We start from the raw sequence: 57,671 nt of genomic DNA, 5'->3' as shown, positions 1-57,671 counted from the left end.
CAGAATGCGGTGCTACTGCGGTGGAGATTTTCCCGTATACGCTGGAAAATGAAGAAAATGCGCTCGCACTATTTACATCCATTCGTCATCGTCTGGGAGATATTTATGCCGTTATCCATGCAGCAGGTGTGACGGACGGCGATTCGTTTTCTCCTCTGATTCAGCTCAATGCTGAACATTACAGCGCGCAACTTAAGCCCAAAGCTCAGGTTGCGGCGGTGCTTGCCAGCGTATTTACACATATTCCGGTCGAATATTGCTTTGTCACTTCGTCTATGTCGGTATTTTTCGGCGGCATCGCTCACGCGCCTTATGCAACCGCCAATCTGTTTCTGGATGGCTGGGCGCAGAAACAAAATTTATTTCTACAAAAAACACATTCACCGAATACGCACTGGGTTGTCATCAACTGGGAAACGGTACATTTTGAACAACCCACTGACGCTACGAAAGAAGATGCAACAAAAGAAGCACAGGGTTGGGGGGACAATGAGGTTGCTTTTTCCGGCGCTGAATTCCCCGCGCTGTTTGAACGCAGCCTGCGTGAATATGACAATGCAGATCAGAAAATTTTCTCCGCCGGGCAGTTTATGGAGCGGTTATACAGCTGGGGAGGAAGACGTACAGCCAGCAGCGTTGATGCTCCGAAGCCAGCCAGAATCCGGCTGAAACCCAGACCTGAAACCCTGCACGCTGAGTATCAGCCGCCGACCAACAAGATGCAGCAGGAAATTGCCGACATATGGAGCCAGATCCTCGGCATTGATGGTATCGGTATTGAGGACAAATTTATGGCGTTGGGAGGCGATAGTTTAAAAACTATCGTCATGGCAGAAAAAGTGTATAAAAAAACCGGCAAACGGATTGCGATTCAGGATTTCTTCGTCCAGCCGACCATTCTTGAAATTGAACGGCAGTTCCTCAGCGAGCAGCAGAATCCTGTGCCAATGCTACCTTCTGTTGATCCGGACGCGCCAATTGTCGCCAGTTCTGATCAGGATTTACTGTATATCCACCAAATCACGTTTGCCGATGGCAGTTATAACATGCCAACAGCTTTCCGCTGTCCCGCCTCGATCAGCGCAGCTGTGATTGCGGAGGCACTGGAACAGCTCGCTAACAGGCATCCTGTACTGAAATGCCTGTTTCAGCGTCAGGGTGCCAATCTGATGATGCTGCCTCAGCGCACATCCGAAGTCAGGTTATGGGTATCCGAAGCAGGCGAGAAACCAGAAGAGAATGCAGTTCGTCTGGAGCAATTCGCCAATCAGCCTTTCGACCTGCATACTGATTTACCTGTCCGGGCGATGATGCTCACCGCTTCAGTATCTTATCCATACCATCAGGTGTTGATCGTGGTACACCACATTGTTTGTGATGCCATTTCTCTGGGGATATTGGTTGATGATTTTCAGCGCCTGTTGCACGGTTTGCCGTTACCGACACCGCAGTACAGTTTTGCGGCTTACCGACGTTACCGGCAGGAGTCTGCCAACGAGGACAGGACGCGCAAAGAAAAGGCTTATTGGCTTGCCAATCTGTTACCTCTGCCTGCGCCGTTATCATTACCGATGAAGGAAGGATATAGCTGGCATACCGATACGGAAAGAGAGCAGGGACTGACGCTGAAACAAGCTCTTACCCCGCAGACCAGTGCTGAAATCAGGCAGTTATGTGATGAACTTGGTTTGTCTGTCTCTACCTTTTTCCTTGGCATATTTGGTGTCCTGATAGCAAAAATTGCCCGTGCCGATACTTTCCTGCTGGGGGTTCCGGTGACAGGACGTATGCAGCCGGAAGAGCTGGAACTGGTCGGTTATCTTGTCAACATGCTGGCCTTGAAAGTTGAACCGGAAGCTGACTTGTCTGTGGCGGATTATCTGCTGCAACTGAATGCTCAATGGACTGAAAGTGTGCCTTACCAAACTTATCCGATGAGTACTCTGCTGGATGATCTCAGCACTGAATGCCAGATGCCGAATCGTCAGGGCAAACATCCCCTGTTTGACGTGGTGTTCAACTATTTACCTTTGAGCCTGAGCAGTGCGGATATCCATGATGGAAGCGATTTTTCTCGGTTTGAACTGGCGTCAGAGGCAGCCAAATTCGATCTGGAACTGGAAGTGTCTGAAACCAAAGATGCTTTTCATTGTTTGATTCAGCTTCGCCTGCAGATGTTCAGCGAAGAGACAGCCAGAGTGATATTTGGTTATTTCTTTGAATTAATGAATGAAGTTATTGCTAATCCTGAAGAAGAAATTCAGGAGTTGCTTAAGAACCTTACTTATGGTTATACGCCGGAATCGTTCGCTCAGGTGAACGATCAGGATATTGATTCAGAGTTTAATTTTTAGGGAGTGAAAAATGAATTTTTTCAGTAATGCCTGGAATATACTCGGTGATCTTGCTATGTGGGCACATGAAGAAGTGAGTATTTACCGTCACAGTAACAAAATTGTGCGGGAAACGGAAAGCCCTGATGCACTGGCTCGTCTGGAGTCAGCAGAATATCGCCCTGTGCCGAAAGTTTCTGATATCTCGCTGGCCGAATTTCACGAACTCTATTTGATGAAAAAAGAGCCTGTGATTATTTCTGACGGTCTGAGGGACTGGAAAGGGAAACAACTTTGGAATTTCGATTATTTTTCTCAGGAATTCGGTGAAATGCAGGTGCAGTTACAGGATACCGGGTTCAAACCCCAGCAAATTGTCGAACTGCGCACCTATTTGCAGGAAATCGCTTCACTGCCTGCGGTTGAACTGGGGCAGATTAACCCTGATCTCAACTACCTGAGATATACCTATGACACTTTTTTTAAACACCTGTTATTCACATGGGAACTAGGGCATTGGGTAAAAACCGACTCCTTCAGTTTTCGCGCGTTTCAGCGTATTCAGGAACACTGGCGCAGGCCGTATTTCCTGACTGAAAGTGGTTATAAGATCCCCTGTATTCAATTCGGAATCTTCCAGCCCAATAAAAGGATGAGTCAGGATTGGGGACTCTATTTTTCAGCGCCGGGTGTCTGCACTCGTTTACATGTTGATGGAATGCGCACCAATGCGGTGTTGTGCCAGATAGAAGGCCGTAAAGCCGGCTGGATTTTTTCAGCTTCGCTGGAGGATGTGGTCAGAAACACTGCTGAAGGGCGAGCAGGTTTGCCTCGCGCGGAAAAGCAAAAGCCGATGAACCAAGGCAACAAGCGGGTTGAGCATAACCAAGATCGGATTTGGCAGTTTGATCTATTGCCGGGGGAGATAATGCTGATCCCTAAAGGGTTAGCTCATGAGGTGCATACATTATCCCCCAGTATTTCCCTGACTTATAATTTCATTACCTCTGCAGAATATCGGGATTATTTTGATTTTAAAAAACAACGGGGTCACGGCTGGATTGCTAAATCACCGCTGATTGCCGTACCGGAATTTTTTCAGATTTACCAACGCAATATCTCCTCTTCCCGTTGCTCTAAATGATAGGCAACGCACAAATAAGGTATTAATGAATAGTGATGCTTTGTGATTTTTTGAGCAGTATTATAGGCACGCATCCCCCGTCGCTGACAGCGGGGTTCTTCATTTTATATAAGTAAATCCACGAGAGTAAAAAGTATGCCTTTATTTTCAAAAACAATAACTGATTTCTGGCAGGCCCTGATGTTGGGTGAAGATATTCTTTATAAGGATGATGTTTTTACTATTATTACCAATACCCGTCTGGAACAAAATGATCGCGTGATGGTACTGGAAATCAGTGACGGCCGGGTAATGGCAGTTCTGACGCCAGAGATGGCTGAAAAAGCCGGGCTTTATCATCAGGAAAAAATATCTGAATCTATTTTTCGCCAGAAATTAAATCAGGCGAATATTACTTTGCATGGTGCTGACTATATTTTTTATTTTCCAGAAACAGAAAAGCGCCAATTATTGCAGGAAAATTCAGATAAACAGCGTCAATTGATGGAAGAGCAAGATGGTGAAATCTTCTCGGCATTTCAGGCATTGGCTTCGGAGCAGGATCTGGACAACGCTTATGTTGAACTGGATCACTGGTCGGTATTCGGTGCTTTTGATGAGAAAAACCATCTGGTTAGCGCGGCCAGCATGTACCCGTGGAATGGTTCACAACTTGCTGATATGGGCGTACTGACGCTGGAGTCTTTCCGCAGTCAAGGCTATGCCCGAAAAGTGGTACGTGCAATCAGTCAACATGCCTGCGCTCAGGGGTATGAACCTCAGTTCAGATGCCAGCTTGATAATCTCGCTTCTGCGGCACTGGCGAAAGCTGCCGGTTTAACGTTGTTCGGTAAATGGGAAATCATTTCTCCTGATTCAGTTAACTGAGTTATCTCCGCAAAAAATTTTCTGAATTGAAATAATCCGTTCATTTTTTAATGAAGGTTGTAGTCAATCAGACTGCAACCTGTTTTTTCATCACTAAATCCGTCACTCACTCCATTACTTATTTCATTACAACCAAGAAGAAACAGTCACTATGCCAAAACTTAAAATAGCTGTGGTTGGAGGAGGAAATATCGGCTCTAGCCTTGCCTTCGATTGCGCTTTACGCGGACATGATGTTGTTGTTATTGAAAAAGATGCGATCTCCTGTGAAAAAAGCAGGGAAAATATCGTAGAAACTGCCGATTATGCGCCGCTGTTCAGTCCGCTTGCCAAGGGAAAAACGGCAGAAATGATACTGCAAAATATCGTCTGGTCGCAGGATTTATCGGCTATCTCTGATCGGGAATTTGTAGTAGAAAACATTACCGAAAATATTGCAATAAAACAGGCGCTATATGCGAGCATGGCGGAATTTATCGCTCCTCATGCTGTACTGGCAGCGAATACCTCCTGTATTCCCATCACAAAACTGGGGTCGTTCCATCGCGTGCCGTCTCAGGTGATTGGAGTGCATTTTATGAACCCGGTCTATTTGAAACCGACGGTTGAGGTCATTATTGGTTTTAGTACCTCGGAGTCTGTTCAGGAACGATGTCTGGAAATTCTGACTATTTTATGCAAACAGGCGGTCGTGGTGAAAGATGGTCCCGGTTTTGTTTCCAACCGGATTTCTCATTTATTTATGAATGAAGCGGCATTTACAGTCCAGGATGGACTTGCTCAGCCCAAAGATGTCGATGCAATATTCAAGGATTGTTTCGGGCATAAAATGGGGCCGTTGGAAACGGCTGATCTGATCGGAATTGATACTGTCGTTAATTCTCTTGACGTACTCTACCAAATTTTTCAGGACTCGAAATATCGTGTTTGCCCCTTGATGAGAACAATGGTTGATGCGGGGTATTTAGGGCGCAAAACTGGCAAGGGTTTTTATACATATACTTAACGCGATGCCCGACTTTTATGATGAGTTGAAATGACATAGCCGCTCCTTTATAACTTTAAGTCGTCAAACAGAGAGAAATAAAGGAACAAAAGGCTATGTCACAGCAAGATTTTATCATTGATTTCGGCTGGCGTCAGATGACACGAGAGCGTGAAAAGCGTGCTACGCTGAAACCCTTGTATGAAATCTTCAAAGGGTTACAACCCAGGCTGGGTATTTCACAGAAGTCATATTCATTTATCAGCAAGGAATGCGAATGTACAAAAAAGACAGGAAAATAAATTCTATTTTGTAGGCCAACTATATTTCCCCGAGGATATATCTAAAGAAGTCATGAGTAATAATATGTATTCTCCACACACGGTGTAGGTGAATCTAATTTAGGAAAAAACTTCTTAACCATAATACAAATAAATCTTTCAGTGTTAACCCAATTGCCACGATAAAACAGCTTCCCAGTAGCATCGTCGTTACCGCAGTACCATATTGTGTTAGTGACAGAGTAGCTACTGGAAGTAAAAACAGAATGGTTAGATTATTCAGACTTTCTGATATAGCCAATATTTGGCCTTTATCCTGCTTTGCCCGATTTGCCAGAATTGAAGTACTTATTGGAGCAGCCAGGCCGAGTGCATATCCCCATAACATCAGACAAACTAAACTAAAAAGCAAAGACAGGGGGAATAACATAAATACAGAACTGGTGATGAAAAGTAAAACTATTGCCAACAACAACGCACATTCATCTCTGATATTCAGGTGATTCACGATACTTACGGATAGGTTACCCAAACCAAGCCCGATACCAAATACAGAAACAGAGATACCGACAGCTCCTGTTCCCATAGCGTAATGATGTCTTAAAACTTCTCCGGCTAATATAAAAGCAGATACTGCTGTACCATTCCAAAATCCTTTCGCAATAAGGGGACGTATTAAGTTTCCTTGGCATACAAATTGAAATAGTGATTGAAACGTCACCGTTTGGTGAACTTTTTTTAGGGTAGTAATCTGGTTTGGAATGTATTTTTTGTTCAAAGCTTTTTTGCTTAGAACGTAGAGCAAAAAACATCCTACCGCGCTCACTAAAAATGGCACTTGCCAGTAAAATAACTCGGTCAAAACACCGGCAAAAATAGGACCTCCGGCAATTCCAGCTGTCATACCAAGCATGACAATACCCATCGCGGATGCCTGTTTATGCGATGGAAAAAGTTCTGCAACCAGCGCAAATATGGTTGGAATCAAAGCGGCGGAAGCAATGCCACCAAAAATACGTAACCCAATTGCAATCTCCAAGTTGGGGGCTATCGTTAGCGCTACCCCATCAAGGAACAGAAACAGCAAGGATGCCCGCAATAATTTGCGTCGATTGATCCGATCAGATAACCAACCGAAAATTGGTGCTGCAAGTGCGTAGGCGAGGGCATAACCAGAGACCAGCCAGGTGGCTTTGTCTGTTGTTGTCCTAAATTCATCAGCCAAGGGCTTGAGCATGGGGGATAACATAAATTCCGTCGCACCAATGAAAAATACAATAAATGAAAATATAAGTAGAATCATAGACAGAACAGTACGTGGCGGCATATTTAAGCCTCCTTAGATATAAAAAATGGGATTGGTAACAGTAGAATTATTTGATGAAAAAAGAACGAGAAACAGGGCGGGATCAGTATGATGATATTAAGTAAGATACTAGGGATTATTAAATATGGCAATTGATCGACTCTATCAAGACAGTCACTTAGCTCAGTTTTATGATTTCGATAACGAGTGGATACCAGATTACGACTATTATGTCAGACTAGCCAAAAATGCACATGCTATTTTAGATCTGGGCTGTGGTACTGGAACGCTTACTAATAAAATTGCCCTAACTTATCCCGATAAAGTGGTATTTGGCTGTGATATTGCCGATTCCATGCTGGATATTGCTAAATCAAAATCAGCAGGATCACAAATCACTTGGGTGCAATCCGATGCTAAACAGTTGGCACTATTTCAGAGATTCGATTTAATCATTTTATCCGGCCATGTTTTTCAAGTGTTCTTAACTCATCAAGATCGAGTCGCAGTACTTAAACGGATTTATGAACACCTGGCAGAAGGGGGACAATGCATCTTTGACAGCCGTAATCCTTTAGTAAAAGAGTGGTTGACTTGGACAAAAGCAGATTCTAAACGTGAATTTATCCATCCAATGTTCGGCCCTATCTTGGCATGGAATGATTTTCGAGTTCACAATACTACTGTTACTTACGGCACTTACTATAAAATTTTAAACAACAAACAGGAATACCAGGCATTTTCATCAATTACATTTGCCAGTTTTGCTGAGATCCAGCAAGCACTAGCTGACGCGAATTTAATTGCGATAAACGTATTAGGTAACTGGCAAGGAGAAACTTATCATGATCAGTCAGAAGAAATGATTTTTATCATCAGCAAGAAGAAATGAGAATTAAAAGGAAAACTCACTGCCAGCTTTTGCCAACAGTGAGTTCATTTACTTTTTACTTAGTAGTCGTTGCTTCAATATCAAGTACATTAATCGGGCCAGCATTTCCTGCCATATCTTCACCATATGCGCAAACACGCCATGGTGCTTCAGATTTTGCCAACATTGTTAGCCTCCAGGGATAGCTATAGCCTGTTTTGTCGTCACAATTCGTTGTTGCTTTCGGTCCATATTTAATTTGTATACTTGAGATATCATACGGACGAGCGTTAGCTGTTATACGCCAGGCATCCCCGAAATCATCCTTATTTAACACCGGCTTAATTGATGGTGGCGTATTATCAATTTCTCGCAACATGACAGAAGCATCTTTTGTCTTTTGCCATTGACCATCATTATCCTGGTGAATAACACAGAGTTTATAGATGCCTTCTTTGGCAGGAACCAGCATGTTTTGCAACGGGCTTTGGCTTACAGAAATAACAGCACTGTATCCTGCTTCAGCTGAACAATCGACATCACTGATTAATCCTGTTTTATATCGGATATTCTTAACGTTAGCATTTTCCTTGATAACGATATCCCATTTTGCTTTCTCACCGTCAGCAGGATTAACGCTCTGAGTTATCCAACGTGACCAAAGTGGGCTTCTTTCCAGAATATTACCGCTGTTATTTTCCAGTTTCGACAGGTCTAACTTGCTATCCCTTGTCAACGCATTAGCAATACTATCGACAGGAATAAAATAACTAGCCCCTTCTGTTGGAACACCTTTATTATTTTCGATAGTACAAGGTCTGCCAAGTCCACAGCCGGTCATTCCTGGTGTGACTGTTGTGTTCAATACACCAATCACATCTGTTTTATCTTTCTCAAAAACAGGGGAACCAGACGTTCCACCAGCGACACCATCACAATTCACGGCGAAAACCGAAGCCCAAATCCACGGAGAGCCACCCTCATATAAGACGGGTGATTTTCCAGTGATATTACACTCAGATTTTCTGAGATAAGCGTAATTATAATCAACATTATCGACAGGAATATGAGTCAACACAATAGGCTGGTGTTTCATATCAAGGTGTTTTTTCAACTTCAAAGGATGATAGCCTTTTTTCGCTAAATCCCCATAAGTTGCATCCAACTGTAATACCGCAATATCTTCGTATTTCATCGTTGAATATAAAATACGGTTGACTTTTATTGGTGATAACGCATTTTTCTTATCAATAAAATAATCCGGGGTATATCGCCAATATTCAGGTGCCGGCTGATCAACGATGGCGTCATTTGTGCCTACATTGCTATCTACACAGTGCCCTGCGGTAAGTATCAATGCTGGTGTATCCTTATCCGGTGCAGTTTCACCAGAAATCAGGGTTGCTGTACAGTGTGAGATTCCATTTAATTTACCAACAGTTCTAAATTTTTCAGCGCCGGGATCGGTTGATTTCATCAACGGAGCACCATTATTATTTGAAGCTAAAGAACTTGCTGAAACAGAAAATAAGCTGATTAATAGGATGTTACGATAAGTCACAATTTTCCTCCTTTGGATCGGTTTAATGACTTAAATTCATTATCTAATTTAATCATTATTCAGTGCTACCAAGGGGGTTTGTATCAGAGAGGATACAAAAACCTAAAAATCTCACGCCATAAAAAAACTCACTGCCAGACATTGCCAGCAGTGAGTTTCTGTTATCAAGAACATATGCAACTTTTATTAACTAGAATTTCCAATGAGCATTCAGGAATACACCATTATCCTTATGACTGCCTGATAAAACACCGTTATACCCCAGTGACAGTTTAGTATTTTTATTAATTTCCAATTCCGTACCTGCCTTAATTACAGCAGCATCTCGTGCCGCTGAAATACTGTTGACAGTAAACGTGGCATCACTATTGTTAAAACTTAATTTAGTGCCTCGATCTACATGGCCAAACTGATGTTGCCAACCCAATTCACCATATGCTCCTACTGTGATTTCGTTTTCAGTTTGCCATTTTTGATCAACACGTAAACCTAATGTGGAGAAGGTGGCATCTTTCGATTGTTTCTTACCGTTCAATGCAGCCGCACCACCATGTTCATTAATCCCTTCATTACGAAAATTAACATAAGACAGGTTGGCGAATGGTTCCAGATTCAGCCACGAAGTATTTATTCCGTAAGCGGTCTCAGTAAACAATTGACCGGTTTGAGCACCATATTTTGCTTTCAGATTGTCGGATTGATGACCAAAAGCAACCGAGCGTTTGGTATCAAAACGATGCCAGCTGTAAGTAGCGCCGGCACGCAATGCCAAAGCATCAATCTGTTTGCTACCATATAGCGCCAAATGGAAATTGTTACTGCGTGCTGAAGTGTTATATCCACCATTCAAAGAAGAGCGGGTATATCCGGTAGCGACACCGAGCCGCCAATCATCACCGAATTCTTTATCCGCTCCTAATAACACGCCATAGTTGGATACACGATAACCGTTGACTTCACTGTTACCATTGGCACGTTGCCAGTTACCTATGAGTTGTCCCCAAGCACCGTTTCTATCAACCTTGATATTCTGTTCAATGGTTCCCCCCTTAGCCTGGCGTAAACGGGTATTCAGTGTATCGCGCAGATGGTGGCTATTATTGATTTGTGCCGCAGCAACATCGGCATGGATCTGACCGGAAGAAAGTTGCTGGAATGCCTGACGTGCTTGCGTTGCTGTATCAAACATCAGGATACTTTCATAAACCGGATGGCCCAAACTCAGCTTATCAGCAGCATTAGCCACAGCACGTTCATTAGCGGTTATGCCTAAACTGGCAAATGTGGTGGAATTACGTTTTATATCCAACATCACTCGATCAGTTTGGTAACTAAGCTCAGTGCCAACGAATAAATAGTTTGGCACTACGGTTGCAAACTTGCCGTTGATACCACGGTTTGCTTGCAGAATATTATATTGCTGACCAAGCAAACTACGAACTTCTTGCTTCGATAACAAGTTATTACTATTTTCCAGCGTGACTTGAACTTCACCGCCCTTCAACATGGCCAGGCCATTGCTGACAATACGGTCACTATGACCCTGGCTATCTGGTACAACTTCTACCTGATAACGTGAGCCAGTCTGGAAAGTAATATCACGATCAACTTTCAGCGTACCGCTAGAACTTAGGTTAGAATTGGCATTTAAGCTGCCGGGTACAATATTGGCACCAGCATTGACCATGATTGAACCGACAGTACCATCCCCGCCAAGAATTGCGCCATCTTGCACAGTAACATCCGAAGTTATAGAACCGCTAACCAGTAAACGACCTTGCTCAACCAAAGTTGGCCCTTTATAGAGACTGTTTTTACCGGCTAGTTCGAGTGTACCGTTACCGATTTTCGTCAATCCGCCATGACCGGAGATATCATTATTCCAACTGTCATAAGCGCATTCAATACCATCACAGACGCGTTCTACGGTAGTGCCTTTCTCAACTATGCCACCAATACCTGGAATATTGGCAATGAATTGCGTTTCAGAATAAGAGCCGGGAATAGAGTATTTCTTCGGAATATCCTTTTCGGTGATGAACATTTTAGGACCATCAATAGCAACTTTCAGGTTCAGCATTCCCCAACCATACATGTCATCCAAGCCTGGCTTCCCTAAATCGGTTGCCGTGGTTTTGAGGACATCAGCGATCTGCCCGGCAGTCATGTAGGGAAAGCGTTGCATCAAGACGGCAGCGGCTCCGGCTACATGCGGTGATGCCATTGATGTACCTGTGTAGGCATCATAGGTGGGATCAATCGTCAGCTCACCATTTTGGAAAGCATCTTCGTCGATCTCTCCATCAATTTTAGAAACAAATTCTCCCGTGCTGCTGTAAATTTTTGTGCCTGGTGCCGACAAACAGTAACTGGCAGTATAACCACACCGCGTTGATGAAACGTTAATTTCGTTTTCCCTAGTCAGGTTGGCAACGCTGAGGTAGTTTTTCAATGCATCAGGGAAGAAATAGGGCATACCCGCATGTAACCAGGTGATGTTATAGTTATTTGCATTCCCCGCAGCAAAAACAACTAATTTTCCATGACGCGCTGCACGCAATAGACCCGCAGTTCTCGTTGTATAGTCATCGAGTTCTGGAATTGGAGAACGGCTTAACCTATCCAAATCATCTTTAATTGGCGTGACATAATTAATGAGTTCTTGCAACGTAATTTGGTCATACTTGACTGTTCCGTTTTCCCATCGTTTAGGCCTGCCATACTCATCAGTTTCATAAGAAGGGCGAACTCCCCAACTGTTATTAATAACACGTGCATTGCTTTGGATCAGGGCTTCTGTACGGTTATAGGGAGTTTGTAAATATTTCCCAGTAATTAAACCTGCATCAAATGCTACACCGTGCATTTCCTTGCCATCCCGGTTTGCTGCAATGATCCCTGAAACATGGTTACCGTGAGCACCAAAACTGATAATCCCTGTGTAGGGGTTTTCATCGTAATTCCAAGTGTCGTCTGGGCTTAGAATTTTCAGTTTGCCTGCAAATTCAGGATGATTAATAACGGCTTCATCCAATACACCCACATTAATACCTTTTCCCGTGTAACCACGAGCATAGGCATAATGAGCACCAATAGCGGCTAATCCCCACTGATGATTAAATTCATCTGATAACCAACTATCGGGTGAGTTTTTTTTACCCTGTTCCAGATATTCTGTAGCCATTGAAGCACTGACAGGTAATAATCCCAAAAATAACGTCATCCACAAAAATATCGGTCGTGCCGAATTGTTTTTTTTCATAAAAGAGGTTCCATTTTTTAAAAAGTGGCAACTTTCAATTCGCTGTTTGGCACATCGCTCCTTGAAAAGTCCTTATTAATAAATCCGATAATTGAACTGAAATAAGTAGGCCATGGTGGGATTGATCTCTATTTTTAAAACAGCTATAGAACAATGCAGACCATATTATTTTTTGCCCACGAGTTGCTATAGCATAATAATTAGACCCAAAACGCAAGGATAATAATTAACTTTTTTATAACCATTTTATAACAATGGAGGCATCATATAAATAACATACTCTAGTTTAAAATCCCGTTTAAATGGCATGATTCTGGCATAATGTGAATTGATTACATGTCAATTGTTGTTAATATGTAATTTTTTATGAGGGATTACTGTTTGTAACGCTCATTATTATGAGAGGCTTTTTCTATGATTATTTGGAAGAGGTGCTTTATTTTTAAAATGAAAAGATTACATCGAAAGTAAAGTAAATCACGAGGATATCAAAAGTGATCAGACCATTTACAAAAGCAGATATGAATACGGTTCTATCTATTTGGTTGGAAGCTTCTATCAAAGCACACAATTTTGTGGCAACTGAATTTTGGCAATCACAAGTAGAAAACATGAGAAGCATCTATATTCCGGCTTCAGAAACTTATGTCTATGTACAAAGTTCTAACGTTGTCGGTTTTTATGCGCTTCACGAAAATAGTTTGGCTGCGATTTTTGTATCACCAGATAAACAGGGGCAGGGAATTGGCAAAGCATTAGTGAACGATGCCAAAAATAGAAGAACTGAACTCACGTTATCGGTTTATCAGCAAAACCAGGCAAGTTATGAGTTTTACTTATCGCAAGGATTTTATGTTGTCAGCGAAGAAGTCGATGAACACACTGGATACCAAGAATATCTTATGTGCCTAAAAAGGGAGCAACAATGATGAAAAATGGCCTCAGAGGCTTAAAGATAACTATATTAGTAAAGAGATGTTTTTAATCCAATCGAGCGCGAAATCAGCGAATTGCGTTCTTTTATTAAACAAAAATGCCAAAAATACGATACCCTGTGTTTTTATACAGCATGATAATAATTTGTAACTTGTTCGATGAAATTACTCGATAGAAAAGGGAAATGCACTCGGCTCAACTAGTTGAGCCGAGGTTATACATAAAGAACGAGATATTGTCTATTTACATACCATACAGATAATTTTTGCTTTCTTCGCCAACCTCTTCACGAACTTGCTCCAGTGCCTTAGCATAGGATTGAAGCAGTTTCAGCGTATAGTTAACACGGCTTTCAAATTTCTCATCGTTACAAATCAGATCTTTTGAAATCAAACTTTCACCATGACGGAAGACTAAATGGTCTGGCAAGAAACAGACATGGTTATTTTTAAAACCTGTCATTCGTAATTCGCAAAGAGGATAAACACCGTTAACTCCACTTGATACACTCGCCAATAATGCTGGTTTATGGCCTAATTCTGCTATAGAACAATACAATAGAAGATTCTTCAATGCCGGAGTTGACATTCCATGCCATTCCGGAGTCACAAAGATAAATGCTTCACTTTCTCTTAAATGTTGTGCAATTGATTGCCAGGGATGAGATCCCGCTGATATATCTGTTGTGTAACCATCATGTAATGGCAATTCTACATTGGAGAGTTCCAAAAGCGCTATCTCAGTAAATCCATATTCGCTACTTAATTTTTGCAAATAACGAGCTACACGTTGGCTGAGAGAATCTGGGCGTTGACTCCCTGAAATTATAGTCAGTTTCATTAATTTTCCTGTTACTCATTAGATTATAGAATTATCAGATTTTTTTGTCTGATCCCGTGGAATTGAAAGCCAAACAGCAATAATGATGGTGCATGCCCCAAACATTTGTAGTAAGGAAAATGTTTGTTTTAGAAAAAAATATCCTAAAATACAAGCAGATAAAGAACTAAGGAATCCCAGGAAAGAAATTGTCACAACAGGTAACTTTTCAATTCCCCGAAACCAGATAATATAAGAAAACACTGCACCGACCATGCATAAATAGCTGTAGCCGAGAATATTGGTTACGGTAAGATGTTGTGGTAAACCTTCGATGGAGATAGCAACAGGCAATAACATTAATCCTCCAAGAGTTAATTGCCAGCCAGTAAAACTGAGTAATGACAAATTGGTAGGGCGATTCCAATATTTAGTAAGCACAACTCCTAAAGCCATACAACTGCATCCCGCAAAGCCTGCAATAACGCCTTGCCAATTTAGGCTGGTGGTTGAATTTAATACCAATAAGCCGATCCCGATAATACCCAATATGGCTGAAATAATGTGTTTTATGGTAAGGGAGGTTTTCAATATGTAAGTGCTTAATAAAATAACCATTATGGGTTGGCAAGCCACGATTAATGAATAGAAGAAGGCACCGATATTGAGTAAGCTCAGTATCATAATACGTAACCACCAAATACCTTTAGGCATGGTACGGCAAATCAACAGTAATAATATCCCGGCGGGTAACGCTCTGATGGTAGAAGCCAGCAAAGGCATATTGAGTGGCAATACCTCTGTCGTAATAATGTAAGTACTCCCCCAAACAATTGGGGCCAATGCAGTCAGTAATATATTCTGGATAGATCTAATTTCTGACATGTCGCTGTCCTTCTAATTTATTCATTTTTATCCTGTATATACTCGATAAACTTCAAGTTGCAACCTGCCAGACGACGCGAGGCCTTATATTTCCCCGCTGCGCGGGGAAATATGACACGCATCTTGAAGTTGGATTGGTATATCACTCTATCAACGCAAAGATACCACCAGCAAAAGTATCTTTATATAAAGATACATTAAAATAATGGCTTAATTAATTTTTATCAAGTATCTTTTCATCAAAATAAATGAATAAGGAAAAAGCATGAAGTACGATCACGTTGACCGATTACTGATACAGTGGGCACAACAGCGTCCAGACCTTGATCCGTCGTCGATGGGCGTCATTGGGCGGTTATGTCGCATAAACAAAATTATTGAACAACGCTTGCAACATGCTTTCAAAGAACACGGCCTAAGTGCCATAGAGTTTGATATCCTTGCGACACTACGACGGAACAACATACCCATTACACCTACTGAACTATATCAATCCGTTATGCTAACTTCTGGAGCAATGAGTACTCGTATTGAACATATGGTACAGCGAGGACTCATTGGGCGTATTGCTAACGAAGAAGACCGACGTAGCTGCAAGGTTTTTCTGACCTCAGAAGGAAAGGCATTGATAGACAAAGCAGTGGAAAGCCATTTGGAGAACCAGAAAGCCATTCTCGAACCACTGACAGAAATTCAACAAGAGCAACTTGTAACACTGCTGCGTCATTGGCTGCTGGATAATGAATCATCTAGTGATTCGCCCTGATTGATGTCAGGGCGAGATAGGCCCAGGAATAGCAGTATTAGAACTTAATATTAACTCTGGCCCAATAAGTACGCCCAGGCTCGTTTACTGCCGTATTGCCGGAATAACCAAAGCCCTGATTACCCGCTAAGTTAAGGTGTTCGCTATAGGTTTTATCAAAAATGTTGTCAACACCAGTACTGACTTGAACATTTTTGGTCACCTTATAGGTTGCATTAGCAGATAGAATGGCGAAGTCTTTGCTACGATCAAAGTCTTTGCCTACAACGTTACCCTCATTGATTGCCACGCGGTGCTGGCTATTTACCAGACGCAGCAAACCGCTGCTTGTCCAGTCCCCATGTTTCCAGGTCAGGCCGAAACGAGCTTCTAAAGGTGGGATCTGCGGTAGTGGACGATGATTAGTGGTATTTTGCGCCCAGGAATATGCCAGGCTGGCATCGGTTTTCCAGTTTTCGTTAAACTGATAAGCAACCCCCATTTCTCCGCCCATAATGGTGGCATTCACGTTGCCGGCTATCGGATTCTTGTTGTTATAATCGAACAGGATAAAGTCATTCACTTTACCTACATACGCTGATATCCAACCTTTCAGTCGGTTATCATTATATTGCGCCCCGATATCCAATTGGGTGGTTTTTTCGGGTTTGATATTAGTGAAAGCATTGTTGCCCGCTTTACCCGAAACCAGCTCCCAGTAATCAGGAAAACGCTCGGTATAACCCATGCCGGCATAGAGCATCACAGGAGACTCTTTCAGGTTATGTTCAAGCCGAATAAAGCCAGCTGGCAGGGTTTCTTTACGTTCTTGTTGAGTAGCATATTTATACGCTGTTGTACGATCTAATCGCACACCACCGATAACTTTATTCTGGGCAGTTGCATCCCAGGTTAATTCACCAAAAATACCGTAATCACGGAAACGAACATTTTTCACCCAGCCATTTCTTTCAGCTTTAGCCATCTTACGATCGGTATTGGTTCGATGAATATTAGTTTGCATATCCACACCGCTCTGTAACCTGAAATCTTCCCATATCCAGGTTCCCATCATACGACCACCCATTGTCAGGCGATCCGGTTCTGAGGCCATTTTCATGTTTGAATGACGCATAGAATAGTTATCCATCACATGGTCGGTATAATTGTAATAAAAATTCGTTTCGAATTTATCAAACACCTCGCCAATGTTAGATTTTTCAAACCGCACGCCAAGACTTTTGCGTTTGAATTGAGAACCATCCATGCCTCGTGTGGCGTAACGCGCTTCACCATCACCTTGTCCAGCGCTTAACTCCAGTAACGTATTTTCATCAGGTGTCCAACCTAAGGCGAGATCGGTATTCCATTTATCCCAGCGGGAAGGAACGCGATTGCCGTCACCATCTTTATAATCGTTGGAGCGGGATTTATTGCCGATCAAACGGATATAACCCAGTTCGTTGCCAATACTGAGATCAGCATTACCATCCCAGCGACCATGAGAACCAATAACTGTGCTGACATTACCTTGAGCGCCAAATTGTTCAAACTGAGGGCGAATACGCTCGAAACGAATAGTTCCCGCTGAATTACCCGGTCCCCAAAGTACGGTTTGTGGACCTTTGACTAAACTCAAAACATCATAACTTTCTGGTGAAATATAAGAACTTGGCGCATCCATACGTCCACCACAAGAACCCAGTATTTCACTGTCATCAATTAACATTCTCAGACGAGAACCAAACATGCCACGGAAGACAGGATCGCCGTTAGTGCCACCATTACGGATCTGTGAAAATCCCGGAATGGTTTTTAAGTAATCAGAACCATCACTAGCAGGGACTGGTTGGCGAGGGGCTTTTAGTGAAGAAACTACCTCAAGGGGGGAAATTACCGGTGCAGTTACGGTGATCACCGTTTCATTATCGTGATCATGGGCAATGCGTTTTTCTTTTGTTTCTTTGCTATGTTCCATATTGGCAGCCCAGCCACTGGCCGGCATGGTGAGTGCAATAGCCAAAGCTGCTGTCAGAGGTGATAGACGAAATAGTTGTGTGGTAAACATAAAAAATCCCTTAATTAGCAACATTGCCATACAAACTGCGTAAGGCAAGGAAAATAGAATGGTTTATTTCAAGCAGACTGACTCATTAAGGGGTGGGGCGCGTGGTTGTGATTCGCCGTAAAACAGCCGAATAACGGGTCCAAAGAAGCGCGATACTGGTGGTGCTCGGGACGCGATGAGTGTCAATAGAATGAAAGAAACAAAACCACCTGCTAATAATGGCAGATTAATCAGAAGCTGGCAGTAACCACAAGCGATATCATCCATCAATCCCATATGGACATGATCCACACCATGATGATTCATCGTGTGTGTCGATGGCATATCAGACATAGACATGCAGTGATTTGTTCCGCTTTTTATTTCTTCACAGTGGTGCTCCAGTGTTTTTGATACCACCGGTGCAATGAACAACATCAAAATCGCCAGTAAGGCAATAATGGCGGGTGTTCGGTTCTGTGAAAAGCGAAAAAGCGATAACACGCTAATGATCCGGATCAATTTCTACGATTGAGGGCTAATCTTACTGCATTTGGGGTGGGGTTGTTAAAATATTTTTGGATTGTATATCAGTCACAAGCGTTTCATGGCATTGGTAAGTTCACCATCATTATGGAAATCCTTTGTCTACTACCATTTCATATTTTAAATTTGTTAGTTTCATTTACGTGAGTAAACTCATCACTAATGATTCGATAATTGAGGTTTAACTTGAGTATAGTTTCATTGCAAACTCTTGGTTACAACCTTGTGCGAGGAGCTATAAAATGTCAGATAGAAACTCTTTCCAAAAATTGAACTTTAAAGCACATTGGATGCCGTTCAGCGCTAATCGTCATTTTCAACAAGATCCCCGTTTGATTGTTTCAGCAGAAGGAAACTGGCTACTTGACGATCAAGGTCGTCGGATTTATGACAGTTTATCAGGATTATGGACATGTGGAGCAGGCCATTCACGCACTGAAATTCGGCAGGCTGTTTCAGATCAACTGGGAACATTGGATTATTCCCCAGGTTTCCAATATGGACACCCTTTGTCATTTAAGTTGGCTGATAAAATCACCAACCTTATGCCAGATGATTTAAATCATGTATTTTTTACCAGTTCAGGTTCAGAAGCTGCCGATACCGCAGTAAAAATGGCTCGTGCTTACTGGCGGATTAAAGGTCAATCTGCAAAAACTAAATTTATCGGTCGGGCACGGGGTTATCATGGTGTCAATATCGCAGGAACCAGTCTTGGCGGTATTGGGGGTAATCGCAAAATGTTTGGTCAGTTTATGGATGTTGACCATCTTCCACATACATTACAACCTAATATGGCTTTTACTAAAGGAATGCCTGCGGCTGGTGGCCCGGAACTGGCAGATGAACTCCTCAAACTCATTGAATTGCATGATGCCAGTAATATCGCTGCCGTTATTGTCGAACCTCTTTCTGGCTCTGCCGGCGCTATTATCCCACCACAAGGTTACTTGCAACGTTTACGGGAAATTTGTACCCAATATGATATCTTGCTGATTTTTGATGAAGTGATTACCGGTTTCGGGCGTCTGGGATGCTGGAGTGGCGCTGAATATTTCGGTGTAACCCCAGATATCCTTAACTTTGCCAAACAAATTACCAACGGTGCAATTCCTCTGGGGGGGGTGATTGCGTCCAGCAAGATCTACGACGCCTTTATGTCACAATCTCTATCCGAACATATGATTGAATTCAGCCACGGGTATACCTATTCAGGTCATCCGGTTGCCTGTGCGGCCGGTTTAGCTTCATTGGAACTGCTGGAAAAAGAAAATCTGCCTCAACAAGCTGCGGAATTGGCACCACATTTCGAACAAAAATTACACAACCTAAGGCACTGCCCAAATGTCGTGGATATTCGTAACTGCGGGCTGGTGGGGGCTATCCAAATTGCTCCACGGGATGGAGATGCAGTAGTCCGGCCTTTTGATGCCGGTATTGCATTATGGAAAGCGGGGTTTTATGTCCGTTTTGGTGGTGACACGTTGCAATTTGGTCCTATGTTCAATGCTAAAATTGATGATCTTGATCGTCTGTTCAATGTGGTGGGTGATGTTCTGTACCAAATTAAATAACAGAAACCTTCATTATTAACTTATTCTATGGGTGGTATCCTAACCGCCCAAACCCACATCAGGGGTGGTTCTCTTCTTGGTTTTATTCCCACTAATTTTCGACATGTGGCAGATAAATGAGAAGGGGAGTTAAATCCACATTGCAGTGCGGCTATAAGTTTTCGATAACAGCTAGTAATTCTTTAGAACGAAGGTTTATGGCAAAAATAAACTAACTGCGCGCAGCTTAATTTAACATAATATAGATTATGCGAACCTGTGTTGTAGCACTAATATAGTAATGTCACTTTTTGCTGCAAGAAGGACATTCGCCTTTTTTTGATATTCATTTTGGCTCGTGGTTTAAAAAATAATGAAAGACAGGCTGTAAAATGAACTTTTTCCCAGGAGGCGCTAGCGTTTTTCTCCGGCCTCCTGGCTAATGGAAATCACCACTCAGAACGAAACTATATCTGCTGGATTAAGTGTGCTTATTATCCCAAGGGCACCTTTAATCAATGGAATAGCCATCGGAGAGAGATAGGAACCTAGCGGAATCCTCGTGTGATCAATGCAGGTAAGCATAGTAAAATCCTGGTTGCGTCCGGTGAGATCGTCGCTGATGGCTTTGCCAATGCGTACCGTCTGCGCCACGCCATGTCCGCTCCAGCCATGCACCATATACACAGGGATGTCGGCACCGCTTTTGCGGGCATCGGTGGCACCGTTCAGGGTTAGATCGCTGATACCACCCCAAGAATATTCCAGTTCAGGTTTTTCCAGATGCGGGAATACGGTTCTGATACGATCAAGCAAGTAGTTGTTTACATCACGCGGTGCCCAGGAGTTGCCGGTGCCCTGTCCACCGAATAGCAGACGGTTGTCACGCACCGCACGATAATAGTCTATTTGTAACTGTGTATCGTAGACCGGCAGACCTGACGGAATAAGCTCTTTGATATCCACTGACAACGGCGAAGTTACCGCCACATAAGTGAAAAAAGGTACTGTAGTAGACGGGCCTGAGATAAACTCATCGGTGGAGCCATGTACCCCCAGGACCACTGCTTTACTCGCTCTGATAACTCCCCGCTCAGTTTCTATAACCGTGCTGCTGGCATCCTGTCTAATACCTTTCACTTTTGTACCGTCATAGACTCGTCCCCCCAGTCTGACAAAGCCATAAACCAGTCCTCGCAGCAGCGCCAGAGGCTGAACCTGACCGCCTATACTATCGACATTGGCACCGTGATAGATATTCGAACGCACATACTCTTCCTGCAATTCATGTGGCCCAATAACCTTCACGGCCCTATCTCCCAGTCGGCGTCGGGCATCGGCGTTAGCAACCAATGATCCCATATGACCTGGATGTATCGCAGCGGTAATATGACCATATTTGCGGTCACATTCAAAACCGTAACGTTCTCGAAGTTCATCCACAAGATTCATTGCTTCAATCGATGCAAAACGCCATAAGCGTTTGGCTTCATCAGGTGAAAATTTTTCCAGTATGGTTTCAGCTTCCCAGCGGGCAATTCCGGGAGTCAACTGTCCCCCATTACGGCCAGAGGCTCCCGAACCAATGTGGTCCTTTTCAACCAGAATCACATCGACGCCCGCTTCAGCAAGATGCAGCGCAGTGGAAGATCCCAGCAATCCGCCGCCAATAACAACAACCTCACAGCGCTGATCTCTGGAAAAACTCCCAAATGCTGGCCAATCAGCCAGAGAGGCCTCATAGTAGTTGGCGGGCATGGTGTTAGTAGTCATCATGTCCCTGTGCCAGTTCCAGATGCGCGGATCCAAGCCCAACCGGCTGGTTCTGTACTGTGCATCCTGCAACAGCGTCGGCCGGAGGTTAATATTGATGGCCGGGGAATCAACCGCAGTTAAGGCCTGAGCGAGCAGAGATGTAGAGGGAAGTATGGATGAAAGTACTCCCGCCCCTGCAAAAGTTGCGGCAGTAGAGATAAAATCTCTTCTGTTCATTGCCATTTCAGCACTCCTTTATGATCGGGAATTATCCGTTAACCTGGCCTGGGGTATTTCCCTGTGAGTGAATCGACTCTTTGAATCATATTTATTGCTGTCCCCCTGTCCTTTCAGAGCGGCGGAAATCAGTAAAAGAACAGTGCCGACAAAGGGAACCAAATGTAACAGTAGCCACCAGGCGCTACAATTAATATCGTGCAGACGGCGGGCATTTACCGCCAATGCTGGCAAAAATGTGATCAGTAAATAAATAGCACTAAACCACCCCATATAAATTTCGGGGTTGGCAACAGCAAACAGTCTTTCCAGAAAAGAAATGATGAGAACAGCAAGGATCTGAAACAGAACAAAATACCAGAACTCCTTACGCGGAGCCCGTCCCTTGAAACAGGCATAATTCTTTAATACATTTAAATACCAGTGCATTGTTGTCCTCTCTTATGAACCCGCACAGGTTCCTCCCTGCCGCCACGTGTATATTTCTCCTTAGTTGTCTCCGGTTAAGCGGCAGAGATAGCCCCGTGTTACTTTTCTTCTTTACAGTTCAGATCGAGCAGCACAGATTTCAGAACGTTGAGCGCCTCGTCAAAAACATCATCTTGTATGGTCAGCGGTGGAAGGAAACGAATTACATTGCCATGTACACCACACGTCAACAGAATCAGGCCCCGCTCTAGCGCCTTCTGGCGCACTGCGGTGGTAAAATCGGCATCAGGTTCCTGACTGTCCGCTCGATTAAACTCTACCGCAATCATCAGCCCAAGCCCACGCACATCAGCGATCTGTGGGACATGCGGCCGTAGTTTATGCAGACATTGTTTTAGCCGCTCTCCCAGCTGCGCTGCACGCTCGGCCAGCTTTTCTTCTTCGATCACATCCAGCACCGCATGACCAGCTGCAATCGCCACAGGGTTACCTCCATAGGTTCCCCCCAATCCCCCTGGCACTACAGCGTCCATCAACTCTGATCGCCCTGTTACAGCCGCCAGCGGAAATCCCCCCGCCAGACCTTTTGCCATTGTGGTCAGATCGGCCGCAACGTCATGATGCTCCAGGGCAAACAGTTTACCCGTGCGCGCAAAACCGGTCTGAATCTCATCGGCAATGAGTACAATGCCGTAGCGATCAGCAATTTCACGTAGGGATTTAAGCAATTCGGGAGGCGCAGGATAGAAACCACCTTCTCCCTGAACTGGCTCAATGATAATGGCAGCGACGCGCGTGGGTTCAATATCGGTTTTGAAGAGATTCTCCAGCGCGTTCAGTGTCTGTTCGACGCTGATACCGTGTAGCTCTACCGGAAATGGGATACGGTAAACATCGCTAACCAGCGGGCCAAACCCTATTTTGTACGGTGCAACTTTGCCTGTTAATGACATACCGAGGAAGGTACGGCCATGAAAAGCACCACTGAAAGCCACCACACCGCTGCGTCCGGTAGCGGCACGCGCGATCTTCACGGCATTTTCTACTGCCTCAGCCCCGGTGGTAACAAAGACAGTCTTTTTCACAAAATTACCCGGCACCAGACGATTCAACCGTTCGGCTAACGCTACATAATTTTCATAAGGCACGACTTGATGGCAAGTATGAGTAAACCGTTCCAACTGTTTTTTAGCGGCGGCAATGACGCGCGGATGACGATGACCGGTATTCACCACAGCGATACCGGCGGCAAAATCAATATAACGTTGCCCTTGAGCATCCCAGATTTCAGCATTTTCCGCACGTTCAGCATAGATTTGTGTGGTCACGCCTACGCCTCTTGCGATAGCCGCCCTACGCCTTTTAGCTAACGTAGATTCAGTCATAAGCAAAAACTCCTGTGTAATCTTAATAAGTGGGCTTCAGCCAACAAACGCCCTGTGTGATTCAGTGTGTGATGACGGTAGGATCACCAGGCGCAGAGAAGGTATTTCACTATTGTCCGATCGGTTAACATCCCGGCTCTTCAATAGCGAACCTGACCGTACTCCAGGCACAGTTGAAGTCACGACACGCGCATCGCCATTAATAATTAATGCTGGCTTACCGATGGCCCCCAGAACCGGCAGCAGTAACCGATCCAGTGTCGAGACCAGAATATCCACTGCCGCAACACCAGCAAACTCCTCACCGATAAGCACCGGATGGGCTATCGTAATCGTGTAGGCACCATTGCAGATATAATCTACATAGGGTCCGTCGATGATGGGAAGGTGACGGCTGGCCGGCTGCCGGAACCACTCGAATAATCGGAAATCCAGACGCCTGCGTTGTTCTTGATTGTGTTCCAGTGGCGCATACTGAATGGTATTCCCTTCCTGACGCCACCATTCCAGCGTCCAGTAACCGTTATCCTCCCTCCCCGTCTTCTGTATCGCATAACTGGCAAATCCCGCCCCATTACACCAAACGTGATTACGCCGTAGTACATCTTGGATATGTTTTTGCAATGTGTCGCGCTGCTCTTGCTCCAGACGAACACCTTTCGTTCGATATAACGGCAGCTCTAATAAAATACGCGCTGTCTTATCCGCTAAAGTTGTAGTAGCCCGCTGCGCGGCGATCAAGATATCGTCCAGGATATCCCTGGCTTGTTCTACGTGTATGTCGTTGTACATATGTCCCCCTTTTCCAGGGATGAATACAGTCGCATTACTCTCGATCAGATCTCTGCAAGAATGACGTATCAGTATCTATACGTAATTTGCATTCAAGCAGGTGGTCAGTAATTCGAGTAATCATCTTCTGTGCCAGCTGGTAACAGGCGAGGCCATCCCCCTTATACAGAGCGGCCAAGAGTGCATGCCAGGCGGCAGCCACCTCGCTGTGAATAGCTGCCTCTCGATACAGAAGCACCATCAAAGGAACCCATTCAGCCTGTATCTCCAGCTCTTGATTGGCAAGCCTGGCCGACTGTGCCTGTGATGCCAGGGTTAACAGACAGCGCATATCTGTCTGTATACGGGCATCCGGCTGTGTCGCGCTAGCGAAGCTGTCAATGAGTTGCTCAAGTTTTATTAGTTCACCGGTTGTTGAACGTTGAGCCGCAAGCCTCGCGCTGTGGCCAATCACTGCACAGTGAAACTCGCTGAAATCCGCCAGTTCACCTGAAGCCATCAGCCGCAATGGATGGTATTTCCGCATTATTTCAACCGAAACCTGGCACACAAAACTACCGCCATGACGTCCGCGCCGAGTATCAATCAACTGCCTGGCACGTAGTGTGTTCAGGGCATCGCGAACAGTTACCGGTGACACGCCCAGCAGCCGCGACAACTCGTTTTCGTTAGGCAACTGCTCATCAGTTTGTAATATCCCGGAGATGATCGCATTACTTAAACGTTCCACAACCTGTTCGGTTCTGGTGGCCTGATCGAGTGGTGCGTAGACGATGGAATGTGCCGTCATTTTCTAACTCCTGATTGAAATGACACAGGATTTCAGCATGTTTGCAAACAACGCTAAAAAATACCGTGACGATGCAGCGCTTGCGCATCCTCCGGTACTGGTGTGATAGCATCCCAAAGTTCAGCCACTTTGCCGTTCTCGACGCGCCATAGCTCAAAATAACTGTGACGTGCTCCGGCAATATTTCCCTCTGAGTGGGTCAGAACAAACTGCCCGTCGGCTACTGTATGGTGGATTTTTGCATAATGCAGGCCCCGCCCTTCATCTTTAAGTTGTTTAAGAAACGCAATGACCGCAGCTGTACCATCAGGAATATCGGGGCTGTGTTGGCGAAACGCCTTACCATTGGTGTAATTTCCAAACTCATCATAGTGCCCTTCGATCAGGGTCCGTGTGAAAAAATTAACCACCAGTTCGCGGTTTTTTTCTCTGTCACGGTTATGGCCTGTTTCAGTTGGGCCATCTAACTGAGTTCGTCCACTGGCGTTGGGCGCGGACTGTGGTACCAGGCCGTCCCAATGTTCTGCGATTAATCCATCGGTAACCCGGTAAAGATCGAAACCGACTAACGGCTGATCGTCTAAACCCGTGAAACGGCCGTGGATAGCAACCAGATCACCGTCTTGTAGTACACGAAATGTTTCATGATGCAGTTCAGGATGTGACTGGACCAGCTCACGCAGTCCGATAAGTCCGTCTTTGACTAGTGGAGAATGTTCAATGAAATTCGGCGCAAAATAACGCCCAAGCGCCCCCACATCACGGTCAGTAAAGAGTTCGTGGTGCGCACGTGATACCAGGTCGCGCAAAGATTTATTTTGATTCATTGTGTGTGTCCTTGTATCAATCATGGGAACTCATCACGTGTTTGATACGTGTGTATTCATCGAAGCCATAAGCCGACAAATCTTTACCGTATCCAGATTTCTTGAAGCCACCATGGGGTGCTTCTGCCGTAAGAGGAATGTGGGTGTTAATCCAGACAGTTCCAAAATCAAGCTCACGAGACAGGCGTAACGCACGGCCATGATCGCGGGTCCAGACACTGGAGGCCAATCCGTACTTTACATCGTTAGCTTTCTCGATAGCTTCCTGTTCTGTCAGGAACTTCTGCACTGTGATAACAGGGCCAAAAATTTCAGTCTGAATCACTTCATCGTGCTGCTCCAGACCAGTAATCACCGTAGGTTCAAAATAATACCCCGAACGATTGGCCTGACGGCCTCCTGTCTCAATACGGGCATGCGCGGGCAGACGCGCAATAAACCCTTTAACCTGATCCAACTGACGAATATTATTAAGCGGTCCATACAGCGCCTCTTTATCTTCTGGATCGCCAAAACGGGTGGTTTTAGCTGCCGCCACTAATTTAGCGACGAAGATATCGTGAACAGATTCATGCACCAGCACACGTGAAGCCGCCGTGCAGTCCTGACCAGCGTTGAAGTACCCTGCAGTAACGATGGTATCCACTGCTTTGTTGATATCCGCATCAGCAAAAACAACCACAGGCGCTTTGCCACCCAGCTCCAGATGCGCTCTGGTGAGATTAGCCGCCGCCGAAGAGGCAACCTGAAAACCTGCACGTATGGAACCAGTGATAGAAACCATAGCAGGCGTTTTGTGTGAAACGACCAGGGTGCCCGCGTTCGCATTACCCAATACCACGTTGAAGGCACCGGCAGGGAAAAACGGTGCGGACAGTTCAGCCAGTAACAGAGTACTCTCCGGTGTAGTATCACTTGGTTTAAGCACCACGGTATTACCTGCGGCCAGAGCAGGTGCTATCTTCCACACCGCCATCATCAACGGATAATTCCATGGGGTAACCTGCCCCACCACGCCCAGCGGTTCACGCCGGATACTGGTAGTCATATCAGGGAGATATTCAGCTGTAGCCTTGCCTTCTAAAAAACGAGCGGCACCGGCGAAGAAGCGGATATGATCCACAGACGTCGCAACTTCCTCAGAAGCAATCAGGTGTTTGAGCTGCCCTGTATTACGACTTTGCACTTCAATCAGACGTTCAGCGTTTTTTTCTATCGTATCAGCCAGCGCTAGTAACGCCCGCTGACGCGCCGAGGGCGTGCTGCGTCCCCATACTTTAAACGCCTCTTTAGCCGCTGTATAAGCATCATCAACATCCGCAGCGGTTGCATTAGGAGAACGCGCATAAAATTCACCTGTGACCGGGCTTACCAGATCAAAATATTCGCAACCGTTAGACTCAATATACTGACCATTAATGAAATGCCTGAGTGTGGGTATCGGCATGGTGACTTCCTCTCCTTATGGATTGAATGGATAAAATATAACCTATGATTTAATATATTTAACGGTTGCATTTTAGTCAAGTTTGTAGCAAAAATGTAAAAAAAGAGAAAAGTTAGATACATACATGTAACTTTCAGAGTTTCCATCAGGAAAAAATATTTAAATCTGTGAGGAAGATCTAGGATTTCATGTGGTTCATGTCATTTCGATTGACGATAAAATTTAGGCTTGTTACCACATATTTTTTCGTATTATTCTTAATTTTTTGCATATATTTGCAAATTATCTAAATTATTACGCAAATAATTTCTGCATATCTGTTTAACTTGTTCTTCTAATTTATTGCCTGACAGCCAGCAATAAGTTGGCATAAATAAAATGTGTCATGCAATTGACATTGATTTGTTGTTCTTTTGATGAGTTACCTAAAAATCAAATGTTCAAATATTAAACTCTGAATTTATTTTAATTGACTTTAACGTTATATTTGTTCATAAAAATCCCTCTACTCTAAATATTGAAATGGACTAAAAATTGACCTGAACACTTCGTTTACTTCAATTCTAATTAATTTTTTTGCCACATTTGTGATAAATGTCACTGACAGATATATATAATAAACTACCTTACTACCCATAATTTATATCATCAATATATTTATATTTAGTTGTCTATATATATCAGTCCAGTTAACTTAGGTGGAATTTTGTTTATTGACAAACAAAAAATAAACATACCCATAAAAAAAATAAAATTGAATCATTAATATTAGGCTGTAACATATCTCGCTGTAACTGTTTATATGATGTTGTTTTTTCTCTGCTTCGTGTTCTAGTTGATGAACATTTTTAGAGGTAATAATGAGTAACAAAATGAACGAAACCATTAAATCGATATTTAATGGACTCCCTGATCTTCCGCCTGAAACTTATTTTCAGGAAGGTTTTTTCAGGGACCCAGCGAGAACAATCAATACAGATGATAGGTATTTTTTATCCCCTGCTGATGGGTTCGTTATCTATAGCGGAATAATAAACCCAGGTGAAGCGATCACCGAAGTAAAAGGAAAAAAATATAGCATTCAGGATATCATCAGAGATAAACATTATGATAAACGCTCGCTTGTCATTGGTATCTTTATGACATGCTATGACGTGCATATCAATAGAATTCCTTACGATGGCATCCTGAGTTACGCGGAACATGAACCTCTGGAAACCAACAATCTACCAATGATTGATGTAGAAAATAATATTTTTTATAAAGAGAACATTGAATTAATTTATGACGACTATTTATATCTGAATCAACGAGTCGTTAATAAAGTCTACTCGCCTGGCATTAATCGAGAATACTATATGGTTCAAGTCGGTGATTATGATGTTGATACCATAACACCGTTCCATATACAACAAAATACTCCTATATATCAGGGGGATAGATTTTCAATGATCCGGTATGGTTCACAAATCGACTTAGTGATCCCTGTTACTGATGATGACGAATTAACTTCATTGGTCACTGAAAAGGAACATGTCACTGGTGGTATAACTAAGTTAGTTAGAATCAACGATAACTCTCTATAAACAAATAATATAAACTAAAATTGAGGTTTTAAGATGTTAAAGAATTCTCCCGGTATCATTTCTGATCTGAAAATGCCAGTGTTTTTATTAGCACCTCCATTTTCATTAAATACCAATGTAAGAAATAATATTTGGATGGAGGAACTGGATGAGTCCGCTATCAATGTTAACAGCAAAGTGGCTTTAAGGCAGTTCTATAAGCTATATAGCTTTATGTCATCACAATCGTTGGTCTATTTGCTGCCATCAGATACTCACCAGGCGTTACAAGATCAAGTCTATGTTGCTAACTTGGGAATTATTATTGGAGATGAAGATCCAACGGCAATAGTTGCCAATTTTGCATCAGAAATCAGAAGATCAGAAACCTCTATTGGGGTAAGTTTCTTTGAATCATTGGGCTATAAAACTGAGGTCGCTCCCTACTATTTTGAAGGTGAAGCTGAGTTAAAACATTTGCATGATAATGTACTGGTCGGTGGTTATGGAATAAGAAGTGATATTAAAACCTATGACTGGATGGAAGAAAAATTCGGCCTCAACATCGTAAAAGTGGAAGAAAGAGATCCTTATCTTTACCATTTGGATTGCAGCATATTCCCACTGGATAAAGAAAATACGCTCGTTTATACCGGCGGATTCAACAGCGACGAGCTGAAAGGGCTGGAAAAAGTAACCAACATTATCAGTATCAGTAAAGATATTGCATACAGTGGAATTTGTAACTCTGTCAGAGTCAATCAACATATTCTCTGTTCATCCAATATTAATGACCTGAAAGCAGGTACAGAGGAGTATATCTATGAAATGAACAAAAACCATGAGCTGGAAAAAATTTGCTCTAAATTGGCATTAACGCCAAAACTTTTCAATTTATCTGAATATATGAAGAGCGGCGCCCTGCTTTCCTGCATGGTTATGCATTTAAATAGATATTCTTATAAAATACAAGTAATTTAAAAATTGCGATAAGTCATTCAATAATATTGATCACATAATTTCACTCAAAATTATTGAGTTGGTTGCAATATAAAGTGTATTTTATTGTCATAGGATGAATATATTCCAAGGATGGAGTTAGTCGCTTTTTTGTAGGATGATAAGTTTTAACATGTTGTCTATACTAGTTAGATTGGTAACTTAACAGTGATCAGTATATGAAATATATTATATTCCTTTATTCTTTTATACGTAAACAAAAAGCAGCATTGGTGCTGGCTATTGTTTTTACGGTAGTGGCTGCTTTAGCGGAGGTCTTATTTCCATTTCTGGTTCAGGAGTTGGTCAATACTTTATTGAAGGATAAGTTAATTCTTTCTTTCTCCTTTAATGAATTAATTGCTTCTCTAATCGCAGTGTCACTATTGATTGTCATCAGTCACGCTATTATTATTTGGATGCAAACAATTAACGCATCAGAATTGAGTTACAATATGAGGAAATCTCTCGTCGATTCTTTCCTCTCTTTTCCCTATCATATCACCAGAAAATTTCATTCAGCGAATCTGGCATTCAGAATAAAAAATGACACTTACCTTGTATCAGATAGAATTAGAGATTTATATAGCGAATTTCTCTATGATACGTTATCCATCATCGGCCCATTTATTGCGATGGCTCTGATTGATATTAAATTGGCTGTTCTGGCATTTATGATGGTTTGTCTGATGACTTTAATCAGTAAACCAATTACTAACCGAGTGGCTGTTTATGAAAGAATTCTGCAAATTTATAACTCACGATTAACCGGTGTCATCCAAGAGTCTCTTTCTTGGATCAAATCTGTCAAGATTTTCAATTCTGAAGAATCAGAGAAAAAGAGAATTAATAATGCTAATACTAAAGTGAAAAATGTTGAGAGGATCACCGGGCTGTTTATGTCCCTATCTATTCCTCTTGGTTTTTTTGCACAGTTAGCGTCGACAATTGCCGTGCTTTGGTATGGTGGTTTGCTATTGATGGATGGAACGATAAACCTTGGTAACTTTGTTGCTGCATTTACCTATGAACAATTAATGTCTGATTCCATTAAGAGATACAGTAATCATTTAAATAAATTTGCTTCACTCAAATCGTTGTTGGACAGGGTTTTCGAATTATTGGGCGCTTATCAGCCAAATAATCGTAAACAGAGTAAACCAGTGGAAAATGGTAGTGCTAATGCTATTGATATCAACGTCAAGAAATTTTCCTATAACGACAGAGATACTTTATTCAGAGATATGAATATCTCTATACAAAAAGGAGAACGAGTTCTTATCGTCGGTGATAACGGTCAAGGTAAAAGTACAATATTCGATATCGTGACTGGCTTAACACCACTAAACGAAGGCTATGTTTCAATTTTTGGTGAGGTTCTGGATAATCCCGATTCTCAGCGTTGGTTGCAAAAATTTGGTGTGATGTCACAACAGACTCAGATTATAAAAGGCACGTTATACGATAATCTGCACATTGCCAATACAGAATCAACCAGGGAAGAGATGATTTCTGCGTTGATTAAAGCGGGTGGTAGTGAACTGTTGGACAAATTGAAGGATGGGCTAGATTCATACATTGACGAAAAAGGTTCTTCCTTGTCGGGCGGTGAAAGGCAGATTATTGGGTTAGCGCGTTTGTACCTTAAGACGCCAGAAATACTGCTATTTGATGAACCTACTACCTATCTGGATAATAGTAAAATAAACAGCTTTGCCGAGTCATTGAACAATATCGTTCGTGGTAAAACTGTGCTCATGATAAGCCATGATCCACGGGTATTTAGACTGGCTGAACGAGTTATCCGAATCGACAAAGGAAAAATAGCATTTGATGGCCCCCTACAGGAATATATGGGACAGGCAAGAACAAACTAAATACTGATCTTTCCAGGCCCGCCTTTGGCGGGCCATTATCTTAAGATATTCATTCAAAGCAAATTCCCCGATTTCAATTCTAAATTTTTTAAATCACAGCCAAATAATTAATTAAAAAAAACAATGAATTGGCAATAAATCCATAATTTCACCTTGACTAATGAGATACAACTTTTTCTACTAATATGGACATTACGATAATAAATTGCAGATAAGAGGATAGTTATGATTGTTTTTGTGACAGGCGCAACGTCTGGTTTTGGTGAGGCAATTGCAAGAAAATTTATCAAACATGGCTCCATCGTTATTGCAACAGGACGCCGTAAGGATAGATTAGATCAGTTGAAAAATGAATTGGGTGAGAACTTCCACCCCATCCAACTTGACGTGAGAAATCGCACTGCAATCGAGCAAACCGTTCAACAACTCTCAGATAGCCTACGTAATGTAGACGTTCTTGTGAATAATGCAGGACTTGCGTTAGGGTTAGAACCCGCTCACCAAGCTAACCCTGATGACTGGGAAACAATGATTGATACCAATACGAAAGGACTAGTGAACATGACGCGGGCTTTGTTGCCTAATATGGTACAAGCCAATCATGGCCACATTATTAATATTGGTTCCACCGCAGCAAATTGGCCTTATGCCGGGGGCAACGTATATGGTGCTACTAAAGCCTTTGTCAAACAATTTAGTTTAGGATTGAGAGCTGACTTACATGGAAAGAATATCCGAGTCACTGATATTGAACCTGGTCTGGTTGAAGGAACTGAATTTTCTCATGTTCGTTTTAAAGGCAATCAGGAAAAAGTTGACAAAACTTATGCAGGTGCCGATGCATTGACGGCGGATGATATTGCAGAAGCGGTATTTTGGGTTGCTAACTTACCTTCTCGCGTCAATATTAATACATTGGAAATGATGCCAGTTTGTCAGTCATTCGCGGGTTTAAGCGTTTATAGGGATTAATAGTTTTTTGGCAGTTTCGTTAAATGGCTTAGTCTTATAGTTTAAGTAACATAGTAAAAGAGGTTCAAAAATGAACGTTCGTTCTTTGATTGTTAAAAGTGTTTCTGCTATTGCTCTGGTATTTTCTCTCTTTTGGCAGACGTCCGCATTCTCTACGCCATGTACGTCAGAAAGCACGTGTGTAACCATCAATGGTGGAGAAACTTCCTTGAGCAAAGAAATGGCCCGTCAAAGCAAAGAAGAATGGAATGAACAGAAAAGATTGCGCTATAAGGCAGATATACGTAAAGAAAAAGAGTTTGATAAGTATGAAATGGAAGCTGATAATCGTGAAGCCTGTTTAAAAAGTGTCGATATTAATGCTTATTGGGAACCGAGCACAAAACGTTGTCTGGATATCAATACAGGTCGCCCGATTAAACCTTAATAAAATCAACACTGACATCAAGATAAGGAGATGATGGTGAAAAAGATCCTACTGACCGGAGCTTTGTTTTTTGCGTTTTCTTCCTTTACAGTACAAGCAGCTCAAGCTTCGCAAAAGAAAACATGTGAAAACTTGAAAGAAGAGATTGCGCAGAAGATCATTAAAAATGGTGTTTCAACAACGGATTTTAGACTTGACTTGGTTCCTAGTGATCAAGTTACTGAAAACAATACGACAAGTGGAAAGGTTGTTGGTCATTGTGATTATGGTAAACAAAAAATAGTCTATGTCCGTCTTTCTCATGATAAGAAAGGTCAAGAGTAGTATTCTTTCTGACTTTCGGAAAAGGGAGCGAAATCTGCTCCCTTTTTATTTCTCTTTTTAATCATCAAATGCCGATATCGCAGCAATATCCAGATAGCAAGACAAGTCGCGTTCTTCGGGCCTTAAAAGATAAGGTATTTCCCCCAGCTGTGGAGCTGGTATGTGACGCCGTAACCTTTCCAATACCTTGGCGTAGTGTGCTAATCCTGGATTGATACGATTAGCAATCCAGCCAATCAGGGGGATACCCTCATTCATGATAGATTGTGCCGTTAGAATAGCATGGCTGACACAACCAGCCTGAATACCAACGACCAAAATGACGGGGAGTTTCTCTTGCACTACCCAATCAGAATAAAACGTTTCATCTTCCAGCAACATACGCCAACCACCGTTACCTTCAATGATGACGCGATCTGCTTTATAGCCTAAATTTCTTAGACCTTTTGTCATTTGAGTAAAATCAGCACGATTTTCTTCTTTATAATTGTTTTCCCAAACAACAGGATTGATTTCTTCATAATCCACTTGTACCGGTGAAGATTTATGTATGATTAAGGCATCACGATTACGTATTCCCTCCGGAGTTTCATGTTTTTCTGTCGCAATAGGTTTATATCCTACTGCGGTTGTTCCTTCACGATTAAAGACTTGCAATAATGCGCGGGTAACAACTGTTTTACCGATGTTGGTATCCGTGCCTGTAACAAATACGCGCGTTAACATAAATTCATTTTTCCGTAATAACAGAATAGATTGACCGGTTACTTACTCTCTTTAACGAGCAAGGTTAGAGTGTAGAAGATGTGTTTAAGATAGGGGTTGCGTTAGCTCAATGTTTTGTGTGATGGGTGTTATCCGTGCTACCACTTCAAACTTCAACTTCAAACTTCATCCACAATGTTTGAAATCAGGAGATGAGTTAACCGATCTGCCGCCGCACTGTTATTGTAATTTTTATGTTTAACCAACCAAACTTCGGAGTAGGCAGGATTGTTGGCTAAAGGCAGATATTGCACCCCATCCAGTTTCATTCGGGTAAACGACTCCGTAATAATGCTTACTCCTAATCCCGCAGCGACTAATCCTAATATCGTCATGGCTTCCCCCGCCTCCTGAGAAATCGTTGGAACCACTCCCACATTAGCCAATAAGGAAATAATTTCATCATACAATGCCGTTCCTACATCACGCTCAAAAAACACCAGTGGATAATCAGATAGCATTTCCAAATTCACACCTTCACTAGCGTACTTCAGCAAAGGATGATCATCGTATACGGCCAACATAAAGCGCTCGCGGAAGAGTAACTGATGCTCCAGGTTATCGGGCAATGACGTATTACGCATAATCCCTATATCGATTCTGCCTGTCTGCAAAGGCGCGATTTGCTGTTTGGTATTCATTTGATGCATATGGATGGCAACATCAGGATAACGTTCCCGGAATTGACGTAAACTCAGTGTTACTTTTTGCATAAAAGGTGTGGTGGATGTAAAGCCAATTGATATCTCCCCTAACTCCCCTTGCTGCATTCTGGCAGCTTTGGTTGCTGCCGCATCAACTTGGGAAATGATTTGATAGGCTTCCTGAAGAAACATATGTCCAGCAGGTGTTAAATTAACATTCCTGTTATTACGTACCAGTAACTGGGCATTTATATTCGCTTCCAGCGCTTGGATCTGCTGGCTTAATGGGGGTTGTGAAATATTTAATCGTTCTGCTGCACGTCCAAAATGCAGCTCTTCTGCCACAGCAATAAAGTAACGCAGATGTCTGAGTTCAATATGAGTAGTCATTATTTATGATCCTATTGATACTTTAAAAGTATCATTCTGAATGATTAATATATTAGACAAAATATTCATGAATTTCTATCCTTGATCTACATCAAGTAATTAACGTTTGTTTTACATAGATAAGGAAGTAGCGTGAATACAATCCAAAGCGTCAGTGAAAAATCAGCTGTCTCTGGCGTCGAAAGAGATGTTGAAAACACGATTAATCAAGGATACAAAAGTAAACAGCCTTACATTCAACGTGAAGATGCTGTATACCTGCGGGTCACTCTCTCGTTCTTTGCCGTAGGGCTGGCAACATTCGCATTACTCTATTTTGTTCAACCCATTTTGCCAATTTTGTCAGATGAATTTGACATCTCGCCGGCCAATAGTAGTTTGGCTTTATCCCTTTCCACCGGAATGTTATCCCTCGGTCTATTAATAACCGGTCCTTTATCCGATGCCCTTGGCCGTAAACATGTCATGGTAGTATCACTTATTGCCGCCGCCATTTTTACTCTCTTAAGCTCTGTCGTAACTAGTTGGCACGGGATTTTGTTTATGCGCGCACTAGTGGGTTTATCATTAAGTGGTGTTGCCGCTGTTGCGATGACTTATTTAAGTGAAGAGATCCATCCCAGTTATGTAGCCTTATCTATCGGTCTCTATATCAGTGGTAATTCAATCGGGGGTATGAGTGGACGTTTGATTACTGGTGTGATTGCTGATCACTATTCATGGCGGATTGCCGTTATCTTACTTGGTACATTTGCTTTAATCTCCGCTATTGCATTTTGGAAGATGTTACCGGAATCCAGGCACTTTAAATCCAGCTCATTAAAACCTAAATCATTACTTATCAATTTGAAGCTACATCTCCGTGATCAAGGTCTTCCCCTGCTATTTGCCGAAGCTTTTTTGCTTATGGGAAGTTTTGTCACTATGTTTAACTATATTGGTTATCGATTGTTAGAAGCACCTTATCATTTAAACCAGACCATTGTTGGTTTGTTATCTGTCGTCTACTTAACAGGAACTTACAGCGCAACTAAAGCCGGTGGATTAATAAGCAAGCATGGAAGAGGAAAAGTCTTGTTAGCCGCTATTGGTATGATGCTAATTGGTTGCTTAATCACCCTATTTTCTCCTGTCTGGGCAGTAATACTGGGAGTGATGATATTGACAACAGGCTTCTTTGCCGCTCATGCCGTTGCTAGTGGATGGATAGGACAAAGAGCCAAGCGCGCCAAAGCACAAGCTTCATCGCTCTATTTATTCTGTTATTACTCTGGCTCCAGTATTGCTGGAACATTAGGTGGAGTATTCTGGTTCTATTTTGCATGGAACGGCGTTGTTGCATTCATTTCATTATTAATGATAATTGCTATTTATTTAGGCTTAAAACTCAATAAATTACCAAAATAATAAAATATAGCTGCCGACATCAATTTTATTTAAATAATAAATGTCGGCTTTTTTAACAAAATATTTAAAATAATCTGAATTATTCATTGTTTATCTGATACCTGAAATATTATTAATAATAGGATTCAATCGGTAGCACTAAAACTTTTGTTAAATATCCATCAATAATTTCAATGCATCCTTCTTTTTTTAGAGAAAATAACATTCGTTGTATACAACTGCGTGAAAGTGTGCATCTTTGTTCTATATATTTAATTGCCGTAATATTTTCTCTGAATTCTGTCGGTAAGGTCATCAGGTGAGATAACAAACTACACACGACTTCCTTATTGCCATGACGGAAAAGGCTAATATCTCTGGCATATAAGAAAGATATTTTATAGGAAATTATTCTCATCCACTCTCTATAGAGGTCATGCTTCTTTATGGCATTCAATGCACTAACCCGAGGAATTTGATAAATTTTACAACTTTCCCCCAGCTCAATGGAATAATAGATTTCTGCTCCAGAATAGAAAGATAAACCAATAATATAGGGTGAAAAAAATGTAGCAATGATTAAATTGTCGTTGATTCTGCGCATATTGATATATCCTTGCTCTAATAAAAAAAACTTAGCAAATTCACTGTCTATTTTAATCGCTTTTTCTTGTGTTGATAAATCAGCAGTGATCAAGTCAGAGTATGGTAACAATGCATCGATCACTTTCTTAAAGGAATTTATTGGTTTAATTAGTCTTTTCATATTTAATGACCCTGGTGTATGCCCCACTCTGTCAATCATTTAATTTTCAATTAACGTGTTATTGTGTTTTTAACACAATGTTAAATTATTTCGCAATAGGTGTTTTCTTTTTTAGTTGGCTTTTGGGATGGTAAGTTGTAGATTGTTTTTGGTTTGTTTTATACTAAAAGTATGTTGTAACTAAATAAATTGCGTATACTTGAGAATAATCATGAATAAATATTTTTCAATAGAATCACTCACAACTTGCTTTAAAAAACAAGAAGAAAAGCTCTCTGAACTGGTGGAGTTGTTAATGTGTTATCGGCTTCTTGATGCACGGGTATTTGAATTACCAAAAATTGAAAAAGGTGAAGAACATGAACAAATAACCGAAATTATGGTCAATCAGCTACAGGGAAATGAAGCGCTCAATGTAGGTTTACACTTCTATCAGAAACTATTCATACACCATAATAATCCTAATGTCAGCAGTAAAGCGGCGAGCCGCCTGCCAGGTGCCTTGTGTTTTGCTGTTAACCACCAGCAATATAAAGAAGCAATGGAAGTCATTAATGAAGTCAACCAATTAAAAATAGAGTTAGAAAATATCGTTACCAAAGAATCAGGTATCAGCAAAGAACAACGATTTGAATTTGTTCATGATCATTTGCGTGGTCTTATTACCCTGAATGCCTATCGCACTATCACCCCTCTATTAAACCCTGATTCCATTAATTTTGGGTGGGCTAATAAGAACATCATTAATAAAATCACCAAACAACAAATTTTGGAAAGGCTGGAGAAAAGCTACAATGCGGGCAGAGCAGTCCCACCCTACTCCAGTGATCAATGGGCAGCATTGGTGGCATTGGAGATTACAGATATTAAAAAATTACCCGATGATGTGGTATTGAAAATCAAACGACCAGTCAAAGTGCAACCTATTACCCGTGTATGGTATTCAGAGATACAAAAGCAAGTCCAGTATGCCTGCCCGGTTCCTGTAATTGTTTTCTACACAGAGGATGGTGAAATCAAACCTAAAATCGGCACCTTGTCCAACTACAATGCCAACGCAATTAAACATAAGTATAAGCCCAAAGCGAAGCCACTTGAGTTGGTCATTCCCCGCTTACATCTCTACAAAGAACGCTGAGAAATAAAAAACCGGAGCAAATGCTCTCCGGTTTTTTCATTTTTGCTTATATAGCAAGTTTACTTCATGCTGCCAACCATATCTTCTGGACGAACCCACGCATCAAATTCAGCTTCCGTTAAATATCCTAACTGGAGTGCTGACTGCTTCAGCGTCAGGCCTTCTTTATGTGCTTTTTTAGCAATTTCAGCCGCTTTATCGTAACCAATATGAGTATTTAATGCGGTTACCAGCATCAGTGATTCATTCAACAATTGGGTGATGCGATCACGATTAGGTTCAATACCAATAGCACAATGCTCATTGAAACTACGCATACCATCCGCCAGCAAGCGTACAGATTGCAAGAAGTTATGGATAACCATTGGGCGGAATACGTTTAATTCAAAGTTACCAGACGAACCACCAATGTTGATTGCCACATCGTTACCCATCACTTGAGCACATAACATGGTCATCGCTTCACACTGAGTTGGGTTCACTTTGCCTGGCATGATGGAGCTGCCTGGCTCATTTTCAGGAATGGAAATCTCACCAATACCACAGCGAGGGCCAGAGGCCAACCAACGAACATCGTTAGCAATCTTCATTAATGATGCAGCCAAACCTTTCAATGCACCGTGTGAGTGAACCAGCGCGTCACAAGTTGCCAGGGCTTCAAATTTATTTGGCGAAGTGACGAAAGGATGGCCGGATAATTCAGCAATTCTCTGCGCAACACGAACGGCATACTCAGGATGTGTATTCAGTCCCGTTCCTACCGCAGTACCTCCCAAAGCCAGTTCACACACATGAGGAATACTCTCTTCAATGTGCTTCAAGTTATGTGTCAACATGGCGGCCCAGCCGGAAATTTCCTGACCTAAGGTTAATGGAGTTGCATCTTGTAAGTGAGTACGGCCAATTTTTACAATGCCTTTAAATGCTTCCGCTTTATCTGCCAGGGTTTTTTGTAGTACTTTTAACTCTGGTAACAAATGTTCACGTAATGCAGTCACTGCTGCAACATGCATGGCCGTTGGAAAAACGTCATTAGAGCTTTGGCTCTTGTTAACATCATCATTAGGATGAATCAGACGCTCATTGCCCCTTTTACCACCAAGGATCTCACTACCACGGTTCGCCAACACTTCATTCATATTCATGTTGCTTTGAGTTCCCGAACCGGTCTGCCAGATAGCAAGAGGGAATTCTGTTGGGTGTTTGCCTTCCAACACCTCTTTCGCCGCAGCGATGACTGCTTCGCCACGTTCTTTAGGCAGAAGGCCCAGATCCATATTGACGCTAGCCGCAGCTTGTTTAGTCAATGCAAGCGCATGAATCAATGCAACAGGCATTTTTTCCTGAGAAATACGGAAATGCTCCAGTGAACGCTGAGTTTGCGCCCCCCATAATTGGTCAGCAGGTACTTCGATAGGTCCCATTGAGTCTTTTTCAATGCGAGTGGCTGCCATTACTATCTCCTTAGCACACAGAATAATTGAATACGCCGGAACAAACTTTGCGGATAAATTAGTCGGCATTCGCGTATCATGCCATAAAGTTATTATCGATAATGCGACCTAACCGTGTTTATTGTATTGTTGTCATATAAATAAGTTACTTTTTATTATAGGAAATTCCGCCATGCTGAAAATGACCAACAAAATCCAACATTATGACTGGGGAAGTAAAACCGCTCTGACGGATATTTATGGTATCGAGAACTCGGATAATCAGCCAATGGCAGAATTATGGATGGGAGCACATCCAAAATGTAGTTCGCTGGTAACAGACCCTCAAACGGGTGAAATGAGCGCCTTGAGTACGTTGATCGACCAAGAACCAGAGAAATACCTTGGAGGAAAAGTAGCCCGGCAATTCCAACGCTTGCCTTTCTTGTTCAAAGTATTGTGTGCAGCTCAACCACTGTCTATTCAAGTGCATCCTGATAAGACATCCGCAGAAATAGGTTTTGCCAAAGAAAATGCCCAAGGGATACCGTTAGACTCAGCACAACGCAACTACAAAGATGATAATCATAAACCTGAATTGGTCTATGCGCTGACCTCGTTCAAGGCCATGAATGCTTTTAGACCTTTATCTGAGATCGCACAATTACTGGATCATGTTTCTGCCGCGCATCCAGATATTCAGGCATTCCTCCAGCAACCGACTGAACAAAATCTGTCGTTTCTGTTTTCACAGTTATTGAATATGCAAGGCGAACAAAAACAGTTGGCGATGGCTGTCTTAAAGTCAGCATTAAACTGTCATCAGGGCGAACCGTGGGATACCATCAAACAAATAACCTTCTTCTATCCCGATGATAATGGACTGTTTACACCACTCCTGCTCAATGTCGTTGAACTCGAACCCGGCCAGGCGATGTTTTTATATGCCCGTACTCCCCATGCCTATCTTGATGGCGTCGCCTTGGAGGTTATGGCCAATTCTGACAATGTGTTGCGTGCCGGTTTAACCAGTAAGCATATTGATGTCCCTGAATTAATGGCTAATCTGGATTTTATTCCAAAAGCTGCCGATACTTTGCTAACCGAACCAAGGCAAGAAAAAGAGGCGCTGAATTATCCTGTTCCTGTTAATGATTTTTGTTTTTCTGTTTATTCTGTTTCAGAACAACCAATCTCATTGGAAAATGATTCAGCATCGGTTCTATTTTGTGTTGAAGGGCAAGCAGTTATCAGCACTGATAAGCAGCAGTTAAAATTACTCTCAGGTGAATCAATCTTCTTACCTGCTATTGAAAAAGCCGTCACTGTTTATGGTCAGGGGAGAATAGCCAGAGTATCTAATTAATTTTATTATATTCATATGGTTATGATTGATTTTATTGGTTATTAATCATATTTTTCAGTGAATTTTGACATAAATACAAAACGCATAACGCGTTAAAAGGATGGAATTTCCACATGAAAAAATCGTTAGTTGCAGTAAGCGTTGTTGTTGCTATGGGTGCGGTATGGACAGGGACATCATGGTATACAGGTAAGAAACTTGAAGACCGTTTAGATAGCTTCATAAAACAGGCAAACACTGAACTGGTGAAATCATTTCCTGAAAGTGGCATAGAATGGCAAGCAAAAGATTTCAAACGAGGGATTTTCAGCTCCGATGTCCGTTTGATCCTAAACATCAAGAATGGTGTAAAAAATGCCGATATTCCGCCAAATGAAGAAATCACTTTCAAATCGACAATTGATCATGGGCCATTTCCGATTTCTAACCTGAAGAAATTCAACCTGATACCCCAAATGGCCTCTGTCCACGCAGAACTGGAAAAAAATGATGCGTTGAAAAAACTATTTAATATCACAAATGAAAAATCATTGTTTAACTTAAATGCTAAAGTCAGTTATAGCCGTGCGCTCTCTGCTAACATTGAACTGGTCCCGATTAATCATACGGAAACGCCTGAAAATGGTGACCAACGGGTTCTGTCATTTTCAGGCGCAAAAATCAGTGCCGACGTTAATCATGATCTCAGTGAATTTTCCTTCACAGTCAAAAGTGATGAATTGTCTTTTAGTGATCCTACCAAAAAAGAAACAGTTTCACTTAAAGGTATTGATTTTAAAGGAGATAATAAAAAAGGTAAATTTGATATCTATACCGGAGATCAAAGCTACAGTATTGGCGAATTCAGTATGAATGGAATTCCTAATGAGCCAAATATCGCTCTTAAGGGAATGAAAGTGACATCCAATTTAGGTGAGGACAAGGACAATCTGAACATCAAAATCGTTTATAGCATTGATGGTGTAAAAATTGAGGATATCGAGTTTGGCTCTGGTAAGTTAGCCCTGGGTATGGAAAAACTCGATGGCCAGTCTGTACGTAAATTTACCCAAGCTTATAATGATGCGGCAGAAGCCGCCTTGACTACAGATAAAGCATCTTATGATGCAACTTCCCTGGCAGTACTCAGTAACTTACATCTCCTCCTGAATAACAATCCACAATTTAGCATTTCTCCTTTTAGCTGGAAAAACAGTAAAGGCGAGAGTTCAGTAGATTTCAACCTTTCCTTACAAAACATTCCTGAAGATAAAAGTGCATTGCAACTCATGGGACCGGAAGAGATAGTTCGTACCCTGGTCCAAGAGTTGTCCTTGCACATTAATGTACCGAAAGCCATGTTGATGGAATCTATTACGCAATCAGCGATGCTAGATGGTCAGGATAAAGCTGCCGCAGAAGCTCAGGCAGAACAACAAGTTAAAATGATGACTCAAAAAGGGGTTCAAAACAAAATTCTTACTGATAAAGACGGTATCATTGGTCTCAATTTTCACTACACCAATAATAAAGTTAAATTAAACGACAAAGAGTCCAGCTTACATCAATTCCTGCTTGATAATGGCCTTGCAGGGTCCTATGATGAAGCAGATGGTGAACAAAATCAGCATGATGATACCAAAGCTGAACTTCCTGTCGTTGAATAAGTGTACAGTTAACTCACCGTCATCTAAATAAATAACCAGAACCCGGCTTTCGGGTTCTCCCACAAGAAAGTACATGCTTAGGTTAAAAAAACCTCCTCAGCTAAGACATCGCTAACATTAAGATATCAATAGTGCTTTCACTTTCTTGCCAGTCAACACGTTGGCTGGCTTTTTTGTATATAAAATTTGATAAGAAGGATAAGAAAATGATTGACATACAGCTTCCACTGACCGATCTACACCGTCACCTCGACGGTAATATCCGTCCCGAAACCATTTTGGATCTTGCTCGTCAACATAATATCCCACTCCCAGCTTATGAGCTGGATGCATTACGTCCTCATGTCCAAATCATTGAAAATGAACCTAATCTTGTCAGTTTCCTGCAAAAATTGGACTGGGGTGTGACTGTACTTGCCGATTTAGAAGCTTGCCGCAGGGTTGCCGTTGAAAACGTTGAAGATGCGATCAATGCGGGTCTTGATTACGCTGAACTGCGTTTCTCCCCTTATTACATGGCTATGAAGCACCAACTTCCCGTTGAAGGTGTTGTGGAAGCAATCATCGAGGGTATTCATTCAGCAAGCCAGAAACATGATATTCAGATCCGTTTAATTGGTATTCTGAGTAGAACATTTGGGGGAAAAGCTTGCACCGAAGAACTCGCTGGACTTCTTGCTCATAAACAACATATCACCGCACTAGATCTGGCCGGTGATGAATTAGGATTCCCCGGCCATCTCTTTGAGCAACATTTTATCCAAGCGCGTGACGCAGGCTGGAATATTAGCGTACATGCAGGTGAAGCCGCAGGTGCGGAAAGCATCTGGCACGCTATTCGTGAATTGGGGGCAACCCGCATTGGCCACGGTGTCAAAGCAATCACTGATCCAGCCCTAATGGATTATTTGGTTGAATATGGCATCGGTATTGAATCCTGCCTGACATCAAACCTGCAAACCAGCACAGTCAGTTCTTTGCAAGCTCACCCGCTGAAACAATTTCTTGAGCACGGGATCTTGGCATCAATTAATACCGATGATCCGGCAGTAGAAGGCATTGAAATTCGTCATGAGTATAACGTTGCTGCGCCAGCAGCGGGGCTGTATCCAGCGCTGATCCGACAGGCGCAGATTAATGGTCTGGCAACTGCATTCCTTAGTGAAGCAGAAAAACAGGCACTGAAAGAAAAAGCCGCCAACCGCTAAGAAACATTATTTATGCTAAATTGTTCCAAAGGCAGAAAACTACTCTGCCTTTTTTGTTTTTAGGCGCTGCGCATAACGCTGTGCAAGAACAGCACAAACCATTAATTGGATCTGATGGAAAATCATCAGCGGTAACAGCATCACACCTACCATTGGCGCGGGAAATAATACATTTGCCATTGGCACACCATTCGCCAGGCTCTTCTTCGAACCACAAAACACAATAGTGATTTCGTCATCTTTACTAAACCCCAGCAGACGCGAGCTATATACGTTAATTATTAGTACGATAGCCAATAAAACACAGCAAACGATCCCAATCATAAGCAGTGAATAAGTATCGATTTTATGCCAAATACCTTCCACCACCGCCTCACTAAATGCAACATAAACCACCAGCAAGATAGAAGAACGATCGGTCATATTGACCCATTTTTTATGTTTTTCCACCCAACCGGCAATCAGAGGACGCGATAAGTGTCCAACAATAAAAGGCACCATCAACTGTAAGATGATATCTTTTATCGCTTGCCAGGTATCAGTTTGGGCAGCGCCCTCATGAGCCTGGATCAAAAAACCAACTAATAATGGGGACAGGAATACGCCTAATAAACTTGAGGCGGAAGCACTGCATACCGCCGCAGCAACATTTCCCCCGGCAACAGAGGTAAAAGCGATAGCCGATTGTACCGTGGCAGGTAAAGCACAAAGATAAAGAAAGCCCATATAAACCGTTGGTGACATCCACTCTGGCACGATGAAACTTAACCCCATTCCCAATATGGGAAACAAAATAAAAGTGCTAGTGAAAATCACCAAGTGCAACCGCCAATGCCCTATTCCTGCCAAAATGGCATTACGGGATAACTTCGCTCCATGCATAAAAAATAACAACGCAATAGCGGCCGTTGTTAAGTACTGAAACCACTTTTTCGCTTCACCTTCACAAGGAAAAAACGATGCAATGATGACCACCGCAATCAATATAACTAAAAAAGGATCAATTCTTAATTTTTGCAACACGTTCATCAATATAAGCCCCCTTGCCCCACCTGCCATTGTTTAATTAATCAATTAAGATTGTGCGCTGTTCTTTTGCCGATTTTTCACCGGCTTCAATAAGCTTCATAATCAAAATAGCTTCGCTAGCAGTCACTGGGTTCGGTTTTCCAAACAAAATCGCATCACGAATAGCGGCATAATAAGCACCATAATTGCCAGGTACAGTAGGAACAACTTTCGTAACCAAGTTATCATCTTGTGACAACGTCACATAACCATCCCGTGCGTCGTATCCCCAGTCTGCCCGTGGTAGTCTTTCCCCCGCCTTTAAACGCTCTTCCTGAGTATCCAACCCATACTTAGTATAACTGCCAGCCATACCATGCAATGTATAAATAGGTGATTCTGCCGCTGCGAGCATCGTTGCATGTAATACAACTTTCAAATCAGGATAGGTAAGTTGGGCATGAAAATAATCCGCCGTCTCTGCATTCGGACGCATCATGCCCAAATCTGTTGTGATGGCTTGTGGTTTGCCAAAAAGTTGAACGGCCTGATCCAGTAAATGGGGAGCTAAATCATACCAAATACCACTACCGGCTCCGGCAGCTTCACGCCAGCGCTGACGAACAACGGGACGGTAACGATCAAAATGGGTTTCATAATATTTTAGTGTTCCCAATTTATTTTCTTTAATAATTGATTTCACCGTCAGAAAACCAGAGTCCCAGCGGCGATTATGAAATACAGATAGCAATAAATTGGCTTCTTCCGCTTGCTTTTTCAATGCTTGAGCTTGTTCTACCGTAATGGTAAAAGGCTTATCAACGATGACATGTTTACCTGCCGCCAATGCCTGTTGTGCCAATGGGTAATGAGTATCATTTGGAGTTGGGATCACAATAAGGTCAATGTTGGGATCACGGAAGAGTTCCTCCGGTGAAGAAACGACCGATATTGCTGGCCAGTCTTTTTTAACTTTATCTGCATCACTGCTGGAAATAGCAACGCATTCAATATTGAATGTTCCTGCAATCAATGGCGCATGGAACGTTTTACTTGCATAACCATAACCTACCAACCCAACTTTTAAAAAATCACTCATAGCTGCCTCTAAAAAATGATCGTAATATCGTAAATCAGGCATCAGAAAGTATCACCACCTCTCACACGTTAGCAAATCCTGATTCCAGTATTACGCTCTTTTTCCTATAATCATTTTCCTAATATCCAAAACACTCATGATGGAGTGAAAACCTCTTATGTATCAGTCCAATGATTATTATCGTATTAATGGCTGGTTATTAGCACCTGCGGCATATCTAATCATGACATTAATTGCTGCCGGTCTGATGTTACTGTTATATATAATGACGTTTATCCATAAAAATGAAGCTATTCATCAAATAGGGGGGAGTTTTACTGCGTTGTGGTATGCCTCAGTATTAACCACGACAATGATGTGGTGTTTTACTGTATGGGTATTGAAACTCCTTTTTATTCGTTCAAAACGATTCCCACGAATTTTTATTATGTGGCTGATGGTTTCCGTGCTGATAGCCATCAAAACTTTTGCCTTTTCTCCTATTTCTGATGAAATGGCAATACGCTCCCTATTATGGCCATTACTGGCTGCTGCCGTTTTCATTCCTTATATTAAACGCTCCCACCGGGTGAAAATGACTTTCACACAAGATCGATAACATACCCCACAATTGATTGTTATCATTGCCCCACTTCCCCACGTTCAGGTGGGGAATTTCTACTCAAACTATGTAAGCCGTGTTCCATTTTCCAATATCTTATTTTCAGGTATAGCAATGACTGAATACCTTTTGTTATTTATTGGCACAGTTTTGGTCAATAACTTTGTTTTAGTAAAATTTTTGGGTCTGTGCCCATTTATGGGTGTGTCCAAAAAACTCGAAACCGCCATCGGTATGGGGCTGGCCACAACTTTTGTTCTTACCCTAGCCTCTATTTGTTCATGGCTGGTAAACACATTCATTCTTGTCCCGCTTGACTTGGCTTATTTGCGAACTCTGAGCTTTATTCTCGTTATTGCGGTTGTCGTTCAGTTTACTGAACTGGTCGTCCGCAAAACCAGCCCGACGCTTTATCGCTTGTTAGGAATTTTCTTGCCACTGATTACAACTAACTGTGCTGTCCTTGGTGTTGCATTACTGAATGTCAATCAATCCCACGATTTTTTACAATCTGCTGTCTATGGCTTCAGCGCTGCCGCAGGTTTTTCGCTCGTCATGGTGCTATTTGCCGGCATTCGGGAACGCCTGGCCGTTGCCAACATTCCTCTCCCATTTCGTGGTTCATCAATAGGGCTTATTACCGCAGGGTTAATGTCCCTCGCATTTATGGGATTTAGTGGTTTGGTGAAATTCTAATGATGTCATTATGGGTTGCTATCGGCGTGTTAAGCATACTCGGATTAGCTTTTGGCCTAATCCTTGGTTTTGCTGCTCGTCGTTTTAAAGTAGAAGAAGATCCGATTGTTGAAAATATCGACAATCTATTACCCCAGAGTCAATGTGGACAGTGTGGTTACCCTGGTTGTCGCCCCTATGCTGAAGCGGTTGCCAACAATAGTGAGATGATCAATAAATGCGCCCCCGGTGGAGAGCAAGTTATGATAAAAATCTCTGAATTACTGGGTGTTGATCCACAACCGTTGGATGGCGATGATAACGTTCAAAATCCAGCCAGAAAAGTGGCTTTCATTGATGAAGAAAATTGCATAGGCTGCACAAAGTGCATTCAGGCTTGCCCTGTAGATGCCATTATTGGTGCAAACCGTGCCATGCACACGGTTGTTGAAGATCTCTGCACAGGTTGTGACCTCTGTGTCGCACCTTGCCCGACAGATTGCATTACGATGATCCCCGTTGCTACTACTACCTCAAATTGGAAATGGGATTTAAACACCATCCCAATAAAAAATATTCCCGTGACACCCGAATCTACTTTGTTCACTTCTGTTAATCCTGTTGAGGTTAAAACCCATGTTTAATCTGCTCAACTTGCTTAACAAAAATAAAATCTGGGATTTTGCTGGTGGTATCCATCCACCAGAAATGAAGCTGCAATCCAGCCGTACCCCATTACGCCATGCACCATTGCCGGATGAATTAATCATCCCTTTACAGCAACATTTGGGACCAGAAGGCGAACTGCTGGTTAAAGCGGGTGATAATGTGCTGAAAGGCCAGGCTTTAACGTTTGGAATGGGCAGAACAGTACCTGTTCATGCTTCCACATCCGGGACAATTATTGCAATTGAGCCTTACGTTACAGCTCACCCTTCCGGGCTAAAAGAATTGTGTGTCCGGTTGCGTCCTGATGGTAAAGACCAGTGGGGAGAACGTAACCCAGTCGCTGATTACACCACGCTGGATGTCGATGAAATATTGCAACGCATTCAACAAGCCGGTATTGCTGGCTTAGGTGGTGCTGGTTTTCCTACCGAAACAAAACTTAAAGGTGGACGACACAATCTCAAGACGGTGATCATCAATGCGGCTGAGTGTGAACCCTATATCACCGCTGATGACCGTTTAATGCAGGAACATGCGCAAGAGGTTATTTCGGGTATCCGTATTTTGATACATTTGCTTAATCCAAAGCAGGTGTTGATCGGTATTGAAGATAACAAACCCGAAGCAATTAATGCCTTAAACGCAGCACTTAATGGTGATAAGTCCATTATTGTGCGCGTCATTCCAACAAAATATCCTTCTGGTGGTGCCAAACAACTGACCAAGATCCTGACCGGAAAAGAAGTACCTTCTGGCGGTCGTTCTTCTGACATCGGCGTTCTTATGCAAAACGTGGGAACAGTCGTGGCGATAAAGCGGGCTATTATTGATGGCGAGCCGTTAATCGAACGTGTAGTTACGCTAACAGGCGAAGCTGTCACTTCTCCCGGTAATTTCTGGACTCGCCTCGGCACCCCCGTTCACTTCCTGTTACAACAAGCCGGATTTAACCCAGGATCAGAACAAATGGTCATTATGGGTGGGCCATTAATGGGATTCACTTTGCCTGATTTGAATGTCCCCATCGTCAAAATCAGTAACTGTATTCTTGCACCTTCGGTACAAGAGATGGAACCCAAAGTCATTGAAGAAGCATGCATCCGCTGCGGCTTATGCGTTGAAGCATGCCCTGCTGGATTGTTGCCACAACAACTGTTTTGGTTCAGCCGTGGGCAAGAACATGAAAAGGCCAAAAATCACCATTTATTCGACTGTATTGAATGCGGCGCCTGTGCTTATGTGTGCCCAAGTAATATTTCCCTGGTTCAATACTACCGACAGGAAAAAGCTGAAATATGGGCGATAGAAGCAGAAGCACGCCGCTCTACTGAAGCTAAAATGCGTTTTGAAGCCAAACAGGCACGTATGGAACGGGAAAAATTGGCGCGTGAAGAACGTCATAAGAAAGCGGCGGTTCAAGTAAATAGCAGTGATAAAAGTGCTGTACAAGCCGCTCTTGCCCGTGCGAAAGAAAAACAGGGAAATACAGGCGAATCTGTCATTGTACAAGCAGGCCAATTACCTGACAATACGGCAGCAATTGCAGCACGTAAGGCCAGAAAAGACCAGTTGCGTACTCGTCAGGCAGAAAAACAAATTACTACAAGCTTAAATATAGAAAAAGATACATCAATATCGGTTGAAGGTAATGATCCTCGAAAAGCTGCCCTCGCGGCTGCAATAGCCAGGGCAAAAGCGAAAAAGGCAGCACAAAGTGGAGAGGTGGCAACGTCACCAGAGGAACCGCAAAAAAATAGCGCGGATGATAAGCAAGATCCACGTAAGGCAGCCGTTGCTGCGGCTATTGCGCGTGCTAAAGCCAAAAAAGCCGCTCAAAGCCAACCTGAATCGACTCTCCCCCAAACGGGTTCCGAAAAACCGGAAGAAACCGATCCCCGTAAAGCGGCTGTCGCGGCAGCTATTGCACGGGCCAAAGCCAAAAAAGCCGCTCAAGCTCAAGAAAAAGTTACAACAGAATAGTGAAATTTATCGATGAAATTTAGGCCAGTAAAAACTGACAACAACCAACTAAAAGTCGCTAGTTCGCCTTTTACACATAATCAAAAAAGCACCAGCCAGATCATGCTTTGGGTGGTTTTAGCTGCCATACCCGGTATTGCTGTCCAGACCTGTTTCTTTGGCCCTGGAACCTTATTCCAGATCTTATTGGCTATCATTACCGCATTATTAGCTGAATCTGCTGCTATCGCATTAAAAAAACAACTAATACTGCCCTATCTCAAAGATAATTCTGCTTTAGTCACAGGATTGCTTTTAGGTATTAGCTTGCCACCATTAGCACCATGGTGGCTAATCGTGCTAGGCACCTTTTTTGCTATCATTATTGCTAAACATCTGTATGGCGGACTTGGGCAAAACCCGTTTAACCCTGCCATGATTGGCTATGTCGTTCTGTTGATCTCATTCCCTGTCCAAATGACCCGTTGGTTGCCCCCAGAATCTTTGCAGACATTCACTTTAACGCCATGGGATAGCTTGGTGGTCATTTTCACAGGACATACGCCAGATAGCTCTACTTTGTTACAACTGCAACAAGGTATTGATGGATTAAGTCAGGCAACACCGTTGGACAGTTTCAAAACTGGCAGGTTGACTCACAATATTGATGAAGTATTGCAACAACCTATATTACAAGGTGTTTTAGCCGGCATTGGCTGGCAATGGGTTAACGTGGCTTATTTGGTTGGCGGCCTGATTATGCTCAACCGAAAAATCATTAACTGGCAAATCCCAACGGCATTTATTTTGTCACTGGGTATTTGTGCATTGATGAGTTGGTTTTTTGATCCTACTCGTTATTCACCGCCTTTATTGCAACTCTTTTCCGGTGCAACCATGTTAGGCGCATTTTTTATTGCAACTGATCCCGTTAGCGCATCAACAACACCAAAAGGCCGTTTGATTTACGGAGCCATTATTGGTGGGCTTATTTGGATAATTCGAGTTTATGGTGGTTATCCTGATGCGGTTGCATTTGCGGTATTACTGGCAAACATATGTGTACCACTTATTGACCATTACACCCAGCCTCGTGCTTACGGCCATAAATAGGAAAAGAGAGTGTACTATGTTAGAAACTATGCGTCGTCACGGGATTACCCTTGCAATTTTCGCGGCTTGTACGACAGGGTTAACCGCCATTGTTTATTCATTAACAAAGGATCGGATCGCCGAACAGGCAGCTTTGCAGCATAAGGTATTATTGGATCAAGTTGTTCCTCCTGCTTTATACGACAATGATCTGCAAAATGAATGCTATCTAGTGACAAACAATGCATTAGGCAATGAACTACCTCACCGTCTTTACCTCGCCCGCAAAAAAGACGTTCCGGTCGCCGCTGCGTTAGAAAGTACGGCGCCTGATGGCTATTCAGGGGCGATTCAATTACTGGTTGGTGCCGATTTTTCCGGTAGCGTACTGGGGGTTCGTGTCACTGAACACCATGAAACACCGGGTTTGGGCGACAAAATTGAAACCAGAATTTCCAATTGGATCTATGCTTTCTCCGGCAAAAAAATCATGTCAAAGGATGATCACAATTGGGCAGTCAAAAAAGATGGTGGAGAGTTTGACCAATTTACCGGTGCAACCATTACACCACGTGCTGTTGTCAGTGCCGTTAAACGAACTACGCTTTATCTGGAAACAGTGCCAACGCAACTTTCTTCCCTGCCAACTTGTGAAGAGAAATAATTATGAATGAAGCTAAGAATCTATTTATTCAGGGACTATGGAAAAATAACTCCGCATTGGTGCAGCTTTTAGGGCTTTGCCCTTTATTGGCCGTTTCCTCCACGGCAACCAATGCTCTAGGATTAGGATTAGCGACAACACTGGTTTTAGTGAGTACCAATATGGCAGTGTCAGCCTTACGTCGCTGGGTTCCTCATGAAATCCGTATCCCAATTTATGTGATGATAATCGCGTCTGTCGTCAGCGCTGTCCAGATGTTAATCAATGCCTTTGCTTTCGGACTCTACGGATCATTAGGTATTTTTATTCCCCTGATTGTGACTAACTGTATCGTGATTGGTCGTGCTGAAGCCTACGCATCAAAGAATTCAATCTACCATTCGACGATTGATGGCCTTTCAATGGGGCTGGGAGCAACTTTCGCCTTATTCGTATTGGGTTCCATGCGAGAAATCTTGGGGAACGGGACGATTTTTGATGGTGCGGATTTATTGCTGGGTAGTTGGGCCAAATCACTGCGTATTGAAATAATTCATCTGGACTCCCCTTTCCTACTTGCCATCTTGCCACCGGGTGCTTTCATTGGGTTAGGTTTGATGCTGGCAGGAAAATATATCATCGATGAACGCATTAAAAATCGGACAGAAAATAAAGAACGCCGGTACCTGGAAAAAGGCTGTGGAAGCCATATCACAAGAGGCTGAAGTAACCAGATATGAATCAACAAAAACGGATTGAGATACTCACCCGTTTACGGGATAACAATCCACATCCAACTACTGAGCTGGTGTTTAATTCTCCATTTGAGTTGCTGATTTCTGTATTACTATCTGCGCAAGCTACAGATGTCAGCGTAAATAAAGCAACGGCAAAACTATACCCCGTAGCTAATACTCCGCAGGCGATCCTTGATTTGGGTGTTGATGGTTTAAAGGAGTATATAAAAACCATTGGGTTATATAACACTAAAGCTGAAAACGTGATCAAAACCTGCCGGATATTGCTGGAAAAACACCAAGGAGAAGTACCGGAAGATCGCATAGCGCTGGAAGCGTTGCCAGGTGTCGGTCGAAAAACGGCTAACGTTGTTTTAAATACCGCTTTTGGCTGGCCAACCATTGCCGTTGATACACATATTTTTCGTGTCAGCAATCGAACCCATTTTGCCCCAGGAAAGAATGTTGATGAAGTTGAGAAGAACTTATTGAAAGTTGTGCCAGCCGAATTCAAGGTTGATTGTCACCATTGGTTGATTCTGCATGGTCGCTATACTTGCATTGCTCGTAAACCGCGCTGTGGATCTTGTATTATTGAGGATCTTTGTGAATATACGGATAAAACCGAATAATAATAAAACCTTACCCTCTTAAATCTCTATTAGTCTGTCTCCTGGTTAATTCTTGCAGGAGACAGACCGGATAAACCATTTCGTTCCTTCCCCTTGTATGTAATTAAATTCGATGGCTAGCTACCATCGAATGAAACGGAGTGAGCTTGTCCCTCCCCTTAAGGTTAACACCTTGATTAATAGCAAAAGCCCTCCGTTTCCCCTTTCACGCCAGCATTAACATTGAACGGTTGCTAAGAGCGATGACTCTGTATGTACAAGGCTAATAGGCGTGATGGTTCAGTGGAAGGAGAAAACGTTATGTTTCAATTAGGTATTGACGTCAGTAAGAAAACCCTAGATTTGTGTCTGCTGCGCGAAGGTGTTAAAGGCAGAGTAAAAACCCGCAAACTTAAAAATGATCTGAATGCCGCTAATGTCGTCGTCATCTGGCTCAACAAACAACACTGCGAACTATCCGATGTCCATATCATTATGGAGTCCACCGGAGTTTATCATGAATCATCAGCCTATGGTCTTCACAACGCCGGAGCAAAGGTATCACTTGCTAATCCTCATCGCAGCAGAGAATTTGCCAGAGGTATGGATATTCTGACGAAAAATGACAGCGTGGATGCTTATATGTTGGCCTGCTACGGTGCGCTTAAAGAACCCGACCTGTGGGAACCCCCCCAGAGAATATCCGTTATCTCAGTGCACTTTTACGACGCCGGGATGCACTTGTTACAGACTGCACCCGTGAAAAAAACAGGCTGGAAAAATGCCATGCAACGGATACTCCCTCCGCCGTTTCTGAGTCCATTAAAAATATGCTTCAGAGTCTGATGGATGAGCTGGTTCATCTGGACAAACTTATCCAAGAGCACATTGAGCATTATCCTGAATTTAAAAAAGATTTTGACCTGCTGACATCAATAAAATCCGTAGGTTTTCAATTAGGTTTGAATATGTTGGTTGTACTGCGGAGCCATCGTTTCAAAACTGCAGAGCAGGTAGCGGCATTTTTAGGTGTTGTACCCATTGAAAAATGTTCAGAATACTTATTTTTTCAACTACTCAGGCAGCATCTTACTAAGAAAGAGTTATAAAGATAGTTTATCCCGCACAGGATCTGATAACATGGGTCGTAGCATGAATACCAAATTATCATGCCGCTCAAATCCTCTCTGTCAAACGTCAACACAACCTAATTTAAGGAAGTTAAGTATGAGAAAAATATCTCTGAAATTCCTTTTTACACTATTAGCTCTGGGCACTGTAACCATCGCTTATGCACAAAAAGACCAAGCTAGACCAAAAACAATTGGCTCAAAAAATATTGCATATGGAAAGAATTGTAGCTCTAATACCCCCTATAAAGGCTATGTTACTTCTGTTGCCGTTGGATATGGGGGCGCTAATAAGAGCGATACAAAAAATTGGATAAGTATTACACTTGTTGATAAAAATGGAAAAAATCCTGAGTGGTATTGGACAAAGGATGATGCTGATACGGATGCAGGAAAAGCGCTCCTCTCTACAGCACAATATGCCGCTTCCAGTGGGCAAAAGATTTATGCTGAATGCACTCCAGGAGGCGGCGGAGACCATGATGATATAAAAAGCCTATGGGTTGGACCGGATGCCCCGAGTCCGTAAATTAAATTTTATGTTGATAAAGATTATTATATAGAGCCTGTACATAGATTTGTTTAATTGCCCGATTTTGATATGTTTAATTAACCTTCAAAATAAGGTGTACTTATGGATAACAAACAATTACAGGCTCTTACGACTGAATTGGCCAAAAATCTTAAAACGCCGGATGATCTCAGTCAGATTTCCCGTTTTCTCAAAATAGACGGCGCTAAAAGCTTAAGTCCTTTGATAATATTACTGCTATGCACTAATAATACTGACATCAAAAAAAGAGAGGACACACATGAAATTATTTTTAAATATATTCATTACATTTTTTTTAGCCGCAAATTTTACTTCTCATGCTCTTGCGGATAACCCAACTCCTTTACCTTTTGATGGTAATGAAAATATATTCAATACCGTTATATTACAATTTGATAATAATAATGATCTTTATGATGTTACTAGAAATTATGGACCCACTCTTCGTTATCAGATTCCTGATGATTTAACGATAACATATTCTTATGATAGGCAAAGCTATAGAATACGATTAGCTCCTATTGTCGATCGTGCCGCTCGATATTGGGATCAACTTTTAGGCCCTTATGGTTTTCATATTTATCGTGCGGACACCGGTACCCCGTCAAATTTTATTATTAGTACAATGTCAATCGATCAGGCAGCAACTTTGGGCAGAGGGCTAGTTCCGCAGGCATTCACGCCACCCCCAAATTCGCAAGGATTAACTCATGCTCGTGAGCGGTTGCCATATCTTATCACGGGCCCAGGTATGTATATAACAGAAAGTCGTTCTATAGATGCTTCGCAACATGAATTCATTCGCCGGATTTTTGGGCCAGGAGATCTAGACAGGCACTTTGAAAGCCTGATATATCTGTTCATCCTTCATGAATTTGGTCATGCAGTGGGTTTGACTCATCCAGAAACAGTAACGGAGCGAATAAATGACTTATATGAGACTTTAGAAATGGGTTTTCTTGAGCCAGATGATTATGCCGATCCCGCAAGTCCCCTTCGCCAAGTAGGAGTCATCAGAGGACGTTATGATAGTGATGCACAAATAATGTTTCAAAGCGAAGAGGGGTATTTAGAAGCACTTCATTTACAGCATGGAGGCAGAAATATTACAACTGATGACTTTGTTCTTTCCAGAAATGAAAGAGAAATTATCACAAATTATATAGGGGGGTGTTCTTCTGCAAGATTGCGTAGATAAATTCCATTCGGTAATAAGACTTGTTTGTACCGAATCAGTTACCCTCAGGCAATCCAAATGACTCCAATTACAACTATGTTTTTATTAGATTAATATCTAAATACAATAAACCCTATGACAAATAATACTATTTTTAACCAGCGAAGTTAAACTATTAATTTATTAACAAAGGGGAGATCATGAAAAAAAATTAAACTTTTTTAGTCATTATTGCGAGCATCTATACCAATCCAACTTCAAGATGCGTGTTATATTTCCCCGCTGCGCGGGGAAATATAAAGCCTCGCGTCGTCTTGCGGATTGCAACTTGAAGTTTATCGAGTATATTTCTTCTTAGGAAATACAATGGCACATGCAGGACAACTAAAATGCACGGGAAATGATATTTCAGTAGATTATTATAAAAGCAATTATAATAATGATATATTAGCGGGAAAAAACATGTTGTCATTGACACAGTTTGCATTGGCTTCTGGTATAAAAGTTAAAGCATGTTGTGGCATTAATGGAACTGTAAGAGATTTATTTATAGGCCCTAATACGTGGAAATAACCCCCATATCAGGTATCAGGATACTTATTTCCAACCTCCAAGCTGACGGTCTTGATAGAGAGTTCTTATAAAGAATGATAAGCGACTCTTTGGTTTTTGACCGAACGTGCTGATTTAACAAACGGTGCTCTAGTGACCAGTATTTGAGTTCACCCGGTTCAAAATATCATCAATGCCCTGAAACGCCTGAATGACGGGCAACGGCATGTGTTATTTCGGTCGGATTGGATGCCCTTTCTGCATAACACAAGGGGACAATGAGTTCGCTTGACGTGTGTAATGGTAGTGAAGAGCATGAAATTAGTATTATGCTGGCACTTGTAAGTGGTGTTGTGGGAGACCTAACAGTATGTTGTAACTAAAATTATTTATGGGCCATGTAACGTTTCCAATATGGGTTAAATTGTAATAAAAACTAACGCGATGCTCGACTTT

At 42.4% G+C, this 57,671-nt stretch carries 51 protein-coding genes and 1 pseudogene (1 of these 52 running past the window's edge); 32 read left to right on the top strand and 20 right to left on the bottom strand.

Translation table 11 applies throughout. The features are described 5' to 3' along the window. From ABLA76_RS00835 to ABLA76_RS00815, 5 genes are all read left to right on the top strand, one after another. Positions 1-2,354 carry the end of a beta-ketoacyl synthase N-terminal-like domain-containing protein gene (locus tag ABLA76_RS00835; RefSeq protein WP_348986502.1) on the top strand. It extends 2,665 nt beyond the left edge of the window, so only the last 2,354 of its 5,019 coding nucleotides appear in the window; its start codon lies beyond the left edge, outside the window; the stop codon is at positions 2,352-2,354. A 10-nt stretch (positions 2,355-2,364) separates the two neighbouring features. Then, positions 2,365-3,477 carry a cupin-like domain-containing protein gene (locus ABLA76_RS00830; protein ID WP_047769103.1) on the top strand — a complete coding sequence of 371 codons (1,113 nt, stop codon included), beginning with the start codon at positions 2,365-2,367 and terminating at the stop codon, positions 3,475-3,477. 135 nt (positions 3,478-3,612) lie between these two features. Beyond that, positions 3,613-4,344, top strand: coding sequence for a GNAT family N-acetyltransferase (locus ABLA76_RS00825; RefSeq protein WP_348986501.1), 732 nt, complete (start codon positions 3,613-3,615; stop codon positions 4,342-4,344). Between the two features lie 151 nt (positions 4,345-4,495). Beyond that, positions 4,496-5,350: a 3-hydroxyacyl-CoA dehydrogenase family protein gene (locus ABLA76_RS00820; RefSeq protein ID WP_285810773.1), complete on the top strand. Its 855-nt coding sequence runs from the start codon at positions 4,496-4,498 to the stop codon at positions 5,348-5,350. A 95-nt stretch (positions 5,351-5,445) separates the two neighbouring features. After that, on the top strand, positions 5,446-5,631 hold the full coding sequence (locus ABLA76_RS00815; protein ID WP_348986550.1) for a hypothetical protein: 186 nt from the start codon (positions 5,446-5,448) through the stop codon (positions 5,629-5,631). Between the two features lie 94 nt (positions 5,632-5,725). Here ABLA76_RS00815 and ABLA76_RS00810 read toward each other — a convergent pair whose 3' ends face one another. Then, positions 5,726-6,937, bottom strand: coding sequence for an MFS transporter (locus ABLA76_RS00810; RefSeq protein WP_348986500.1), 1,212 nt, complete (start codon positions 6,935-6,937; stop codon positions 5,726-5,728). Between the two features lie 124 nt (positions 6,938-7,061). On the opposite strand from ABLA76_RS00810, the gene ABLA76_RS00805 reads away from it, so the two are divergent. Beyond that, the gene (locus ABLA76_RS00805; RefSeq protein WP_348986499.1) at positions 7,062-7,808 is read left to right on the top strand and encodes a class I SAM-dependent methyltransferase; all 747 of its coding nucleotides are present in this window, start codon (positions 7,062-7,064) and stop codon (positions 7,806-7,808) included. 55 nt (positions 7,809-7,863) lie between these two features. Here the strand turns inward: ABLA76_RS00805 and ABLA76_RS00800 are convergent, their stop codons facing one another. Then, entirely contained in the window at positions 7,864-9,348 is a 1,485-nt protein-coding gene (locus ABLA76_RS00800) for a trypsin-like peptidase domain-containing protein (protein WP_348986498.1), read from the bottom strand. Positions 9,349-9,538: 190 nt separating this feature from the next. Beyond that, positions 9,539-12,610 (bottom strand): autotransporter domain-containing protein, encoded by a 3,072-nt coding sequence (locus ABLA76_RS00795; RefSeq protein WP_348986497.1) that lies wholly within the window; start codon positions 12,608-12,610, stop codon positions 9,539-9,541. A 494-nt stretch (positions 12,611-13,104) separates the two neighbouring features. Here ABLA76_RS00795 and ABLA76_RS00790 point away from each other — a divergent pair, with 494 nt between their 5' ends. Beyond that, on the top strand, positions 13,105-13,539 hold the full coding sequence (locus ABLA76_RS00790; protein WP_348986496.1) for an N-acetyltransferase: 435 nt from the start codon (positions 13,105-13,107) through the stop codon (positions 13,537-13,539). 250 nt (positions 13,540-13,789) lie between these two features. Here the strand turns inward: ABLA76_RS00790 and ABLA76_RS00785 are convergent, their stop codons facing one another. Continuing rightward, positions 13,790-14,386, bottom strand: coding sequence for an NAD(P)H-dependent oxidoreductase (locus tag ABLA76_RS00785; RefSeq protein ID WP_348986495.1), 597 nt, complete (start codon positions 14,384-14,386; stop codon positions 13,790-13,792). A gap of 18 nt (positions 14,387-14,404) precedes the next feature. Next, on the bottom strand, positions 14,405-15,250 hold the full coding sequence (locus ABLA76_RS00780; RefSeq protein WP_348986494.1) for an EamA family transporter: 846 nt from the start codon (positions 15,248-15,250) through the stop codon (positions 14,405-14,407). 265 nt (positions 15,251-15,515) lie between these two features. Here ABLA76_RS00780 and ABLA76_RS00775 point away from each other — a divergent pair, with 265 nt between their 5' ends. Beyond that, positions 15,516-16,016 carry a MarR family transcriptional regulator gene (locus tag ABLA76_RS00775; RefSeq protein WP_348986493.1) on the top strand — a complete coding sequence of 167 codons (501 nt, stop codon included), beginning with the start codon at positions 15,516-15,518 and terminating at the stop codon, positions 16,014-16,016. Between the two features lie 37 nt (positions 16,017-16,053). Here ABLA76_RS00775 and ABLA76_RS00770 read toward each other — a convergent pair whose 3' ends face one another. Both ABLA76_RS00770 and ABLA76_RS00765 read right to left on the bottom strand, forming a co-directional pair. Then, complete coding sequence (locus ABLA76_RS00770; protein ID WP_348986492.1) at positions 16,054-18,063, bottom strand: TonB-dependent copper receptor; 2,010 nt, start codon at positions 18,061-18,063, stop codon at positions 16,054-16,056. A gap of 63 nt (positions 18,064-18,126) precedes the next feature. Beyond that, complete coding sequence (locus ABLA76_RS00765; RefSeq protein WP_348986491.1) at positions 18,127-18,546, bottom strand: DUF2946 domain-containing protein; 420 nt, start codon at positions 18,544-18,546, stop codon at positions 18,127-18,129. Between the two features lie 284 nt (positions 18,547-18,830). On the opposite strand from ABLA76_RS00765, the gene ABLA76_RS00760 reads away from it, so the two are divergent. After that, complete coding sequence (locus tag ABLA76_RS00760) at positions 18,831-20,162, top strand: aspartate aminotransferase family protein (protein WP_348986490.1); 1,332 nt, start codon at positions 18,831-18,833, stop codon at positions 20,160-20,162. Positions 20,163-20,597: 435 nt separating this feature from the next. Here the strand turns inward: ABLA76_RS00760 and ABLA76_RS00755 are convergent, their stop codons facing one another. From ABLA76_RS00755 to ABLA76_RS00725, 7 genes are all read right to left on the bottom strand, one after another. After that, positions 20,598-22,139: an FAD-dependent oxidoreductase gene (locus ABLA76_RS00755; protein WP_348986489.1), complete on the bottom strand. Its 1,542-nt coding sequence runs from the start codon at positions 22,137-22,139 to the stop codon at positions 20,598-20,600. Between the two features lie 12 nt (positions 22,140-22,151). Further along, positions 22,152-22,562: a DUF805 domain-containing protein gene (locus ABLA76_RS00750; protein ID WP_348986488.1), complete on the bottom strand. Its 411-nt coding sequence runs from the start codon at positions 22,560-22,562 to the stop codon at positions 22,152-22,154. Between the two features lie 98 nt (positions 22,563-22,660). Next, positions 22,661-23,947: a 4-aminobutyrate--2-oxoglutarate transaminase gene (locus tag ABLA76_RS00745; protein WP_348986487.1), complete on the bottom strand. Its 1,287-nt coding sequence runs from the start codon at positions 23,945-23,947 to the stop codon at positions 22,661-22,663. A gap of 36 nt (positions 23,948-23,983) precedes the next feature. Next, complete coding sequence (locus tag ABLA76_RS00740) at positions 23,984-24,739, bottom strand: cache domain-containing protein (protein ID WP_348986486.1); 756 nt, start codon at positions 24,737-24,739, stop codon at positions 23,984-23,986. A 34-nt stretch (positions 24,740-24,773) separates the two neighbouring features. Further along, entirely contained in the window at positions 24,774-25,529 is a 756-nt protein-coding gene (locus ABLA76_RS00735; RefSeq protein ID WP_348986485.1) for a GntR family transcriptional regulator, read from the bottom strand. Between the two features lie 53 nt (positions 25,530-25,582). Next, positions 25,583-26,356, bottom strand: coding sequence for a nuclear transport factor 2 family protein (locus tag ABLA76_RS00730; RefSeq protein WP_348986484.1), 774 nt, complete (start codon positions 26,354-26,356; stop codon positions 25,583-25,585). Between the two features lie 16 nt (positions 26,357-26,372). Then, positions 26,373-27,803 carry a gamma-aminobutyraldehyde dehydrogenase gene (locus ABLA76_RS00725; RefSeq protein ID WP_348986483.1) on the bottom strand — a complete coding sequence of 477 codons (1,431 nt, stop codon included), beginning with the start codon at positions 27,801-27,803 and terminating at the stop codon, positions 26,373-26,375. Positions 27,804-28,675: 872 nt separating this feature from the next. Between ABLA76_RS00725 and ABLA76_RS00720 the strand changes: the two genes are divergently transcribed. The 6 genes from ABLA76_RS00720 (at position 28,676) to ABLA76_RS00695 (ending at position 33,967) form a co-directional block, all read left to right on the top strand. Then, positions 28,676-29,389, top strand: coding sequence for a phosphatidylserine decarboxylase (locus tag ABLA76_RS00720; RefSeq protein ID WP_348986482.1), 714 nt, complete (start codon positions 28,676-28,678; stop codon positions 29,387-29,389). A gap of 33 nt (positions 29,390-29,422) precedes the next feature. Further along, a complete protein-coding gene (locus tag ABLA76_RS00715) occupies positions 29,423-30,349 on the top strand; it encodes an arginine deiminase-related protein (RefSeq protein WP_348986481.1) in 927 nt (308 codons plus the stop codon). Between the two features lie 197 nt (positions 30,350-30,546). Then, positions 30,547-32,244 (top strand): ABC transporter ATP-binding protein, encoded by a 1,698-nt coding sequence (locus ABLA76_RS00710; RefSeq protein WP_348986480.1) that lies wholly within the window; start codon positions 30,547-30,549, stop codon positions 32,242-32,244. Positions 32,245-32,469: 225 nt separating this feature from the next. Further along, entirely contained in the window at positions 32,470-33,216 is a 747-nt protein-coding gene (gene ydfG / locus ABLA76_RS00705) for a bifunctional NADP-dependent 3-hydroxy acid dehydrogenase/3-hydroxypropionate dehydrogenase YdfG (RefSeq protein ID WP_047770925.1), read from the top strand. A 70-nt stretch (positions 33,217-33,286) separates the two neighbouring features. Next, a complete protein-coding gene (locus ABLA76_RS00700) occupies positions 33,287-33,643 on the top strand; it encodes a DUF1283 family protein (protein ID WP_348986479.1) in 357 nt (118 codons plus the stop codon). A gap of 30 nt (positions 33,644-33,673) precedes the next feature. After that, a complete protein-coding gene (locus ABLA76_RS00695) occupies positions 33,674-33,967 on the top strand; it encodes a DUF1161 domain-containing protein (RefSeq protein ID WP_348986478.1) in 294 nt (97 codons plus the stop codon). Positions 33,968-34,024: 57 nt separating this feature from the next. Here the strand turns inward: ABLA76_RS00695 and bioD are convergent, their stop codons facing one another. Then, positions 34,025-34,693 carry a dethiobiotin synthase gene (gene bioD, locus ABLA76_RS00690; protein WP_348986477.1) on the bottom strand — a complete coding sequence of 223 codons (669 nt, stop codon included), beginning with the start codon at positions 34,691-34,693 and terminating at the stop codon, positions 34,025-34,027. A gap of 158 nt (positions 34,694-34,851) precedes the next feature. Continuing rightward, entirely contained in the window at positions 34,852-35,766 is a 915-nt protein-coding gene (locus tag ABLA76_RS00685) for a LysR substrate-binding domain-containing protein (protein WP_348986476.1), read from the bottom strand. Positions 35,767-35,967: 201 nt separating this feature from the next. Here ABLA76_RS00685 and ABLA76_RS00680 point away from each other — a divergent pair, with 201 nt between their 5' ends. Beyond that, complete coding sequence (locus ABLA76_RS00680; protein ID WP_348986546.1) at positions 35,968-37,173, top strand: MFS transporter; 1,206 nt, start codon at positions 35,968-35,970, stop codon at positions 37,171-37,173. A 112-nt stretch (positions 37,174-37,285) separates the two neighbouring features. Here ABLA76_RS00680 and ABLA76_RS00675 read toward each other — a convergent pair whose 3' ends face one another. Next, the gene (locus tag ABLA76_RS00675; protein ID WP_348986475.1) at positions 37,286-37,918 is read right to left on the bottom strand and encodes a helix-turn-helix domain-containing protein; all 633 of its coding nucleotides are present in this window, start codon (positions 37,916-37,918) and stop codon (positions 37,286-37,288) included. A 211-nt stretch (positions 37,919-38,129) separates the two neighbouring features. On the opposite strand from ABLA76_RS00675, the gene tus reads away from it, so the two are divergent. Then, a complete protein-coding gene (gene tus, locus ABLA76_RS00670) occupies positions 38,130-39,056 on the top strand; it encodes a DNA replication terminus site-binding protein (protein WP_348986474.1) in 927 nt (308 codons plus the stop codon). A gap of 59 nt (positions 39,057-39,115) precedes the next feature. Here the strand turns inward: tus and fumC are convergent, their stop codons facing one another. Next, positions 39,116-40,510 (bottom strand): class II fumarate hydratase, encoded by a 1,395-nt coding sequence (gene fumC / locus ABLA76_RS00665; protein WP_348986473.1) that lies wholly within the window; start codon positions 40,508-40,510, stop codon positions 39,116-39,118. A 172-nt stretch (positions 40,511-40,682) separates the two neighbouring features. Between fumC and manA the strand changes: the two genes are divergently transcribed. The 3 genes from manA (at position 40,683) to add (ending at position 44,709) form a co-directional block, all read left to right on the top strand. Further along, positions 40,683-41,855, top strand: a complete 1,173-nt coding sequence (manA, locus tag ABLA76_RS00660) for a mannose-6-phosphate isomerase (protein WP_348986472.1) — start codon at positions 40,683-40,685, stop codon at positions 41,853-41,855. A 113-nt stretch (positions 41,856-41,968) separates the two neighbouring features. Then, positions 41,969-43,501 carry a YdgA family protein gene (locus ABLA76_RS00655; protein WP_348986471.1) on the top strand — a complete coding sequence of 511 codons (1,533 nt, stop codon included), beginning with the start codon at positions 41,969-41,971 and terminating at the stop codon, positions 43,499-43,501. Positions 43,502-43,707: 206 nt separating this feature from the next. After that, entirely contained in the window at positions 43,708-44,709 is a 1,002-nt protein-coding gene (add, locus tag ABLA76_RS00650; protein WP_348986470.1) for an adenosine deaminase, read from the top strand. Between the two features lie 39 nt (positions 44,710-44,748). Here the strand turns inward: add and ABLA76_RS00645 are convergent, their stop codons facing one another. Both ABLA76_RS00645 and ABLA76_RS00640 read right to left on the bottom strand, forming a co-directional pair. Beyond that, the gene (locus ABLA76_RS00645) at positions 44,749-45,738 is read right to left on the bottom strand and encodes a bile acid:sodium symporter family protein (protein WP_348986469.1); all 990 of its coding nucleotides are present in this window, start codon (positions 45,736-45,738) and stop codon (positions 44,749-44,751) included. Between the two features lie 37 nt (positions 45,739-45,775). Continuing rightward, positions 45,776-46,816, bottom strand: a complete 1,041-nt coding sequence (locus ABLA76_RS00640) for an oxidoreductase (protein WP_348986468.1) — start codon at positions 46,814-46,816, stop codon at positions 45,776-45,778. A 157-nt stretch (positions 46,817-46,973) separates the two neighbouring features. Between ABLA76_RS00640 and ABLA76_RS00635 the strand changes: the two genes are divergently transcribed. The 12 genes and pseudogenes from ABLA76_RS00635 to ABLA76_RS00580 all read left to right on the top strand — a co-directional run bounded on the left by ABLA76_RS00635 (position 46,974) and on the right by ABLA76_RS00580 (position 57,236). Further along, positions 46,974-47,414, top strand: a complete 441-nt coding sequence (locus tag ABLA76_RS00635) for a DUF2569 domain-containing protein (RefSeq protein WP_047770937.1) — start codon at positions 46,974-46,976, stop codon at positions 47,412-47,414. Between the two features lie 117 nt (positions 47,415-47,531). Next, positions 47,532-48,113, top strand: coding sequence for an electron transport complex subunit RsxA (gene rsxA / locus ABLA76_RS00630; protein WP_047770938.1), 582 nt, complete (start codon positions 47,532-47,534; stop codon positions 48,111-48,113). Continuing rightward, positions 48,113-48,736, top strand: coding sequence for an electron transport complex subunit RsxB (gene rsxB / locus ABLA76_RS00625; RefSeq protein WP_348986467.1), 624 nt, complete (start codon positions 48,113-48,115; stop codon positions 48,734-48,736). The genes rsxA and rsxB overlap by 1 nt, the downstream gene beginning before the upstream one ends. Further along, positions 48,729-50,741, top strand: coding sequence for an electron transport complex subunit RsxC (gene rsxC, locus ABLA76_RS00620; protein ID WP_348986466.1), 2,013 nt, complete (start codon positions 48,729-48,731; stop codon positions 50,739-50,741). The genes rsxB and rsxC overlap by 8 nt, the downstream gene beginning before the upstream one ends. Before the next feature lie 12 nt (positions 50,742-50,753). After that, positions 50,754-51,833: an electron transport complex subunit RsxD gene (gene rsxD, locus ABLA76_RS00615; protein ID WP_285810696.1), complete on the top strand. Its 1,080-nt coding sequence runs from the start codon at positions 50,754-50,756 to the stop codon at positions 51,831-51,833. 16 nt (positions 51,834-51,849) lie between these two features. Then, positions 51,850-52,476 (top strand): electron transport complex subunit RsxG, encoded by a 627-nt coding sequence (gene rsxG / locus ABLA76_RS00610; RefSeq protein ID WP_348986465.1) that lies wholly within the window; start codon positions 51,850-51,852, stop codon positions 52,474-52,476. 2 nt (positions 52,477-52,478) lie between these two features. Further along, positions 52,479-53,180: an electron transport complex subunit E gene (locus ABLA76_RS00605; protein ID WP_047770943.1), complete on the top strand. Its 702-nt coding sequence runs from the start codon at positions 52,479-52,481 to the stop codon at positions 53,178-53,180. Positions 53,181-53,191: 11 nt separating this feature from the next. Next, positions 53,192-53,824 carry an endonuclease III gene (nth, locus tag ABLA76_RS00600; RefSeq protein ID WP_348986464.1) on the top strand — a complete coding sequence of 211 codons (633 nt, stop codon included), beginning with the start codon at positions 53,192-53,194 and terminating at the stop codon, positions 53,822-53,824. Between the two features lie 300 nt (positions 53,825-54,124). Next, positions 54,125-54,852 (top strand): annotated as a pseudogene (locus tag ABLA76_RS00595) (transposase); the annotation flags it as partial. A gap of 178 nt (positions 54,853-55,030) precedes the next feature. Continuing rightward, entirely contained in the window at positions 55,031-55,462 is a 432-nt protein-coding gene (locus tag ABLA76_RS00590; RefSeq protein ID WP_348986463.1) for a hypothetical protein, read from the top strand. A gap of 283 nt (positions 55,463-55,745) precedes the next feature. Then, a complete protein-coding gene (locus ABLA76_RS00585) occupies positions 55,746-56,684 on the top strand; it encodes a hypothetical protein (RefSeq protein WP_348986462.1) in 939 nt (312 codons plus the stop codon). 345 nt (positions 56,685-57,029) lie between these two features. Next, a complete protein-coding gene (locus ABLA76_RS00580; RefSeq protein WP_348986461.1) occupies positions 57,030-57,236 on the top strand; it encodes a hypothetical protein in 207 nt (68 codons plus the stop codon). Positions 57,237-57,671: the final 435 nt, after the last annotated feature.

The organism is Xenorhabdus sp. SGI240, from assembly GCF_040081915.1.
Classification (GTDB): domain Bacteria; phylum Pseudomonadota; class Gammaproteobacteria; order Enterobacterales; family Enterobacteriaceae; genus Xenorhabdus; species Xenorhabdus bakwenae.
The sequence above is the reverse complement of the archived record's forward strand: the minus strand, read 5'-3'. Positions and strand labels throughout refer to the sequence as shown.

Excerpts from the sequence above, each read along its gene's own strand:
- ABLA76_RS00585 (WP_348986462.1), top strand. The coding sequence starts at position 55,746 with ATGAAATTATTTTTAAATATATTCATTACATTTTTTTTAGCCGCAAAT.
- ABLA76_RS00820 (WP_285810773.1), top strand. The coding sequence starts at position 4,496 with ATGCCAAAACTTAAAATAGCTGTGGTTGGAGGAGGAAATATCGGCTCT.
- ABLA76_RS00645 (WP_348986469.1), bottom strand. The coding sequence starts at position 45,738 with ATGAACGTGTTGCAAAAATTAAGAATTGATCCTTTTTTAGTTATATTG.
- ABLA76_RS00725 (WP_348986483.1), bottom strand. The coding sequence starts at position 27,803 with ATGCCGATACCCACACTCAGGCATTTCATTAATGGTCAGTATATTGAG.
- ABLA76_RS00780 (WP_348986494.1), bottom strand. The coding sequence starts at position 15,250 with ATGTCAGAAATTAGATCTATCCAGAATATATTACTGACTGCATTGGCC.
- rsxD (WP_285810696.1), top strand. The coding sequence starts at position 50,754 with ATGAAATTTAGGCCAGTAAAAACTGACAACAACCAACTAAAAGTCGCT.
- ABLA76_RS00770 (WP_348986492.1), bottom strand. The coding sequence starts at position 18,063 with ATGTTTACCACACAACTATTTCGTCTATCACCTCTGACAGCAGCTTTG.
- ABLA76_RS00700 (WP_348986479.1), top strand. The coding sequence starts at position 33,287 with ATGAACGTTCGTTCTTTGATTGTTAAAAGTGTTTCTGCTATTGCTCTG.
- manA (WP_348986472.1), top strand. The coding sequence starts at position 40,683 with ATGCTGAAAATGACCAACAAAATCCAACATTATGACTGGGGAAGTAAA.
- tus (WP_348986474.1), top strand. The coding sequence starts at position 38,130 with ATGAATAAATATTTTTCAATAGAATCACTCACAACTTGCTTTAAAAAA.
- ABLA76_RS00635 (WP_047770937.1), top strand. The coding sequence starts at position 46,974 with ATGTATCAGTCCAATGATTATTATCGTATTAATGGCTGGTTATTAGCA.
- ABLA76_RS00695 (WP_348986478.1), top strand. The coding sequence starts at position 33,674 with ATGATGGTGAAAAAGATCCTACTGACCGGAGCTTTGTTTTTTGCGTTT.
- ABLA76_RS00805 (WP_348986499.1), top strand. The coding sequence starts at position 7,062 with ATGGCAATTGATCGACTCTATCAAGACAGTCACTTAGCTCAGTTTTAT.
- rsxA (WP_047770938.1), top strand. The coding sequence starts at position 47,532 with ATGACTGAATACCTTTTGTTATTTATTGGCACAGTTTTGGTCAATAAC.
- fumC (WP_348986473.1), bottom strand. The coding sequence starts at position 40,510 with ATGGCAGCCACTCGCATTGAAAAAGACTCAATGGGACCTATCGAAGTA.
- ABLA76_RS00715 (WP_348986481.1), top strand. The coding sequence starts at position 29,423 with ATGTTAAAGAATTCTCCCGGTATCATTTCTGATCTGAAAATGCCAGTG.
- ABLA76_RS00590 (WP_348986463.1), top strand. The coding sequence starts at position 55,031 with ATGAGAAAAATATCTCTGAAATTCCTTTTTACACTATTAGCTCTGGGC.
- ABLA76_RS00655 (WP_348986471.1), top strand. The coding sequence starts at position 41,969 with ATGAAAAAATCGTTAGTTGCAGTAAGCGTTGTTGTTGCTATGGGTGCG.
- ABLA76_RS00640 (WP_348986468.1), bottom strand. The coding sequence starts at position 46,816 with ATGAGTGATTTTTTAAAAGTTGGGTTGGTAGGTTATGGTTATGCAAGT.
- ABLA76_RS00605 (WP_047770943.1), top strand. The coding sequence starts at position 52,479 with ATGAATGAAGCTAAGAATCTATTTATTCAGGGACTATGGAAAAATAAC.
- ABLA76_RS00580 (WP_348986461.1), top strand. The coding sequence starts at position 57,030 with ATGGCACATGCAGGACAACTAAAATGCACGGGAAATGATATTTCAGTA.
- ABLA76_RS00830 (WP_047769103.1), top strand. The coding sequence starts at position 2,365 with ATGAATTTTTTCAGTAATGCCTGGAATATACTCGGTGATCTTGCTATG.
- ABLA76_RS00755 (WP_348986489.1), bottom strand. The coding sequence starts at position 22,139 with ATGGCAATGAACAGAAGAGATTTTATCTCTACTGCCGCAACTTTTGCA.
- bioD (WP_348986477.1), bottom strand. The coding sequence starts at position 34,693 with ATGTTAACGCGCGTATTTGTTACAGGCACGGATACCAACATCGGTAAA.
- ABLA76_RS00815 (WP_348986550.1), top strand. The coding sequence starts at position 5,446 with ATGTCACAGCAAGATTTTATCATTGATTTCGGCTGGCGTCAGATGACA.
- ydfG (WP_047770925.1), top strand. The coding sequence starts at position 32,470 with ATGATTGTTTTTGTGACAGGCGCAACGTCTGGTTTTGGTGAGGCAATT.
- ABLA76_RS00810 (WP_348986500.1), bottom strand. The coding sequence starts at position 6,937 with ATGCCGCCACGTACTGTTCTGTCTATGATTCTACTTATATTTTCATTT.
- ABLA76_RS00825 (WP_348986501.1), top strand. The coding sequence starts at position 3,613 with ATGCCTTTATTTTCAAAAACAATAACTGATTTCTGGCAGGCCCTGATG.
- rsxC (WP_348986466.1), top strand. The coding sequence starts at position 48,729 with ATGTTTAATCTGCTCAACTTGCTTAACAAAAATAAAATCTGGGATTTT.
- ABLA76_RS00685 (WP_348986476.1), bottom strand. The coding sequence starts at position 35,766 with ATGACTACTCATATTGAACTCAGACATCTGCGTTACTTTATTGCTGTG.
- rsxB (WP_348986467.1), top strand. The coding sequence starts at position 48,113 with ATGATGTCATTATGGGTTGCTATCGGCGTGTTAAGCATACTCGGATTA.
- ABLA76_RS00735 (WP_348986485.1), bottom strand. The coding sequence starts at position 25,529 with ATGACGGCACATTCCATCGTCTACGCACCACTCGATCAGGCCACCAGA.
- ABLA76_RS00750 (WP_348986488.1), bottom strand. The coding sequence starts at position 22,562 with ATGCACTGGTATTTAAATGTATTAAAGAATTATGCCTGTTTCAAGGGA.
- rsxG (WP_348986465.1), top strand. The coding sequence starts at position 51,850 with ATGTTAGAAACTATGCGTCGTCACGGGATTACCCTTGCAATTTTCGCG.
- ABLA76_RS00710 (WP_348986480.1), top strand. The coding sequence starts at position 30,547 with ATGAAATATATTATATTCCTTTATTCTTTTATACGTAAACAAAAAGCA.
- ABLA76_RS00785 (WP_348986495.1), bottom strand. The coding sequence starts at position 14,386 with ATGAAACTGACTATAATTTCAGGGAGTCAACGCCCAGATTCTCTCAGC.
- ABLA76_RS00740 (WP_348986486.1), bottom strand. The coding sequence starts at position 24,739 with ATGTACAACGACATACACGTAGAACAAGCCAGGGATATCCTGGACGAT.
- ABLA76_RS00775 (WP_348986493.1), top strand. The coding sequence starts at position 15,516 with ATGAAGTACGATCACGTTGACCGATTACTGATACAGTGGGCACAACAG.
- ABLA76_RS00720 (WP_348986482.1), top strand. The coding sequence starts at position 28,676 with ATGAACGAAACCATTAAATCGATATTTAATGGACTCCCTGATCTTCCG.
- ABLA76_RS00730 (WP_348986484.1), bottom strand. The coding sequence starts at position 26,356 with ATGAATCAAAATAAATCTTTGCGCGACCTGGTATCACGTGCGCACCAC.
- ABLA76_RS00795 (WP_348986497.1), bottom strand. The coding sequence starts at position 12,610 with ATGAAAAAAAACAATTCGGCACGACCGATATTTTTGTGGATGACGTTA.
- ABLA76_RS00745 (WP_348986487.1), bottom strand. The coding sequence starts at position 23,947 with ATGACTGAATCTACGTTAGCTAAAAGGCGTAGGGCGGCTATCGCAAGA.
- ABLA76_RS00675 (WP_348986475.1), bottom strand. The coding sequence starts at position 37,918 with ATGAAAAGACTAATTAAACCAATAAATTCCTTTAAGAAAGTGATCGAT.
- ABLA76_RS00760 (WP_348986490.1), top strand. The coding sequence starts at position 18,831 with ATGTCAGATAGAAACTCTTTCCAAAAATTGAACTTTAAAGCACATTGG.
- add (WP_348986470.1), top strand. The coding sequence starts at position 43,708 with ATGATTGACATACAGCTTCCACTGACCGATCTACACCGTCACCTCGAC.
- nth (WP_348986464.1), top strand. The coding sequence starts at position 53,192 with ATGAATCAACAAAAACGGATTGAGATACTCACCCGTTTACGGGATAAC.